A 57671-nucleotide genomic window follows, 5' to 3' on the forward strand; every position below is an offset into this window, starting at 1 on the left:
TCTTAAGCATGTCTAAATTTCAAAAAATAATAAATATTGTTGTTTTTATAAATAAGTTGCATAATTCGCGCAGTTGCCTGGAAACGCATCCGTCTTTGGCGGCACTTAGCAAGTAGATCACGTTGATCCTTGCACGAAATATCTTCGCGAGATTTGTCGCACCGTTGGCTGCAGAGCAGCAGCCATCGAGTTATCTCAAGCTCAAGCAGGCAGACCAAGCCTGCGTTCAGATTGATTCAGATTCCACATCTCCCTATTGCAATGGGCAAGTACTTTGTTACGCCCGCATCACGACAGACTAATTGCGGTCGCTTTCAAGCGACTTTCGCAGTGCAGCGAACACAGAAAAACAGCAGCTACTGCCGAGTTTTCCGGTTTGACAAAACCTTTGCATCGACCGAAGCAGCCAAGATTTACGCCGTGACTCAGGGCTGGGTGCACGCGTTGCAATGTCTTGATTAGGCCTCCGGCAGAGACCTTTTCTTCATCCTCCGGTTGCGACGGACTCCCAATCCCCACAGCCATACAACAAACGATGTGCCAATCCTGGCCATCCATTCATAAAAAGGCTTTTCCATGAGCAACAAAATCTACGTTGGTAATCTTCCTTATTCCGTCACGAACGACAGCTTGGAAAGTAACTTTGCCGAATTCGGCACCGTGACTTCCGCCAAGATCATGATGGACCGCGACAGTGGTCGCTCCAAGGGCTTTGGCTTTGTCGAAATGGCATCTGCCGATGCTTCTCAAGCAGCCATTCAAGCGCTCAACGGCATGTCCGTCGACGGTCGCTCCATTGTGGTTAACTTGGCCAAGCCTCGTGAAGAGGGCAGCCGCTCCGGTGGCGGCAGAGAGTTCCGCGCAAGCAACCGCTCTGATGTTGGCTACGGCAACGGTGGCTTCGGCGGCGGTCGCTACTGATCGGCATCTAGCCCCTACAAAAAAAGCGCCTTGTTAGGCGCTTTTTTTGTGCGTGCGATCCATGCGCAATGAGCAGGGCGGCTGCAGCCGCCTTGCAATCCCGCCCCAGGGAAAATCCGGCGCGCCAACACGCAGGTAAACCGCGTGAAGCAGTGTGTGCCAGCGTTTAGGGGATGGATTCCGAAATGTATTCGTGTAAAAAAATGAGCATGTAGCGCTTGTTGAACGATGTTTTCAGATGGGAAAGTATCTGAACTCATCGATTAGTAAGCGCTACATGCTCATTTTTTATTTGTCTGTGGGTGTGCATTACGCTTGCTGGTCTGTGGCTGCCGTGGCAGTCTTGGCAACTTCACGCAAGCAACGACATTCTGAGGGAGAGCCTTCTTGGCAAGCTCAATCGCACCGGGTCTGGTGGCCCTGCATGGCAACTGCACCGAAACCCTGGCTGACACACTGATGGCATGGATGCGCGCGCATCCGCTGGCGCCGCTGGAGCAAGAAATCGTGCTGGTGCAAAGCAATGGCACGGCCGAGTGGCTCAAGATGCGCATGGCCGAGCAACTGGGCGTGTGCGCTGCCGCCAAGGTGGAGTTGCCGGCGCGCTTTATCTGGCGCACCTACCGGCAGATTCTGGGCAAGCAGGCGGTACCCCCAGCGTCGCCCCTGGAAAAAGTGCCGCTGACGTGGCGCCTTATGCGCTTGCTGCCTGCCTGCCTGCACGAGCCCGCCTTTGCCCCGATTGCGAATTACTTGCGTGCCGATGAGCCAGAGCGTTTGTTGCAACTGGCAGAGCGGCTGGCCGACCTGTTCGACCAGTACCAAATCTACCGTGCAGACTGGCTGCAGGCGTGGGAGGCGGGGCATGATGTGCTGCCCCAACTGGGCAAGCCGGAGCAAGCCCTGCCCGCTGGTCAGCAGTGGCAACCCCTGCTGTGGCGCGCGATTGTGCAAGACCTGACGGCGTTGGAAAAAGCCGCAACGCGCACCGCCTTGCAAGCCTTGGTACTGCGCACCTTGCGCGAGGCACCGCCCGCCAGTGTGCAGGTGGCTTCGCGCGTGGTGCTGTTTGGCCTCAGCCATGTGCCGCTGGCCATGCTGGGTTTTTTGGATGCACTGGCACGCCACACCCAAGTGGTGTTGGCCGTGCCCAACCCATGCCGCTACCACTGGGCCGATGCGATTGACGGGCGCGAGTTGCTGCGCATGCAGCGCCGCCGCCAGCCGCTGAAGCACGGACGTGATTTGGCTCTGGTGCCGCTGGAGGCCATGCACGCCCATGCCCACCCGCTGCTGGCTGCCTGGGGCCGCCAAAGCCGCGACTATGTGCGGTTGCTGGATGAGTTCGATCAGACCTTGGATACCGTGCACCCGACGGTCTGGCCCCGTGTGGATGTGTTTGACGATGCGCCTGCCAACCAGGGCACGCTGCTGCAGCAGGTGCAGCGCAGCATGCGCGATTTGCTGCCGCTCCAGGAGCACCCGCGGGCTGCGCAGCCTGAACACCGCATTCCCGCCAGCGATGGCTCCATCGTCTTTCACAGTGCCCACAGCCTGGTGCGTGAGCTGGAGGTGCTGCACGATCAACTGCTCAGTTTGCTTGCGCAGCCCCCCGCGCCAGGGCAAGCACCGCTGCAGCCGCGCGATGTCATCGTCATGCTGCCGGACATTCAAAAAGCCGCGCCCTCGATTCGGGCGGTGTTTGGTCAGTATGGCCGCACCGATGCACGTTTTATCCCGTTTGATATTGCGGACCTGAGCGCCCGCGCCGCCAGCCCCATGCTGGTGGCGCTGCAATGGCTGCTGCGCCTGCCGCAGCAGCGCTGCCGCCTCAGTGAGCTGTGCGATTTGCTGGATGTGCCTGCTGTGGCGGCCCGCTTTGGGCTGGCCGCGCAAGATGTGCCCCAACTCACGCAGTGGATGGCGGGTGCCGGTATTCGCTGGGGCCTGAGTGACGCACAGCGCAGCAGTTTGGGGCTGGCGGCGTGCGGTGACCACAACAGCGCATGGTTTGGCCTGCGCCGCATGCTGCTGGGCTATGCCACAGGTGGCCGCAGCATTACCGCCGACAACGGCATGCAGCAAACCCCAGCGTGGAGGGAGATTGAGCCCTATGACGAAGTCGGCGGACTGGATGCCGAGTTGGCCGGTGTGCTGGCCGCCGTGCTGGAGCGCCTGATGCGCTGGTGGAACGATGCGCTGCAAGATGCGCAGCCCGATGTGTGGGCCCAGCGCCTGCGCCAGCTGGCGCAAGACATGTTTGCGCCGCAAGACGATGTGGAGCAGGCCTTGCTCGACGGGCTGGAACAATCGCTGGCCCGCTGGCAGGAAGCCTGCGACCAAGCTGGCTACGCACAGCCTATTCCACTGGCTGTGGCGCAGGAAGCCTGGTTGCAGGCGCTGGAGCAGCCGTCGCTGGAGCAGCGTTTTCGCGCAGGCGGTGTGACCTTTGCCACCCCCATGCCGATGCGGGCGATTCCGTTTGAAGTGGTGTGCTTGCTGGGCATGAACGATGGCGACTACCCGCGCCGCGCCACACGCAATGACTTTGACCTGATGCAGCAAAGCGGACAGTACCGCCCCGGTGACCGGGCACGGCGTGACCACGACCGCCAATTGATGCTGGAGGCCGTGCTGTCAGCGCGGCGCACGCTCTATATCAGCTGGGCTGGTCACCATGTGCGCGACAACAGTGAACAACCGCCGTCGGTGCTGGTGTCGCAGTTGCGCGAATATCTTGCCGCCGGTTGGCAAGGAGAAAGCGATTTGCTGCAAGAGCGCACCTGGAGCCATCCGCTGCAGCCCTTCAGCCGCCGCTACTTTGAGGCAGATTCCAAGGTGCACACCTATGCCCGCGAGTGGCGTGCCGCGCATGCGCAGATGCAGATGCAGGTGCAGCCCGGTGGTGCGGTGGCCGCTGTACCCGAGGTGCCACCGTTTGTGCCCGATGCCCAAGTCCCGCTGACGGTGGCGCAGCTCACGCAGTTTGTGCGCAACCCTGCCAAGGCTTTTTTCCGCCAGCGATTGAGCGTCTACTTTGAAGAAGACGACAGCGCGGTGCCCGATGACGAGGTCTTTCAGCTCGAAGGCCTGCAAGCCTACGGGCTGGTGCAGACCTTGCAGCAGCAGTTTGTGGCCGATTGGGAGGCCCGTGCAGGCCAGAGCGCCGATGGCGATGTGGCCGTGCAACTGCTGCAACAACGCATTCACAGCCTGCAGCGCGCAGGCCAGCTGCCTTTGGCCGGTCTGGGCCAGCGTGAGGCGCAGCAGTTGCAGGACAGCGTGCTACCCGGCCTGCAGGCGTGGCAACGTGTGCGCGCCGCGTACCCCCAAGCCGCGCCGCGCCAGCGCCTGCAGTTTGTGCACGGCGGCGCAGTGCTGGAAGACTGGCTGGATCCACTGTGGCTGCCCGCCAGCCCTGTGCCGGGGGTGCTGCCGCTGTGGCTGCTGCTGGATCCGCGTGATGTGCGGGACAGCAAAGGGCAGGTACGCCGCGATCGACTGCTGCCGGTGTATATCCGCAGCGTGGTTGCTGCAGCCTGTGGTGTAGAGGTGCAGGGCACCGTGATTGGGCGCGATGCCAGCTTGCACGTGCAGGCCATGCCGCAAGCACTGGCGCAGCAGGCGCTGCAAGACTTGCTGGCCTTGTGGCAGCAAGGCATGAACCAGCCGCTGCCGCTGCCCTACAAAACGGGCTTGGCCTTGGCAGCCCCCATGGGCGATATGCAAGCCGCTGCCAGTGCCTATGAAGGAGGTTTTAAACACCATGGTGAGTGTGAAGATATGAGCTGGCAGCGCTTGTTTGCGGACTTCGCTGCGCTGACCGAGGACGGTCAGCTGCCCGGTTTGGCACAGACGGTGTATGTGCCCCTGCATGCATGGTGCGACAGCTGCGTGCAAGTGGTGTGCGAAGGGCAAGTCGTATGAGCACGCGCCACCGCTTGGATGCTGCCACGTTCCCCCTGCATGGCAGCCGTTTGATTGAAGCCAGCGCAGGCACCGGCAAGACCTGGACGATTGCGGCCCTGTACCTGCGTCTGGTGCTGGGGCACGGGGGGGAGCAAGGCTTTAGCCGACCGCTGATGCCCGCTGAGATTTTGGTGATGACCTTCACGCGTGCTGCCACGCGGGAGTTGTCAGACCGTATTCGTGCAAGGCTGGTAGACGCCGTGGCTTGCTTTCGGGGGCAGCAGCCCGTGGCCGCCCATGATGCACTGTTACAGACGCTGCTGGCAGCCTACCCCGAAGGGGCGCAACGCGAGCAAGCCGCATGGCGCCTGGCCATGGCGGCGGAGAGCATGGACGATGCCGCCATCTTCACCATTGATGCCTGGTGCCAGCGCATGCTGCGTGAGCATGCATTTGACAGTGGCAATCTGTTTGAAGAAACGCTGGAAAGCGATGAAAGTCAGCGCCTGCTGGATGCTGTACACGACTACTGGCGCCAGCAGTGCTACCCCTTGAACGGTGCGCAACTGGAGGTGGTGCTGGGCGTGTGGAAAAACGTCGATGCCTTGTTGGCGGACATGCAGCGACTGGGGCAAGACAGGGTGCTCTCAGCGCATGGCGCCGGCAGTTTGGCCGAATGTGTAGAACGCGCGCAGCATGACTATGACGCGGCTGTGCAAGCCCTGGCCCAAGGCTGGGAGGCCAAGGCCCAGCGGTTGCAGCATTGGCTGGACGCGCAGCTGGATGGCGCAGCGTATTTGTGGGACAAGCGCAAGCTGCAACCAGCGCGCTACACAGGCTGGCTGCGCGACGTTGCAGCGTGGGCGCAAGACCCGCAGCACACGCCTCTGAAGTTGAGTGATGCCGCCGTGCACCGCCTCAGCCCTAAAGGCATGGCCGAGGCTTGCAAGGGCTCGACCATGGATGTGCTGTTGCCTGAGGAGTTTGCGCAACTGCAGCAGTTGCTGGTGCAACTGCAGAATGTGCAGCAGCCTGCGATTGCGCTGCGCCTGCACGCGGCTGCGCAGGTGCAAGCCCGCCTGCAATGGCTCAAACGCCAAGCGGGCACCTTTGGCTTTGCCGACATGCTGCAGCGCCTGGATACGGCGCTGGGCAGTGACAACGGTGCCAATTTGCGCAGCGGCATCCTGGCGCAATACCCGGTGGCGCTGATTGATGAATTCCAAGACACCTCGCCGCTGCAATACCGGCTGTTTGACCGCGTTTACCGCACGGCCGACAACGACCCGGCCAGTGCCCTGCTGCTGATTGGTGACCCCAAGCAATCCATCTACGGTTTTCGGGGCGCAGACATTTACAGCTACCTGCGCGCCCGCGAAGCTACCGAAGGCCGTCACTATGTGCTGGATGTGAACTACCGCTCCACGCAGGGCGTGGTGCAGGCAGTGAACGAATGGTTTGTGCAGGCTGAGCAGCGCGCGGGCGAGGGTGCCTTCATGTTCCGCGCGTGGGAAGACGGCAAGGTGCGCAACCCCTTGCCGTTTGACCCGGTGCGTGCGCATGGGCGCAAGGAAGTGCTGCAAAGCCATGGTGAGGCATTGCCCGCCTTGCAGATGTGGTGGTACGACGCACAGGGGGACAACGACAGCCGTGCGCCGGTCAGCAGCGATGCGCTGCGCCAGCACATGGCCGCAGCCTGTGCCGAGCAGATCGTGCAGTGGCTCAGCGATGCCCACGTAGGTTTTGCGCAGACAGGGCAGCCTTTGCAGTGGCTGCGCCCGCGCGATATGGCGGTGCTGGTGCGCACGGGCAAGGAAGCGACGGCGGTGCGCCAGCAATTGCAGCGCCGGGGCGTGGCCTCCGTGTACTTGTCGGACCAAGATTCGGTGTTTGCCAGCGCTGAGGCGCAAGACCTGCAGCTGTGGCTGCGCGCCGTGGCAGCGCCCTTGGAGGTGCGTGGTGTGCGCGCCGGACTGGCCACGCGCATGATGGGTCTGAGCTTGGACGAGCTGACATGGCTGGCCAGCAATGATGAAGCCTTTGACGGTTACAGCGAGCAACTGCGCAAGCTGCACGGTGTGTGGCAGCGCCAGGGCGTGCTGGCCATGCTGCGCCAGACGCTGCATGCCATGCAATTGCCTGCGCGCTGGCTGGCAGAGGTCGGTGGTGAGCGCCGCTTGACCAACTTTTTGCACCTGGCGGAATTGCTGCAAAACGCGGCCGCAACGCTGGAGGGCGAGCAGGCGCTGATCCGCTGGCTGGCCACGCAGATCGAAACACCGGGCAAAGGCGTGGACGAGCAGGTGGTGCGGCTGGAAAGCGATGCGGACCTGGTGAAAATTGTGACCGTGCACAAAAGCAAGGGACTGGAATATCCGGTCGTGTTTTTGCCATTCGCGTCGGACTTTCGGGCCTACGGCGATGACTTGGTGCGCGTGCCGCAAAGCGATGGCAGCCGCCGCCTGGAGTTGAGCCCCAGCGATGCAGAACTGGCCCAGGCGGATACCGAGCGTTTGCGTGAAGACTTGCGCCTGCTGTATGTGGCGCTGACCCGCCCGCGCCATCTGCTGTGGATGGGCTTGGGGGCGCTGCGCAAAGGCAATAGCAAGCAGTGCGTCAACCATGAAAGCGCCAGCGGCTATTTGCTCAATGGGGGCGAGGCAGCAACCGCACAACAGTGGTGGCAAGCGCTGGAAGTGCTGGCCCAATCGTGCCCCGACATGCAACTGCAGCGGCTGCCGCAGGAGATCTCGCGCAGCCTGTGGCGCTCGCAAGAATCAGAGCAGCCACTGCAGGCCGTATCTGCGTATACGGCAGATTTTGATCGCAACTGGGGCATAGCCAGCTTCTCTGCGCTGGTGCGTGGAGCCACAGGCAAAGCACAGATCGTGCTGCCCGTGGCTGCCATGCGGCCTGCCGATGATGAACGCATGGCGGGTGAGGTGCTGGCCAGCAAGCCCAGTTTGCACAAGGCCGCCGCCGATGCACCCGTGTGGCACCGCTTCAAGCGCGGGGAACTGGTCGGTAATTTCATCCATGACCAGCTTGAGTGGCTGGAGGGCGAAGACTTTGCCCTGCCTGCCGATGGGCAAGGCCCGCTGGCCCAGCGCTTGCTGCGCCGCTGTGAGCGTGCAGGCCGCAGTGATGAGGCGCAAGACGTGGTCAGCTGGCTGGCCGCCGTGGTGCATCACCGCGTGCCCCTCTTGGAGTGCAGCTTGGCGCAGCTGGCGTTGCGCCTGCCGGAAATGGAGTTTTGGCTGCCCTTGGCACAGTTGCCTGCCGACCGCGTTGATGCCTTGTGCCGCGAACATATCTTGCCAGGGCAAGACCGCCCGGCCTTGCCCGCGCAGCGCAGCCTGCACGGTATGTTGATGGGCTTTGCGGACTTGGTGTTTGCGCACCAGGGGCGCTATTGGGTGCTGGATTACAAAACCAACCACTTGGGGGTGGAGGCCGCAGCGTATACCGATGCCGCGCTGGCGCAGGCCATGCTGCAGCACCGCTATGACGTGCAGGCTGCGCTGTACATGCTGGCCCTGCACCGGCTGCTGCAAAGCCGCCTGGGGCAAGGCTATGAACCTGCGCAGCATTTGGGTGGTGCGGTGTACTACTTTTTGCGCGGGCTGGATGGCCCTGCGCAGGCCGTGCACCATGTGCCCCCTGTGCTGGCGCTGTTGCAGGCCCTGGAAGCTTTGTTGGAAGAGGTGAGCGCATGAGTCGCAAACGCACACGCGATACCACCACGTTGGATATGTTTGCCGAAGCTGTGGCGCATCAACCGTTGACACCAGCGCTGACCTTGGACGTGCTGCGCGACTGGGCCGATGCGGGCATGCTGCGCCGCTTGGATGTGGCACTGGCTGCCTGGGTGCTGGAGCAAGATGCACAGGCAACGCCTTGTACCCTGGTGGCAGTCACTGTGCTGGCGCAGATGGAGGGGCGGGGCCACAGTTGCTTGCCACTGGCGCAACTGGTGAACGCCCCCAACGCCGTGCTGGGCTGGGAGGCGCAAGAGCAGCCTGCGCTGCAGGCACTGTGGGCGCAACTGCCCCTGCACTGCCACGACTGGCTGGTGGCGCTGCAAGCCAGCCCCTTGGTGCGGGTGATGAGCAGGCATGCCGACCACGGTCAGCCCCTGGTACTGGCCGCCAGCGACAGTGCGCAGCCCCTGCTGTATTTGCGCCGCTACTGGGACCATGAACGTACCGTAGCCAGCCACATCCTGCAGCGCAGCCAGGCACGCCCTGTGGCGCTGGATGCAACGGCTGCGCGCAAGTGGCTGGATGCGTTCTTTCCCCCTTCGGGCGCCGAAGACTGCAATTGGCAGAAAGTGGCTTGCGCGCTGGCGCTGCGGGGGCATTTCTCGGTCATCACCGGCGGCCCTGGTACCGGCAAAACCTATACCGCCGCGCGCTTGCTGGCGCTGCTGTTTGCCACGGCGCCGAATGCCGCCCAGCTGCGGGTGGCGCTGGCTGCGCCTACGGGCAAAGCGGCTGCGCGCCTGAAGCAATCGATTGAATCGGCCTTGCACGGCTTGCAAGCCAGTGTGGGCGATGCGCTGGACTTGCCCGGGCTGGTGCAGCGCGTGGGCGCCGCGCGCACCCTGCATGCCTTGCTGGGCGCGCGGCCCGATACGCGCCACTGGGGCTACCACGCAGGCCGCCCGCTGGATGTGGATGTGCTGATCGTGGACGAAGCGTCCATGGTGCACCTGGAAATGATGTCAGCCCTGCTCGAAGCCTTGCCGCCCACCGCGCGGCTGATTTTGCTGGGAGACAAAGACCAGCTGGCCTCGGTGGAAGCCGGTGCGGTGCTGGGCGATCTGTGCCGTGATGCAGCAGCTGGCCGCTATGGTGCTGACACCGTGGATTTTGTCGAGCGTGTGGCGGGTGAACGCATTCCCGCGGATTTCCATGCGCCAGCGGCGGCACCTGCCTTGGCGCAGCACACCGCCATGCTGCGTGCCAGCCGCCGTTTTGCGGGGCCGATTGCGGCCTTGGCCACGGCCGTCAATGCCGGTGATGCCGCTGCCAGCGTGCAGGTGCTGCAGGCAGAAATGGCTGCGCAGGGGGATGCCGCGCGCATTGCCATGCGGGAAGACGGCCGGCTGCCTTTTGTGCATGCACTGGCCTGGCTTGGCCGGGGTGATGCGCCCGGTTACAGCGCCTACGCACAGGCTTTGCAGCGCTGGGCACAGGTGCAGCCAAGGAGCGACCTTGCCGCTGCCCACCCCCTGTGGGTGCGCGAGGTGTTGCAGGCCTTTGACCGCTTTCGCCTGCTGTGCGCCGTGCGCGAAGGTGCGTGGGGCGTGGCAGGCCTGAACCAGGCGGTGGTGGCTACACTGCGCGCACAAGGCGTGATTGCCGCTGAGGGTGAGTGGTATGCCGGGCGGCCGGTGATGGTGCAGCGCAATGACGCAGCGCTGGGCTTGTTCAACGGTGACATTGGCATGGCTCTGCCCAGTGCAGCGCCGGGGCATGGGCTGCGTGTGTACTTCTTGCAGGGTGAGGAGCTGCGCTCCGTCAGCGTGGCGCGGCTGGCCCATGTGGAAACGGCGTTTGCCATGACGGTGCACAAAAGCCAGGGCTCAGAGTTTGAGCACACGGCGCTGGTGCTGTCTGCGCAAGCGGGTGGTGTGCTGGGGCGTGAGCTGGTGTACACCGGCATCACACGCGCACGCCAGCACTTCACGCTGATGGCAGAGCGCCCCGGCCTGCTGGCGGCGGCCATTGCCAGCCCCACCCGCCGCTCCAGCGGATTGTTGCGCTTTCTGGAAGGGGAATTCAATTCCTGAAATGAGAGCTTGTAGCGCTTGCTGCATAAGCGTTAGAGCCTTGTTTTGCATAAATTCATGGGGCGCTACTTGCTGCGGCCAGGGGTGGCGTGCCTAGAATGCGCACCATGTTGTCTCAGCCTGCATCGCCCCCAGCACGCCGCGCCATCACTGCGGTGTTGGTGCTGTGGCTGTGCGTGCTGGCTGCGGGCGTCTGGGCCCCTGTGGCGCGGGCGCAGTTGGCCGCCCAAGGGGTGGAGCGTCTGTGCTCTGGAGAGATGGCGCCGCAGTGGGCGCCCAGCCCGGCAACCCATGCGGGCCACGGTGAAGCCTTGGGCACGGCGCTGCACCACCAGATTGACTGCCCTTTGTGCATGCCCGTGCTGGCGCCACCTACCAGCGCACAGACCAGTTGCGTGCACAGCCTGCCCGCGCAAGCCCCGGTTGCGCGGGCGCAGATGCGGCTTTCGCGTCTTGCCTTTCACTGGCCGCCGCCGCGTGGCCCGCCGCTGTAAACATCCTGCTTTTCTTGCCCCTTCTCACCGCCAAGCGCGGTGGAGCTTGTGTATTTTGTGAAAGAAATTTGAGATGTTGAAAGCTAGCAACTGGATCTTGGGCGCGCTGATGGGCGCCACTGTCATCACTTCTGCCTGGGCGCACCCCGAGGCCGCGCACGTCGAGGCGCACAACGTCTGGGCGCGCGCGAGCGTACCAGGCCAGCAGGCCAGCGGCGCCTTTATGCAACTGACCGCGCGCGAGCCGTTGCGTTTGGTGGGGGTGGAGACGCCTGCTGCTGCGTCGGGTGAGATCCATGAAATGAAAATGGAAGGCGATGTGATGCGCATGCGCCAGATTGAGGGACTGGACTTGCCCCAAGGCCAGATGGTGGAACTCAAGCCCGGTGGTTATCACCTGATGTTCCAGCAGCTCAAAGCGCCTTTGCAAGACGGCAGTGAAGTGCCTGTCACGCTGGTGTTTACCGATGCCAAGGGCGAGACTTCGCGCTTGCACCTGCAAGTGCCGGTCAAGCGCCTGGCACCCAAACCCGCACATGGCGCTGCAGCGGCACCCGGCCACGGCGCAGCGCACAACCACTAAGGGTGTGAAACCCTGAAAAAAAAAACAAGCCCTGCACTGCAGGGCTTGTTTTTTGCGGGGCACAGCGTGCGGCCTCAGGTGGTGGCTTGGGGCCAGATTTCCACACCCAGGTTGAGCATCAGCCGGTTGGCCCAGCCAAACAGCGCTGCGGAATGCAGCATGTCCAGCACTTCCAAATCGCTCAATCCTGCGTCGCGCAGCGCTTGGATATGGCCTGCACCCAGCTGGGCCGGGGTGCGCGTGAGCACCAAGCTGGCTTGGATGATGGCGCGCTCGCGGGCGTTGGTGCCTGCGGTGTCGGGGTCATCGAACAGCTGGGCCATCACGTCATTGCGCTTGGCCAGTTGTTCAAAACGCTGGGCGTGTACCGAGGCGCAGTACACGCAGCGGTTGCTGCGCGAAACAGCGGTGGCAGCCACCTCACGTTCCGCCCGCGACAACCCGCCGGGCGCATACATGATGGCGTTGAAGGCTTGCGAGCGCTCCAGCAAGACCTCGGGTTGGCGGCCCAGCAGCAGGTAAAAGTCCATGGTCTTAGCCTTGGGGTGGCTGACTTCCAGTACTTTTTGTTGCGCGGGTGTGGCTGTGGCGGGGTCGAGCACGGGCAGCCATGCTTTCCAGTCCAGCGTTTCGCTGGTAAAGCCATTGCGGCGCAAAGGCTCGCCAGGGGCGGGCAAGTTGGCGGGGTGCACAAACGGGGCTGCTTCTGTGGTTGCCTCCATGTGCTGTGCCACACCGCCCAAGGCCACCATGGCCTGCACACCTGCCAGCAAACGTGCCTGGTAGGCCACAAAGCCAATCAGTTGTGCCAGCAGCACGGTGCCATCCACCGACAGGCCTGCCGCAGGAATTGCCAGCAAGGTGGCTTGATCGCTGTGGGCGGGGTTGAGCGCCAGGGTGCGCACAAAGTGCAGCATGGCATCCAGACGGGCGTTGCCCGTGGTGCTGCCGGCGGTCTCCAGAATGCGGCGCAAGGCAGGCGATACCGCATCACCCAGCGCGATGGCGCGGGCACGGTACTCTGCTTCCAGTGCGGGAATGCCGCTGACACGGGCTTGCTCGGCCGCGAAGACCAGACGCTCGGCTTGGGACAGGTCTCCTGCCAGGGAGTCGCCCAGCAACAGGTCTTCACAAGCCTGGGTGGCGAGGGCCACCTTGCTGCGTTCGTGGCGGGTGGCAAACAGGGGGGTGTCGGCGCGCAGCCCCGCCAGGCGGTCAATGGTGTCGGTCATGGAGAACTCTTTTCAAGATTGCAGTTGGCGGATACGGGCGCTGCTGTCGGCAGGCTGCCATTCATGGCCTTCCAGTTCGGGCTCTGCATAGCGTTGCAGTTGGGCAAAGTGCTGCGCAATATCGGCTTGGTAGAACAGCGCGGCCAGCCCTTGGGCCAGCTTGCGTGCACCATCGCTGATGGCGGGGATATCGCCCGATACCGTGCCGTGCGAGAGGGCCGCAGGGTAGCAAAAGCAGTGGATGTGCTGCAGGCCGGGCAGGTCGCCCTGAAATTCGAACAACGGGCCCAGATCGGGAGATGCGGACAGCTCGGCATCTTCTTGCCCGGCTGCGGGCGTGAAGCGTTGGCCCCACAGGCGCACATGGGGTGCAATGTCGGCAAATTCGGGGCGCAGGCGCCAGTCAATCGCAAAGCCGGTGGAGACAATCAAAAAGTCCAGCACGAACACCCCAAGCGTGGTGTGGACATGCAGCTTGTCTTGCACCGCCTCCACACGTTGTACAGCGCAGCCCAAGTTAAAGTGGGCATTGGCGTGGCGCGACACCCGCAGGGTGCTGCCTTGCGGCGGTGGCACTTGCTGGGCATTGATGTAGTGGCGGATGCGCCATTTCCATTCGTCGGGCAGCAGGTACTGTCCGTGCGTCAGCCCGGGGGTGCCTGAGCCTTTGGATTTGTTGATGCGCGGCAAATCGGTGCGGCGCACCAGCAGGTCGACGCTGGCGGCACCGTTTTCCAGCGCAGTAGCAGCGCTGTCCATGGCGGAAGCGCCTGCGCCCACCACGCCGACATGCAGGCCCGCGAGCTGGGCGTAATCCATGGCATCTGAAGAGTGCGCCCAGAACTGAGGAGGCACGCCGTGCAAAAATGCGGGAAGCTGCGCGCCACCCAGTCCGTCGCGGCCCGTGGCCACCACCAGGCGGCGGGTATACCAGGTGGTGGTGCTGCCGTGGGCCTGCACATCCACTTCAACGATACCGCTGGCTTGCGGGCGCACGGCCAGCACGGCATGGTTGTTGCGCACATCGGCGCCGGTGACGCGGCGGTACCAGCGCAGATAGTCCATCCATTGCAGGCGCGGTATTTTGTCCAATGCCGCCCATGCGGCGTTGCCAAACTGGGCGATAAACCATGCGCGAAAGCTCAGCGACGGAATGCCCATGGCTGGGCCCGTCAGCTCTTTGGGGGAGCGCAAGGTTTCCATGCGCGCGGTGGTGGCCCAAGGCCCTTCAAAGTCCTGGGGGGCACGGTCCAGCAGTACAGGGCGGATGCCCACCTGCCCCAAGGCCACATGCAGTGCCAGGCCGGCTTGCCCTGCCCCGATGATGAGCACATCGTGCACTGCCTGACCCAGGTGCGAGGTGGCGGGAATCCACGCCTTGGCAGGCCAGCCGAGGGTGAGGAAATCATCTTGCAAGCGTTCTTCCAAGGCCTGCAAGCCTGGTGCTTGTGGGGTTTGAGGGGCAGTCGTGGACATAAACAAAACTTCAAAAAACCAAAAGCGCCTACCAGCAAAGGACTAGCAGGCGCCGCAACCGGGGGAGCCAGAGTGCCAGATCAATCGATCTTGATCTGCGCATCCTTCACCACTTGTGCCCACTTTTTGCGATCGGTGTGCACGGTTTGCTTGAACTGCTCGGGCGATTCGATGCGCAGCGTATTGCCCTGTGACACAAACCGCTCTCGCACTTCAGGCAGTTGCTGGGCTTCGTGGATGGCTTGGCTCAGCTTCTGGATGATGGGTGCGGGTGTGCCCTTGGGGGCAAAAATGCCAAACCAGATGGAGCTGTTAAAGCCTGCAGTGCCGGGAATGCCACTGGATGCAATGGTGGGCACTTCTTTGACAGCATCCACCGGGGTGGAAGTGGTGACGCCCAGCAAGCGTACCTTGTCAGCCTTGTAGTGCGGCAGCACGCTTTGCACCTGGTTCATGATGCAGCAAGTCTCGCCGCGCACGACCGAACCAATCGCCTCGGGGCCACCTTTATAGGGCACATGCACCATCTCCAAACCCAATCGGGCATTGAGTTCTGCAAATGCCATGTGTGTGCCCGCACCATTGCCGGTGGAGGCGTAGTTGTACTTGCCCGGATGGGCTTTGACCTCGGCCACAAACTCTTGCAGGTTCTTCACGTCAATCACCTTGGGATTGATGGTCAGCACGTTGGCCACGTCGATGATCGGCGCCACGGGGACAAAGTCGGCCTCCACATCAAAAGGCAGGTTTTTGTACAGGGCCGCATTGCTGCCGTGGGTGGCGGCCGTGCCGAAGTAGAAGGTGTAGCCGTCAGGTTTGGCACGGGCAACGTATTCGCTGCCGATGTTGCCAGCTGCACCGGGCTTGTAATCAATGATGACAGGCTGACCCAGGCGCTTGGACAGGGGCTCCTGCACCTGGCGCCCCACCATGTCCACCCCAGAGCCTGCGTTAAAGCCCATGATCAGGCTGATGGGCTGTTGAGGCCATGCCTTGGCATCGGCGGCTGTGGCGCTGCTCAAAGGCAGTGCGCAGAAACTGGCCACGGCCGCCATTGCGACCGCAGTGGACAACGAAACGCCAGGCAAAGAACGGGGCAGCAAACGCATGGTGTGGGTACTCAAAAAGCCTTGAATTTCTTTATTGTGGTTTAAAAATAATTACGGACTTTTATATGCTTATGTCGAATAAAGAAGTGGCGTTGTGGGCAGTCAGTCCGGGAGTGCCGCGCAGAGGCACGCCAGTGTGCGTTGCAAATGACAAGCGCTTTGTCATGCGGTGCATTAAGCTGCGTCTTACGTCGCCCGAGCTTTGCGTGGCTTGGGTTTTTTAGGGGTTTTGACTGCACAGGGGTGGGTATGACTGATTCATCAGCTTTTGGCTTTGGTAAATTCATTCCGGGGTTCGACTTTCTGCAAAACCTGGGTAAGTCCGGGGCGACGCCTTCGGGCTTGCCGCCGTTTTCGCACTGGGTGGCTCCCACGGTCAGCGTGGAAGAAATTGACAAGCGCATTGAGGAGCTGAAAGCGGTGCACTTTTGGCTGGAGCAAAACAGCAAGGCTTTGGCGGCTACCGTGCAGGCGCTGGAAGTGCAAAAGATGACGCTGTCCACGCTCAAGGGCATGAACGTGAACCTCTCCGAAATGGCCAAGGCATTTCCGTTTGCGGCGGCAGCCACGGCGCCCGCCAAGAATCCGCTGACTGACTGGCCGATGTCTGCCGCAGCGCAGCCTGCAGAACCAGTGGCGCAGCCCTCCCAACCTCAGCCTCAGCAAGCGCCAGAAACACCCAAGGCACAGGCTGCATCGTCCAGCGCGGAAACGGCAGAAAGCCCCAGCGATGCTGCACAAACCGCCAATATGGCAACGGCGATGCAGTGGTGGGGCGCTTTGACCCAGCAGTTTCAGCATATTGCGCAACAGGCCATGCAAGACCCTGCCCAGCAGCAAGCTATGCTCAAGGCCACGCAGATGTCCACAGACTTTGCGAAAACGGCGGTAAAAACCGCCAGCGACTTGGTGCGCCAAGCCGTAGCGCAGGCCAAGCCGCAAAAATCTGCGGCAGCCCCGGCCAGCAAAGCGGCTGCCACTGCCCGTCAAAGCGCGCCAGCGCAGAAAAAACCTGCGGCATCCCCACCAGCGGCGGCCAAAAAAGTGGCATCTGCTGCCAAGAAAGCGCCCGCAGCCGCCGCCAAGACGCAGCGCGTAGCCGCGAAGAAACCCACGGTGCGCAAACCCCGCACCGCTTGAGTTCCCGAACGCAGGTGCTGCGCCAACGCATGTGCAAGCTGGGACAAGGAGCTGCTGCTTGATGCCATTTTTCCCCTGTGCCCACGCTGGCCATGCGGTGTGGCAACAAGCCGTCCAGCAGGTCGTGGTGCAACTGCATGCGCAGATCAGCATGCAAAAGCTGCAGGCGCAATGCCCGCTCGGGGTGATTTATGTGTCTGCGTGCTATGCCAGCCACGCGCGTGAAATTGTGGCCATGCTGTCGCAGGCTTTGCCGCAGGTGCAGGACTGGGTGGGCTGCGTGGCTCATACGGTGCTGGCCGGTGACATGGATTACGGGCAGACTGGCGCAGTGGCGGTCATGTTGCCTCGGTTGCAAACGCATGAGTACCAAGTGTTTTCCGGGGTGACGCCCTGGCATGCCAGGCAGTTGGTGCCGCATACGGTCTTGGTGCATGGCGACGCCACCGCCGCCCTGCACACTGCGAATATGCAACTGCTGCGAGAACAGCTGGGCGATGCCTGTCTGACCGGTGGGGTGTGTGATCTGCAGGGCCACCACGCGCAGTGGGCATGGAGCGCTGGTGAAGCACAGCATATGCCGCGGAGCATTGGCGGCGGCGGTGTCCAAGTGGGCGGTTTTTCCGGGGTGGCTTTTGCTGCCGGCGTGGAGTGTATCGCCGTGGGCATGCAGGGCTGCAAGCCCATAGGGGCCAGCCACACCATCACCAGCGTGGATGGTGATGTGGTGCTGGAACTGGATGGTCAACCAGCGTTGGAAGTGTTTTTCAGCAATGTGGATTGGGGCGATGTGTTTGCGCAGCGCAACCCGGATGCAGATGCGATTTGGCGCAAGGTGCAGCAGACGATGATTGCCATGGCTGCGCCCGGAGACTATGTACAGGGCGCATGCATTGCTGCCCAGGCCCGTGTGATGCGCGTGGCAGGCATTGATCTGCTGCGCCAAGGGGTGGTGGTGCAGGGCACGCCCCAGCTTGGCGAGACCATGACGCCTTGCCAGGCCGATGAGCAGGCTATGCGCACGGATATGCGCCGCGCATGTGCGCAGCTGTGGGAGCTGCTCACGGCTGCGGCGTTGCAGCCAGCAGCGTCAGACGCGACGGCTCCGATGGGGCGCAGCATCTGCGGTGCCGTTTACATTCGTAACCAACGCCGCCATGCCCCAGCGCGACTGCCTCAGGTGGATGCCGAGTTGCAGCTGATTCGCCATGCACTGGGCCCCATTCCTTTGCTGGGTTTTACGTCCAGCTATGAAATTGATGCAGGCCAGTTGCAAGATATGAGTGCGCAATTGCTCGTTTTTACCCAGCCGCTACAGGCTTTGATATGAGTGACTCCAGCCCGCAGTTTGCCTTGCTGCGTCAACAACGATTTGGCCCATTTTTTTGGACCCAGTTTCTGGGGGCCGCAAACGACAACCTGTTCAAGTTCGCCCTGACGGTATTGGTGACCTACCAGTTGCAGGTGGCATGGTTGCCAGCGCCGGTGGCGGGCTTGGTGATTGGCGCGCTGTTCATTACGCCCTTTGTGCTGCTGTCTGCAACGGCTGGGCAACTGGCAGATCGCATGGACAAAACGGTGCTGATGCGCCGGGTCAAAGATTGCGAAATCGCCATCATGGCTGTGGCTTTGCTGGGTTTGGTCATGCAGTGGCCTGCGTTGCTGCTGCTGTGTCTGGTGGGCATGGGGGTGCATTCCACCTTTTTTGGGCCGGCGAAGTTTGCATACCTGCCGCAAGTGCTCAAACCTTCGGAGCTGACGGGTGGCAACGGCATGGTGGAGATGGGTACGTTTGTCGCGATCTTGCTGGGTAATGTGGCGGGAGGCTTGCTGATTGCCACACCCCAAGTCGGGCGCATCCATATGGGTGTGGTGTGCCTGTTGCTGGCCTTGCTGGGGCGCTGGACGGCCCATGCGATTCCGGCCCAGGGCCACCCCCCGATGCGCCATCAGATGAACTGGAATCCCTGGAGTGAAACCATGGCCAATTTGCGGCTGGCACGTACCGATGGCATGGTGTTTCGGGGGCTGCTGGGTATTAGCTGGATGTGGTTTTTTGGCGCGGTGTTTTTGGCGGAATTTCCAGTGTTGGCCAAGGATGTGTTGCATGGCAATGAGCAAGTGGCCGCCTTGCTGCTGGTGGTGTTTTCTTTGGGGGTGGGGGCCGGTGCGCTGTTGTGCGAATCGCTCTCGCGTGGACGTGTAGAGCCGGGATTGGTGCCCTTGGGGGCCGTGGGCATGACGGTGTTTGCCGTGGATTTGTGGTGGACGCTGGAGAGCCTGCCGCCCGCTGCACAGCTCTTGGGCCTGGGTGATTTCCTGCATGCACCGGGGCGCTGGCATGTGTTGCTGGACTTGTGGGGCCTGTCGCTGTCTGCGGGGGTGTACAGCGTGCCCTTGTATGCCCTGATTCAGCAGCGCAGCCCGGTCACGCACCGGGCGCGCATTATTGCGGCCAACAATATTTTGAATGCCTTGTTCATGGTGTTTTCGGCGCTGCTGGCGGGCGCCTTGCTGGCGGCGGGGCTGAATGTGCCGCAGCTGTTTTTGAGCATGGGCGTTGCCAATGCCTTGTGGCTGGCGTTGATGTGCTGGCGTGATCCGCAGTATCTGCGTCGCAGTAAAAACTGGTTACTACGGATGGTGGGCCGTATCCGCACGCCCTCCGCATAATGCGCGCACAGCAGCAAAGGGAGGTTTTTCATGGCTAAGTCAGCGCGTTGGTCGGAAACATGGTTTCGCCGCGGTCTGTGGCTGGTGGCGGTAGTGTTTGCCAGCTTTTTGATCGGATTGGGCTCATCGGTGGTGGACGATCTGCCGCGCGTGGAGCAGCGGCTGGAAACCGATGATTTTTTGGATCTGGCCCAGGTGCAGCCTTTGCGTGCCCAGCAACAGCGCTTGCAAACCGCACAGCGCCAGGCCATTGAGGCGCGCGATCAGGCGCAGCTGCAATGGCAGCAAGCGCGCAGCGACACGCAGGTGGCGCGGGACAGCTTCAACAGCTGGATTGCCACCCGTTCTGCCACGCAGCGCAGCGAGCAAGACCCCGAGGTGATGCAGCGCAACCAGGCGCTGGAGCAGTTGCGCCAGGCTGAGCGCACAGCCCAGCAGGCGCTGCAGGACCAGGAGCAGGCGCTGCTCAATGCGCGCCAGCAGGCGGCGCGGGTCAGCCAGCAACTGGCCGAAATGGAAGATGCGGCACGGCAAAAGCTGCACCAGGCGGAACGTGCGCAAGAGCTGCGGGTGTTTTTGTATCGCCTGGCAATCACGCTGCCCTTGCTGGTGCTGGCAGGCTGGCTGTTTGTGAAGAAGCGCAAGAGCACCTGGTGGCCTTTTGTCTGGGGCTTTATCTTCTTTGCGCTGTTCGCATTTTTTGTCGAGCTGGTGCCCTACCTGCCCAGCTATGGCGGCTATGTGCGCTCGCTGGTCGGGATTGTGCTGACGGTACTGGTGGGGCGCTGGGCCATTGGGGCGCTGCAACGCTATCTGGAGCGCCAGCGCCAGGCAGAATCCTTGCCCGCCAATCAGCGGCGCACCCAGCTGACCTACGACAAGGCCTGGACGTACCTGAGCAAAGGCGTGTGCCCCGGGTGCGAGCGTGCGGTGGATTTGAAAGACGGCGTGACGGACTATTGCCCGCACTGCGGCATTGGCCTGTTTGAAAAATGCCCTGCCTGCCAGGCACGCACCAGCAGTTTTGCCAAGTTCTGCTACCGCTGTGGCGCTGCGGCCCCCGCACCTGTTGCGCTGGAACCGGAAGCACCTCCGGCATCTGCAGACCGATAAAACAGGAGCTGTGGGCGCTCGTATTTCCTGGGTTTCCAATGCTTTTCTGTCGAAAACCATTGTTTAACAAGCGCCGCTAGCTATGGTTTTAAATGGATGACGGGGCTAGCTCCGGCCCGTACTGGCGCACCTGGTTGCGGCCGCTGCGCTTGGCCAGGTACAGCGCAGCGTCGGCCTTGGACAGCAACTGCTCAATGCTGTCCTGCTTGCCGATGGACATCACAGCGTGCAGGCCGATGCTCAGCGTGACTTGGAAGGGGGCGCCGTCCTCCAGCGGGAAGCGGTAATCGCGCAGGCGCTCACAGATGCGCTGGCCCACGGCCAGGGCCTGTTCGCGCTGCGTGCGCGGCAGCAGGATGGCGAATTCCTCGCCGCCCAAGCGGCCCAGCAGGTCGTCGGGGCGCAGTGCCTCGCTGGCCAGCTGGGCAAAGGTCTGCAGCACCACATCGCCCTGGGCATGGCCGTAGTGGTCGTTGACCTGCTTGAAATGGTCAAGGTCCAGCATCAGCACGGCGACGGACTGGCCTTCTTCCTCCAGGCGCGAGAGCAGCTTCTGGCCACGCTCCAGCAGTGCACTGCGGGCCAGCACTCCGGTCAGCGAGTCATGGTGCACCGCGTGGTGCAGCTTCTGCAGGGCCTGCATGCGCAGCGTGTAGGCACAGGCCACCGCCAGGGGCGCCAGCGACAGCATGGCCAGCCCGGTGCGGTAGGACAGCACATCGTCCAGGTGCTCCGGGACAAAGTCGAAGGAGCTGACGGCCAGCAGCCCGGTTTTCCACAGGCAGACCAGCAAGCTCAGCACGGTGATCGGGAAGACGCCGTAGCTCATGGCACACCAGACCATGGCGGGCATGCTGAAGGCCATGGCGCCGTGGCCCCCGATCAGCTGGCTGAAGGCCTCGCTGAGAATCAGGGCCAGCAGGGGCAGCGCGTCGTTCCAGGAGTGCTGCTGCTTGGGCAACTGCCAGGTCCAGGGCCAGCCGCTGGGGGCGGCCAGGAACACCGGCAGGATCAGCACGTAGTTGTAGAACTCTGCCGACAGCCACAGCAGCGCTGACTGCCACAACGGCAGGTGGAAAGCGATGGCGCTGGGCCAGGCCCCCGCCAGCGTGCAGACCACGGATGCCAGCAGGCAAGCCAGAAAGACGGTCATCACCGAGCGCTGGTGCTTAAACCCCAGCACCTGGTTGCGCACGCGCGCCAGGAACAGCCAGCCGGCCAGCACCCCAATCAGGTTCGCCAGGTTCAGCGTGAGAGCCGTGAACAGGGTGGAGCCGGTCAGCAGGTCGGCGGTGACGTAGGCCAGCAGGGCATACAGCCAACTGCCCGGGCGGCGTGCCAGCTCGGGGTGGCGCAGCAGCAGGCCCAGCAAGATGGCATTGGCCGGCCAGAAGGCCGCCATGAACCCCAGTGGGCGGCTGTAGATGCCCAGCAGGCAGGCCACCAGGATGCTGGCGGACAGCGCAGCCTGCCCGTGCCAGACGGACGGGGGCTGGACAGAAGGGGGTGAGACATCCAGGGGCACGGTGGGCGCAGGGACTGCAGGAGTAGGGACGCTCTCATTCTCAGCGTTTCATACGGCGCCCAAGTAGGACACCGGATCGGCCTGCTGCCGTTCGTCGACCTGTGCAGGGTGCGCACCCCGCCAGAGGAATGTAAAAAGCCTCCCGCAGGAGGCTGGGGAGGGCAGCGCGCTGTGCGCTCAGACGCCGCGTGCGCGGTCAGCCTTGAACTGGGCGCGGAACTGGGCGAACGTGCCGGCGTCCAGCGCGTTGCGCACCTCCTGCATCAGGTTCAGGTAGTAGTGCAGGTTGTGGATGGTGGTCAGCATGGGGCCCAGCATCTCGCCGCAGCGGTCCAGGTGGTGCAGGTAGGCACGGCTGAAGCCGTCACGGCCGCCGTTGTCCCAGCTCACGCCGCTGGCACCGGCGCAGGCGTGGCAGGTGCAGGTGGTGTCCAGCGGCTGGTGATCGCTCTTGTGGCGGGCGTTGCGCAGCTTCAGGTCGCCATACCGGGTGAACACCGTGCCGTTGCGCGCATTGCGCGTGGGCATGACGCAATCGAACATGTCCACGCCGTCGGCCACGCCCTGCACCAGGTCCTCGGGCGTGCCCACGCCCATCAGGTAGCGGGGCTTGTTGGCGGGCAGCAGGTGGGGCGTGTGCGCCATGATTTCCAGCATCTCGTCCTTGGGCTCGCCCACGGAGACACCGCCCACGGCGTAGCCGGGAAAGTCCATCTCCACCAGCGCCTGCAGGGACTCTTCACGCAGCTTGGTGAACATGCCGCCTTGCACAATGCCAAACAGCGCGTTGGGGTTGCCCAGGCGCTCGAACTCATCCTTGGAGCGCTGGGCCCAGCGGCGGCTCATCTCCATGGACTTGCGCGCTTCGGCTTCCGTGGTCTTGTGGCCGTTGGTCTCGTAGGGGGTGCACTCGTCCAGTTGCATCACGATGTCGGAGTTCAGCACCGTCTGGATCTGCATGCTCACTTCAGGTGACATGAACAGCTTGTCGCCGTTCACGGGGCTTTGGAAGTGCACGCCTTCTTCGGTGATCTTGCGCATCGCGCCCAGGCTCCACACTTGGAAACCGCCGGAGTCCGTCAGGATGGGCTTGTTCCACTTCTCAAAGCCATGCAGCCCGCCGAACGTCTTCATGATGTCCAGGCCGGGGCGCATCCACAGGTGGAAGGTGTTGCCCAGAATGATCTGTGCGCCCATCTCTTCCAGGCTGCGGGGCATCACGCCCTTGACGGTGCCATAGGTGCCCACGGGCATGAAGATGGGGGTCTGGACCTTGCCGTGGTTCAGGGTCAAGGTGCCACGGCGCGCGTGGCTGGTGGGGTCGGTGGTGAGAAGTTCGAACTGCAGCATGATGGCGCGCATTGTCCCAGAAGGCGGGTTGTGCTGCCGCAGATGTCAGCGTGCCGGGGTGGTCTATAGTGGAATCCAACCCACTGGGTTCACAAACACACAAGGAGAACATCATGTACACCAACATCATGATTGCCGTCGATGGCTCAAACGAATCGCTGGAAGCTGTACGCCAGGCCTTGTCGCTGGTGGCGCGCGGGCTGCGGGCAGAAATTGCTTTGGTCAATGTGCAAGAGCCGGCCTCATTGCTGGAGCTGGCTACCCAGGATTCGGATGCCATTGCGGCCGCTGCGGTGGAGGCGGGCGAACACCTGATGGCTGCTGGCGCTGCCTTGCTGGATGCCGCAGGTGTGGGCTACTCCATGGAGGTGGTGCTGGGCGAGCCCAGCACCGTGCTGGTGGACATGGCCGAGCAGCTCAACGCGGATCTGGTGATGCTGGGCGCGCGCGGGATGGGAGCGATTGAGAGCGTGTTGGTCGGGTCGGTGTCCAAGGCCGTGATTCACCGCTGCACGCGTCCGGTGCTGATTGTGCGAGAGCCAGAACAGCCCGATGCCGATGTGTCAGAGGAAGACGACGAGGCCGCGTAAGACGCAGCCAGGGCTTAGGCAGCTTGGCGCTGCCAGCCCTTTTGGCTGTTGTAGCTGCCGTAGCCCGTATGTGATGCGGGGCGCGCTTGAAGTTTGCCGTGGGGCAGCTTGGACAAACGCTGCAGCAGGCGGCGGCAGTAGCCTTTGATCCACAGGCATTTGTTGATTTCTTCCACCGGGAAGGGGCCGCTGATGACGATGATGTCTTCCGCCTCTTGCCACAGGCCCTTGGCGCGCAGGCGGCGGCGGGTGGTGGTGGCCCATGACTGGATGCGCGATGGTGTGCCGTGCTGGTGCACTTCGCCTGTGTAATTGTCAAAGGCAATGGCCAGCAAATCTGTTTTGAGCTTGAAGCGGCGCTCGCCTGTGACTGCGCTGGGTGTGTCGCGCATGTCGTACAGGTAATAGCTGCCTGCTTTGAGCTGGTATTGCAAATTCATGGTCATTCTTGGAGCCGCATTGTCCGCGACCTCGGTGGCATCCAAACACATGAAATGGTGGGCCTGAGCCTGCCAGTTCTTGAGAGCGCTTGGAGCGTTTGTCAGCGCCCCAACGTGGGAGTGATTCTGAGCGAAGAACACTGCTGCCACAAGCGCTGATTGTGGACGAGTGTTAGCAATTGCAGTTTATGCATAAAAATAGCTTCTAGCGCTTACCGGATAAGCGCTAGAAGCTATGAATTTTGATGATTTCGTGCCTTAAAAATCGAGCAGGCTCAAGCCTACCGAAAGTGAAGTTCGCTTGCGGTTGTAATCAATCAGGCTTTCTCCATAACCGCTAAAAAGCTGAACGTGCAGTCGTAAATTGCTTTTGGCGCCATTCCAGCCTTGGCCGATGGTGCGCATCCACTCCAGGCGGCCTGAGCCATAGCCTCGGCCCAGGCTGCCGCGTGCGGTCAGACCCAGCATGTTCTTCTCATTGGGCTGCCAAGCCAGTTTGATCTCAGCGCGGCCCCAGTAGTTTTGAATGCCGGGGTTGTCGTCAGCCGTGGTGCTTTCCGCCATGCGTTTCCACCACTTGGCGTGCAACTGCCAGCGGTGGTCAAGCTCTGCGCCTGCCATCACATACCAGCGGTTCCAGCTGCGCGAGAGCGGATCGCTTTGACCGTTGGAGTGGTGCACCATGCCTGCACCGCTGTAGCGCAATTGCCAACCCCAGGGCAGCGCGGCCTGCGTGGGGTAGACGTAGAAAACCTCGGGCTCGTGGTCGGTGGTGCGGAAAGGCCGTGACAGATCGGGGCTGAACACCTGCCAGTAAGACTGCTGGGTATAGCCCACCCACAGCGAGTCTTGCAGCCCCGAAGTGGGGCTGGTCAGCAGGCCCGACGCCAGCTTGGTGCGGGCGGAGAGCTGTATGCGCAACTCTTGCTTGCGGTAGTCCTTGAAATCGGCAGGCGCTTTGCCGGGGCTGCTGGGCTGCTGGTTCACGCTGTCGGCGGCGACGACCGAGACCGACAAGGGCTTGTAGCCACGGAAGGTGAAGGTGCCGCAATCGGTGCCGTTTTCCAGCTCAAAAAAGCGGGAGATTTCGCTGTAGCGCGGATCGCGGCAGCCCCCATTGGTGGGCACCAGGCCTTGGCCTGCGACCACATCGGCCTGCACCATTGGTGCCTGGGCAGCTTGTTGTACCACGGCCTCAGGGTTGGCGCTGGTTGCCGAAGCAGCCGGGGCTTGCCATGCAGCAGCGGGTGGTGGTGTCAAGGGCTGCTGGTGCTGTGCCCAGGCGTCAAAGCAGGCCAGTCGGGCTGTGTTGTCGGTGGTGGCAGCACACTGGCGCCACGCGTCTTCAACGACAGCTGCCTGGGGGGTAATGCCCTGCGCCAGTGCCGTCGTCGCCATGGTGGCGGTGGTGGCGCTCAGCAGCCAGGCCAAACGAATTCGGGTTGTGTGCATGCTTGGTTCCTTCCCTCATCTGCACCGGCGCAGCGGTGCTTGGAGGCTTGCGCTACTGAAGTGGTGCGTGGCAGCGACCGCATCAGTCCATAGTGCAAGCTGTTGCATGGTGATGATTTTTAGCGGCAAACGCTTGTCTGGCAAGCGCTGACAGCTACTGAATTCATCATTTTTGGTTTTCCACCAGTTTGGGGGCTGCTTCCACTTTGCGTGCCAGTTGCTCGCGCAGCAGGCGCAGCTTTTCGCGCGGGTCTTCACGGGCGGTGCTGGCATCCAGATTCATCTCCTTGATGAAGCGGCTGGGCTGGCACTGCACCATCTCGCGGCCTTTCTTGCGCCGCTTGGTCCAGCTCACCACCAGCGTGCGCTGGGCGCGGGTAATCCCCACGTACATCAGGCGGCGCTCTTCCTGCAGGCGGGCGGCGATGTCATCGCTCACCTTTTCCTGCTTGCCATCGTTGTCGTCCAGCTTGAAGGGCAGCATGCCCTCGGTCACGCCCACCAGCATCACGTGCGGCCACTCCAGGCCCTTGGAGGCGTGCAGGGTGGACAGGATCACCATGTCCTGCTCTTTCTCGCGCTCGCTGATGGTGGACAGCAGCGCAATGTTCTGCGCCACTTCCAGCAGGCTTTTGACTTCGGTCTGCGTGGTGGTGCCTGCGGCATCTTCCACCTGGCCACCGGCGCGCTGGCTCATCCAGTCGCAGAACTCCAGCACATTGGTCCAGCGCGCGGCGGCCACGGTTTCGCTGTCTTCGCTGTCGTACAGGTACTGCTCGTAGCCAATTTCCTTGAGCCAGTCGAGCATGAAGGTGCGTGAAGCTTCGGCCCCCAGCGTGTGGCGGGCGCGGTACTCCAGATCGTTGATGTAGCGGCCAAACTCCAGCAGCCCTTCGTGCGCCTTCTTGGGCAGCACGGCGGCGAGCATGTGGGAAAACAGCGCGCCAAACATGGACAGCTTGTGCTGGCCCGAAAACTCGCCCAGTTTGCCCAGCGTGGTGTGGCCAATGCCGCGCTTGGGAGTGCCAATGGCACGCAGGAAGGCCGGATCGTCGTCGTTGTTGATCCACAGCCGGAACCACGCACACAGGTCTTTGATTTCGGCGCGGTCAAAGAACGAGGTGCCGCCCGAGACCTTGTAGGGAATGTTGAGCTTGCGCAGCGCTTTTTCAAACGGCTTGGCCTGGTGGTTGGCGCGGTAGAGGATGGCAAAGTCCTTCCACGCGGGCTGCGGGTTCATGTTGGCCCGCAGGCTCTGGATGCGCATGGCCGCGCGCTCTGCCTCGTGCTCTTCGGTATCGCAGTCCTGAATGCGCACAGGCTCGCCCTCGCCCAGTTCCGAAAACAGCGTCTTCGGAAACAGCTTGGGGTTGGGGCCAATCACGTTATTGGCCGCGCGCAGGATGGCGCTGGTGGAGCGGTAGTTTTGCTCCAGCTTGATGAGCTTGAGGTTGGGGTATTCGATCGGCAACTTCTTCAAGTTGTCCAGCGTGGCGCCGCGCCAGCCGTAGATGGACTGGTCGTCGTCACCCACAGCGGTGAAATGGGCGCGCTCACCCACCAACAGTTTCAGTAGTTCGTACTGCGTGGCGTTGGTGTCCTGGTATTCGTCGACCAGCACGTGGCCCAGCAGGCGCTGCCATTTCTCGCGCACCTCGGCGTGGTTTTTGAGCAGGCGCATGGGCATGCCGATCAAATCGTCAAAGTCCACGCTCTGGTAGGCGGTCAGGCGCTCTTCGTAGCGCTGCATGATCAGGGCAATGCTGCGCTCGTGATCGTCCTGGGCCATGGCCAGGGCCTTGCGGCTGTCCCAGCCCGCGTTTTTCCAGTTGCTGATGGTCCACTGCCACTGGCGCGCCGTGGCCACATCGGTGGTGCCGCCGGCACAGTCTTTGAGGATGCCGGTGACATCGTCCGAATCCAGAATGCTGAAGCTGGGTTTGAGGCCCAGCACATGCCCGTCCTCGCGCACCATGCGCACGCCCAGCGAGTGGAAGGTGCAGATCATCACGTCTTTGGCGGGCTTGCCGATCAGACCCTTGGCACGCTCGCGCATTTCGGCGGCGGCCTTGTTGGTAAAGGTGATGGCCGCAATGCGTTTGGGGGCCAGACCGTTGTCGATCAGCTTGCCAATCTTGTGCGTGATGACGCGGGTTTTGCCCGAGCCCGCGCCCGCCAGCACCAGACAGGGACCTTCGGTGTAATGGACAGCTTGGAGTTGGGCAAGGTTCAGACCAGCAGACATGGGTAGGCAACAAAGAGCAAAAAGAAGAGCAAAAACAACAAACGCCTGACCAACGAAGTGGAACTGGTAGGCAGGCGTGAGCCAATCATACGCAAGCTGCGTGGCTGCCACTGCCCGCTGCACGCTTGCCCGTGTGGGCAGCGAGTTTGCCCACCGCAACAGTTGTCGCCTGCGCGTAAGCGGTGTAGTGGAAAGTAGCGGTGCCACTGCCACAATCGCGCACCGTGCTGTCCATACTTGCTGTCACCTTCCCGTTTTTTGCTCTGGTGCTCTGCGGCTTTGTTGCCACGCGCAGGGGGTGGCTGCCGCTGGCTGCCATTCCGGGGCTCAACACCTTTGTGCTGTACTTTGCGCTGCCGTGCATGCTGTACCGCTTTGGTGCGCAAACGCCGATTGCGCAGTTGCTCAATCCGGCGGTGGGCCTTGTGTATCTGGCATGTGGCCTGCTGGTGGTGGCCGGCACGGTGGCGGCTACCCGCCAGCGTTGGGGCTGGAACGATGCTGCATTTGGCGCGTTGGTGGCAGCCTTTCCCAACTCGGGATTTATGGGGGTGCCACTGCTGGTTGCCCTGCTGGGCGAGGCCAGTGCCGGGCCAGTCATTTTGACCATGGCGATTGATATGGTCATCACCACTTCGCTGTGTATTGCGCTCTCGCGCCTCGGGCAGGGCGAAGGGGGTGCGGTGCAGGCGCTGCGCAAGGCTCTGGGCGGCATGCTGACCAACCCCATGCCGTGGTCGATCGTGCTGGGGGCGCTGGCATCGGCGTGGGCGTTGGTGCTGCCTGGGCCGGTGGAGAAAACCGTAGCCATGTTGGCCGGTGCTGCTTCGCCGGTGGCCTTGTTCACCATTGGTGCGGTACTGGCACGCTCGCAAATCAACCTGCACGAGCAGGTACAGCCGCGCCACTACGTGCCGATTGCCCTGGTCAAGTTGCTGCTGCACCCGCTGCTGGTGTGGCTGGCCTGTCAGGCAGCGATGGCCGCTGGTGTCGTGATGGCGCCGCTGACGGTGACGGCCTTGGTGTTGGTGGCCGCATTGCCGAGCGCCAGCAATGTCTCACTGCTGACGGAGCGCTTTGGCGCCCACGGCGGTCGTGTGGCACGCATTATTTTGGTCAGCACGGCGCTGGCATTTGTGACGTTCTCGGGCGCTGTGGCGCTGCTGGTGTAAGCTTTCGCACTATTTTTATAAGCAAATAAGTGCAACCGCTGTGTCTAGTTTCATGACAGCGTCTTTTTTGGCCATTTCTGCGTGAAATAGGTGCTGGACTAGGCCAAGGTGATGGAGTCAAGCTGGGCGCAGAGTTGCAACTGGTCCATGCACGAATCCATATCACGCCCCGGTTCGGCACTTCCCTTGCCGCGCCTTCTTGCCTTTGCACTGGTCTATTTTCTAGCGTGGAGCACTTTGCCTGCACTGCTTGGGCATAGCTTCCCTTTGGATGTGGTCGAGAGTCTTTCGTGGGGCAAGGAATGGCAATGGGGGTATTACAAACACCCGCCATTGGCACCAATCGTTTTAAATATTTTTTATGAAGGCTTGGGCAAGTTTGGCCCTTATGTGCTCAGTCAACTGTGCATTGCCTTAACGCTGACGCTGGTGTGGCTGACTGGAAGACGCCTGATGGATGCGCAGCGCGCTGTGTTGGGAGTCGTGCTTACTATGGGAGTGGCTTATTACAACTTCCCGGCGATTGAGTTCAACCACAACATTGCCCAAATGCCGATCTGGGCCGCTTTGGGGTATCTGTTCGTTGCAGCGCTGCAAGAGAATAAGTTGCGCTATTGGATCGGCTTAGGGGTAGTGGCCGGCCTTGGGATGCTGACCAAGTACTCGATTGCGGTTCTTTTACTGACTTTAGGTCTCTATCTACTCGGCAGTGCGCAATATCGCAAAATTTTGCTGCGGCCAGGGCCTTGGCTGGCTGTGTGCTTGATGGCGCTGATATTTGCGCCACATATGCTTTGGCTGAAAGCTTCGCAATGGCTACCCTTTGCATATGCCAGTGGGCGGGCACTGTCTGAAACTGGCGACCCTCGCCTTGAAGCATTGGGTTTTCCGTTGACACAATTGGCGGCTCATTTGCCTTTGCTGGGCGTGCTGGCATGGGCATGGTGGCGCAGCCGCCGCGAATTGCTAGGAGGTGCCGGGGCCGCAGAGCGTCGTTGGCATGCTTCCAGTCCTTCTTTGCTGCTCGTGTTAACCCTGTTGCCTGGGCTGATCGTAATGTTGCTCGGCGTGCTGCTGGGTTTGCGCTTGCGAGATATGTGGGGATCTCCGATGTGGGCTTTTAGTGGTTTGCTGGTGATGGCGCTGCTGCCTGATGTACGCCTCCCCTCCCTGCAGCCTAAATTGTTGCGTGGCATTGCTGTCTGGCTGGTTCTGGTGAGTATTTTTATGGTGCTTTATATGAGCCATGGCGCTCAACTGCGCAACCGTCCGGGGCGTGTGGATTGGCCTGCTGCCGCTATCGCAAAACAGGCTGAGCAAGCATGGGGTATGCACAGCACCTGTCGCTTGGATACGGTGGCTGGTGACTACTGGTTGGCGGGCTTGCTTTCTGCTTATAGCGCAGCACGCCCTTCGGTACTGATTGATGGTGATCCCCGGTTTTCGCCTTGGGTCGATGTGCGCCGTTTGAAGCAGCATGGCGCTTTATGGGTCTGGCAGGAGAAGACGCAGAACGAGCACCCACAAGCTCCAGAACCCTTGAAAAGCTTGAGCCGTGATGAAACTTTGCACACGGTAGAAGGGGCTTGGAAGATCACATGGCCCCATGCACCATCTTCCGCTCCCCTTGAACTGAAATGGCGCGCTTATGTGCCGGAGCACTGTTTACTTGTGAAGTAATGCAGCAAGGGCCGATAGGCTTGGTAGCCACTCACCGGACTTGATTTGCTGGATGGTTAAGGCTTGCTACTACAACTTCCTAAGCATAAGCAGTGAAAATTCTTCCCGGTTTTAGCTCCTGTATAGATAAGGCAGACTTTCTGTGAAAAGCGACTTCTACGCTGAATATGCACCTGCAGCCCCCTTGGCTGCTACGCCACGGGCGCCTTTGCAACTGTCATGTGTGGTTCCAGCCTACAACGAACAAGAGAACCTAGAGAAATTCGTTCGTGCGTTGATTCCTGTCGTACAAGGTTTGACGCAAAACTTTGAGATTCTCATCGTGAACGACGGCAGTCGTGATGACACGCACGATGTAGCCATGCGTTTGGTAGCACAGGGGCTGCCGGTGCGCTATTTGGCGCTATCACGCAACTTTGGCAAGGAGGCGGCCATGTCCGCGGGGATTGACCATGCGCGCGGTAACGTGGTGTTGCTGATTGATGCTGACTTTCAGCATCCGCTGGAATTGCTGCCTGATATGCATCAGCTGTGGCAAAACGGCTATGAAATGGTCTATGGCGTGATTGCGGATCGCGGTGCAGAAAGTGGTGCCAAACGGCTGGGTACCGATTTGTTCTACCGCCTGATGAATACTGGCAGCAGTGTGCAAGTCCCACCCAACGCGGGGGATTACCGCTGGATGGATCGCAAGGTGGTCGATGCCCTCAAGGCCTTGCCTGAGCGCCATCGATTCATGAAGGGTTTGTACGCGTGGGTTGGCTTTAAAACGGCTGCACTGCCGTTTGTGCCCCAAGACCGCGCTGCGGGTGAATCCAGTTTCAACTTGCGTCGATTGGGGGCTTTGGCCCTGCTGGGTTTGACTTCGTTTACCACGCTGCCACTGCGCATATGGAGTGTCATTGGAGGCGGGGTAGCGTTGTTGGCGCTGCTGTATGGCGCCTGGATCATCGCAGACACCTTGATTTTTGGCACAGACTTGGCTGGGTGGCCCACGTTGTCCGCTGGCATCATGTTGTTCTCTGGCGTGCAACTGATGTCGATTGGTATTTTGGGCGAGTACATTGGTCGCATCTATGACGAGGTCAAACAGCGCCCCACTTACCTGATCGCCCGTGACGAGGATCGCAGCCCCCTGCGTGAGCCGCAATGAGTGTAGGGCGTGCGGTGCTGCAGCGCCTGCAGGCTTTGCCCCAGGGGCTGCAGTTTGTGTTGGTGGGCGGTAGTGCAGCGGCAACCCATTTGGCGGTGGTTGGGCTGTTGGTCGCTTTGTGGGGGCTGCCCCCCCTGGGGGCGAACGTGCTGGGCTTTTTGGTGGCGTTTATCGTCAGCTACAACGGTCATGCATGGTTGACGTTTGCGGTAGCCCAGGCCCGTGGGTGGGGAACTGTGGCACGTTTTTTCGCCGTGGCCTGCCTGTCGTTTGTGGCCAACGAGCTGCTGTATGCCGCTGCCTTGCATTGGCTGGATTGGCATTATTTTTGGAGCCTGGCCGCCGTGCTGGTGCTCGTGGCGATAGGCACTTTTGTGCTGAGCAAGTTTTGGGCGTTTAAGGCGCGTGCTGCATGACCTCTCCCACTGCGCCGCGTGCGCTGATTTTGTGTGCCGATGATTACGCCTTGCACCCGGCGGTGGATGCGGCAGTGGAGCAACTGACCCTGGCAGGGCGCTTGTCGGCCACCAGTTGCATGACCACGTCGCCCCGCTGGGCCCAGGCAGCCCCACGTTTGCAAGTGCTGCGCCCACGGCTGTCGGTGGGCCTGCACTTCAATCTGACCGAAAGCCACGGGGGTGCGGCTGCGGCTCAGCCCCTGGCCACGGTGATTCGCCACGCCTACACGGGTATGTGGAGTGCCGATGCCATGCGCCGCATGTGGGCCCAGCAGCTTGACGCATTTGAAGCGGCCCTGGGCTCGCCGCCGGACTTTATTGATGGGCACCAGCATGTGCACCAGTTGCCAGGGTTTGCCGATGCCATGCTGCACGTGCTGCGTCAGCGCTATACAGAGCAACAGATGCCGTGGGTGCGCTCCACAGCACCGATGGGCACGTTGTGGCGCAGTCCCAAGGCGGCCATCATTGCCTTGCTGGGCGGTTGGCAAACCACGCGCCGCTTGCGCCAAGCGGGTGTGGCTATCAACCAAGGTTTTGGCGGGGTATATGGTTTTGATGCGCCCACCCCTGAGAGGTATGGCACGCAAATGGCGCAGTGGCTGGCGCAGGTGCAAAACGGCAGTTTGCTAATGTGCCACCCCGCCACCACCGAAGTGGTGGGCGATGCGATTGGTGCGCAGCGACCAGTGGAGTTTGCGTATTTGATGTCCGACGCCTTTGGCGCTTTGCTGCAGGCCCAGCAGTGCCAGATTCAGCAAGGGCCTTTAATGCCTTTGTTGAAGCTTTGATTCGCGATGCACTGCAACATTACCGCAAACCATTCAAGACGCCGTATACGCGCAAATTGCTGGGGAGAGATCGCTGTGACAGCGGAGATGGTGATTTGCAAATTGGGCGGTGTTCACAGCTTCATCGGCCACTTTTTTACATCCAGTACGCTGCGCGGCCCACAAAGGCTTTGATATGCATTCTGATAACAACAAACATCTGCTTTGGCGCGGCCTCCTCGGCTGGGCATTTCTTTTTTTACCCGCCTTGCTGGAAGGTATTTCTGCTCCAGCCATAGGCTTATGGCTGGCTTCTGTATTTTTGTTCTGGGCATTCATGCTGTGGCGTCCAGCATTAGTGCTTGCACTGTTTTTTTTGCTGACCATCGGAACGGTCAATGTGGTCCACATTGGTTTTTTTGGTAATTTGGCGGACCAAATTTTTTTAGCTACCGCACAGAGAACCAATTGGGAAGAAACACGCGAATTTATCGGTGTTTTACCTTGGAAGTGGGTGACTGTAGCGGCACTGTGGCTGGTTGCCGGAATTTTTGCCGCGGTTCAAGTTTGGAAGCTTGCACCGCTGCTGAAGCGGCCATCGTGGCCGTGGAAAGTAGCACTGCTTGGATTGACGATTTGGGTGGTTTTTATTGCATTTGCGCTGGCAAAACGTTACAGCTTTGAAGAGGTCACACGCAAACTCAAAACCATCTATCCCATGCATATCGTACGTGCCTGGACTGCGCAGCAGCAATTGACGGAGCAGCTGTTTTACACCCCCAAGTTGCCATCCACCACGGCACAGGCCCCGCAGGTGGATACCTTGGTGGTGGTGATTGGTGAAAGTGCTTCTGCGGAGCGTTGGTCGCTTCTGGGCTACCAGCAGGCTGATACCAACGGTGCCCTGGCACAAATGCAAAACTTGCAAGTTGTGAGAGCGATGGCGCACGGCCTGAATACTGCCGCAGCGTTGCCCTATCTCTTGACCGGCATGTCTGCACAACAAAGTGTGGAGGATCTCGCGCCGTCGTTTCTGGATATTGCACAACATGCGGGCTACAAAACATTTGTGTTGAGCAATTCGCGCTATCACAGTTCTGTGGAAGATTTTTACGGTGTGACCTTCCGCCGAGCAGCTGATAGTTTTGTGAAAGTGGGGAATGGCGATTGGGATGGGGTTTTGACCGCACCTCTTGAAGCAGCATTGCATGACCCGGCGCCCAAGAAGCTGATTGTTTTGCATACGTATGGCAGCCACTTTCAAGTGCAAGAGCGCTACCCCCGCAGCGCTGCACGCTTTGCGGATGTCTATGACAACTCTTTGCGCTACACCAGTGATTTGTTGGTGCAGTGGATTCAACGTATCGAGCAAAGCACAACGCAGCAGCAGACAGCGATGCTCATTTACTCCAGCGACCATGGAGTGGCGATGCCTCCTTGCGCCGATCATTACCGCACAGGCAGCGGCTTGAGCAGTTTGCAGGTACCTTTGCTGGTCTGGAGCAACCTCGCCTTGTCGGCGCAGAGGGCTGCGCTGCCACAGTTTGCAGACCATGAACGTGAGCATCTTGTGCGCAGCAACGCCGAAGTGGCGGATATTGCAGTGGCGGCACTGGGATTCCCGGATGCTTTAAAACCTTCGCACCGCCGTGAGCTTTCTTTCAATGGCCTTGATTGGACTGAGCTTCAACAACGCGATGCATGCAGCTTGCAGTAGAGGTGTGCTCAATGGCTCCAGAGTCGCAGCAGCGAAAAAAGGCCAGAGCAGCGAGAGTCACGCCAACAACCGCTGGCAGCGCATTGGTTCGGTATTTGTGGCGCTGTTGACTCGGAACCTCTTCGCGACTTCTTAAGCTGCAAGCACTGAAAAATACGTTTCACAAAGCCAGCGGATCTACATCGACCAGCCAGCGCACGATGCTTTTGTGCGGGGGCTGGCCGCGCACCCAGTGCAGCCAGGGTTGCCAGGCATGCAAAAACCTTTGCAGGGCGCGGCGGTCGGTGGCCTCAAGCAGCATTTGGGCACGCTCGACATTGGCCACGCGCTGCACGGTCATGGGAATGGGTGGGTAGAGAAACACATCGTCCAGGTGCGGCAACTGGCCTTGGTGGGCGGCATCGGTGGCAGCACGCAAAAAGGCCTGGGCGGCGTCTTGGGTTTTGGCATCGGCACGCACCAGTGCCTGGAAGGCAAAGGGTGGCATTGCGGCGTCTTGGCGTTCACGCAGTTGCTGTTGGGCAAAACTGGGGTAGTCGTGCTGCCGCAGGGCCTGGTAGACCATGTGCTGCGGCTCAAGGCTTTGTATCCACATCTCGGGGTGGCTGCCTTGTGCGCTGATGTAGCTGGCGTCGCGCCCGGCGCGGCCTGCGGCTTGCATCAGCAGGCAAAACAGGCGCTCTGGCGCGCGAAAGTCGCTGCTGAACAGCGCGCCGTCGGGCTGTACGGCAGCCACCAGGGTGATGCGGCGAAAGTCATGCCCCTTGGCCACCATTTGCGTACCCACCAGCACATCGACCTCGCCGCTGTGCACCAGCGCCAGCTGTTCTTCAAGCGCGCCTTTGTGCTTGGTGGTGTCGGCATCAATACGGCCAATGCGTGCGGGCCTGCCGTCGGGGCGCTGCACATTGCGCAGCAAGCGTTCCAGCTCTTCTTCGAGCTGTTCTGTGCCCTTGCCCAGCGGCAGGATGTCGGGGTTGCCGCATGCGGGGCAGGCGTGGGGCACGCGGCGCGTGTCGCCGCAGTGGTGGCAGCGCAGGGTGCGGTCGCCTTTGTGAAAGACCTGGTGGGCGCTGCAGTGCGGGCAGTCACTTTTCCAGTTGCAGTCGGCGCAAAACAGCACGGGCGCAAAGCCACGGCGGTTAAGCAAAATCAGGCTTTGCTCGCCTTTTTGAACGCGTTCGGTAATAGCGGCCAGCAGCGGCGGAGAAAACACCGTCTTCTTGGGCTGTTGCGTCATGTCTACCATGCGCAGGCGGGGCAATGCACCAGCCCCAATGCGGCTGGGCATGTGCAGCCGCAGGTAACGGCCCACGGCCGGGTCGCTGGCGTGCCAGCTCTCCAGTGAGGGGGTGGCGCTGCCCAAGATGACTTTGGCGCCGCAGTCATGGCCGCGCCACAGTGCCAGATCACGGGCGGAGTAGCGGGCACCTTCTTGCTGTTTGTAGCTGGGGTCATGCTCTTCATCGACCACGATCACCTGCAGCCCCGGCATGCTGGCAAACACCGACATGCGCGTGCCCAGCACGATGCGGGCCTGCCCCGTGTGGGCAGCCAGCCAGCTTTTGAGGCGCTGCACATCGGTCATGCCGCTGTGCATGCTGACCACGGCCTGTGCCCCGAACAGCGGCGCAAAGCGGGCTTCAAAGCGCTCTTGCAGCTGGGGGGTGAGGTTGATCTCCGGCACCATCACCAAGGCCTGCGCCTGGGGACTGGCATCCAGCGCCTGTTGCACCACCCGCATATAGACCTCGGTCTTGCCGCTGCCCGTGCTGCCGTACAGCAAAAACGGACCGGAATTTTGCTCAATTTGGCTGCAAACGCTTTGCTGCTCTGCGCTGAGTGCTATCAATGCTTGCGGAGCTTGGGGGGGCGCTGCTGCTACTGCTACTGCTTCGGCGGCGGCTGCCAGTGCCGCTGCCGCTTTTTTGCTGCGTTGTTTGGGCTTGGGCGGCTGCAGGCGCTTGGCCAGTTGCTCGGCCGTCATATCACGCAGGGCGGGCGGCAAACCGGCCATGGCGATTTCGCCCACGCTGCGCTGGTAATAGCGTGCGGCAAAGCCTACCAAACGTTGCCAGTGACCGTTCATCGGCTCCAGCCCCTGCATGACGGCGTCTAAGGGGCGCAGCTTGCTGGGGTCTATGGGGGTTTCATCTGGGGGGGCTGGCCACACCACGCCCAGCAGATGGCGGGTGCCCAGCGGCACGCGAACCAGACAGCCGGCAGGCAAAGGGCTGCTGTGGGTATAGCTCAAGGGGGTGCCCACGCCGCTGTGTACCGGCGTGTGGACGGCCACATGAACGACGTGGAATGTAGGAGCCTGCTCGGGCATGGGCGTCAGATATAGCGCAAGCGCTACGTATTCAAGTTTCTGTGGATAACTTTGTGGGGATTGTTTACCACAGCCTCTGTGGCTCAAAGCGCACATCTGCACTTTTATTTTGATGTGACAGGCTTGTCATGAAAAATTGTTTTTAAAAACAATGACTTGCTACATTGCCTCGTCATTTTTTGCTATAGCCTTCATGGTGCTGCTGCACCCCTGTCCGCTGGCACCGAATTGTGCATAAGTTCAAAACCACGCACCTGTCAAGTGCGTGAAAGTAAGCAGTAGATGCGCGCTGCTTGCGCGGATTTGTTGTTTTTTGCGTGAATCTCGTCGCTTTTTTGCCACGTCAGCAACGACTCAGCCCGTAGGCCCTTGCCTACGGGCTGAGGTGAGTGGGCGCTAATTAATGCGCGAGGCGTTAAGCCGCTTGGCGCAGCTGGCGCGAGTAGCTGTGCACGGTTTCCACCAAGGCGGCCACATGCTCAGGCGGGGTGAACTGGCTGATGCCGTGTCCCAGGTTGAAGATATGGGTGGGGCCGTTTGTCGTGGTGTCGGTGTGCGGACGGCCAAAGCTGTCCAGCACGGCGCGCGCCTGTGCGGCCACTTGCTCGGGCGGGGCAAACAGCACGTTGGGGTCAATGTTGCCCTGCAGCGCCTTGCCGGGGCCACCGACTTCGCCGCCGACAATGGCGCGGGCCTTGCCCAGGTTGGCGGTCCAGTCCAGGCCCAGCACCTCGCAGTCCATGTCCTTCATCTCGGGCAGCCAGATACCACCGCCCTTGGTGAAGACGATGCGTGGCACGTCGGTGCCGTCCACGCCGGTGCGCTTGAGTTGTGCCAGCACGCGCTTGGTATAGGCCAGGCTGAATTCCTGGAACATGCCATCGGCCAGCACACCGCCCCAGCTGTCAAAAATCATTACGGCCTGGGCGCCAGCGTCGATCTGGGCGTTCAGGTAGGCGGCCACGCTGTCGGCGTTGACCTGCAAGATCTTGTGCATCAGATCAGGGCGCGCGTACATCAGGCTCTTGACCTGGCGGTAGTCGTCGCTGCCCTTGCCTTCGACCATGTAGCAGGCCAGGGTCCAGGGGCTGCCCGAGAAGCCGATCAGCGGCACGCGGCCATTGAGCGCCTTGCGGATGCTGGTGACAGCGTCGAACACGTAGCGCAGCTTGTCCATGTCGGGCACGGCCAGCTCGGCCACGGCGGCTTCGTCCCGCACAATCTTGGCAAAGCGCGGGCCTTCGCCTTCGGCAAACGACAGGCCCAGGCCCATGGCGTCGGGCACCGTCAGGATGTCGCTGAACAGGATGGCTGCGTCCAGCGGAAAGCGCTCCAGCGGCTGCAGCGTCACTTCGGTGGCGTACTGGATATTGGTGGCCAGACCCATGAAGCTGCCCGCTTGCGCGCGCGTGGCTTTGTACTCAGGCAGATAGCGGCCAGCCTGGCGCATCAGCCACAAAGGCGTGTAGTCGGTGGCCTGACGACGGCAGGCGCGCAGGAAGGTGTCGTTCAGAAGGGGGGCAAAAGACATGGGCGCTCACACTGAGAAAGGGCCTGCCCCCAGCGAAAGGCTGGGGGCTGCAGCTCGGTTCTTGGGAACTGGCCAGTTTAACGGATGGGCTGCGACTTGCCTTGGGTCAAGGGCTCGTTGCGGCCAGTAGCTGCGATTGTCCTGATGCAGCGCAAGCCCCTTCCTGCCCCGCAGGCCTGCGGGAACAGGGGTGTGCCACTCGGTTATAGGACGCAGGCGCAGGGGTTGCAGGGCACAATCGCCCGCTTTGTTGGAACCTCTTGCCCCCGCCGTGACCCTGCCCGAGACCCTGCACATCCCCGCCTTCCAGAGCTTCACCCTGGCCATCCTGCTGTTCTTTGCCGGACAGAAGATCGCCACACACTGGGGCGTGGTGCGCCGCTACAGCGTGCCGGAGCCGGTGGTTGGCGGTTTTCTGTGCGCCTGCGTGGTGTGCCTGGCGTATGCGCTGCTGGGCACGCGCATCGAGTTCGACCTGAACGTGCGCGACACCCTGCTGCTGTACTTCTTCGCAGCCATCGGCCTGCGCTCGGACCTGCGCACCCTGAAGGAGGGCGGCAAGCCGCTGCTGATCCTGCTGGCGCTGGCCACGCTGTTCATCGTGCTGCAGAACCTGCTGGGCATGGGGGTGGCGCAGCTGTTCGGGCTGGATGCGCGCGCCGGGCTGATGACCGGCTCCATCTCCCTGACCGGTGGCGTGGGCACTACGCTGGCCTGGGGGCCGATCTTCGTCGAGCGCCTGGGGATCGCGAATGCGGTCGAGCTGGGCATGGCCAGCAACATGGTGGGCATGATTGCGGCCTGCACCATCGGCGGCCCGATTGCCAGCTACCTGATGCGCCGCCACGCCGTGCACGGCAGCGGCGCCCGGCCGCTGGATGTGGGCGTGCCCAACCAGCAGCTCACCGTCACGCTGGACTACTACGGCGTGCTGCGCGCCTGGCTGTGGCTGAACATGGCGCTGATGCTGGGCGGCGTGATCACCCCGCTGTTCCACCAAGCGGGGCTGCAGCTGCCCATGTTTGTGGGGTGTTTGCTGGGCGGCATTATTTTGCGCAACACCTTGGGGCAATGGATGCTGTCGCGCAAGCGCCGCAAGCTGGGGCAGTTTCACTGGACCAGCATGCGCCAGGGGTTGTCCATGATTTCCGATATCTGCCTGGGCATGTTCCTGACCATGGCGCTGATGGGGCTGCAGCTGTGGGCGCTGCAGGGCGTGATGGGCTTTGTGCTGACGGTGCTGGCGCTGCAAATTGGCATGACGGTGCTGTTTGCACGATTTGTGGTGTTTCGCAGCATGGGCAAAGACTATGAGGCGGCCGTCATCACCGCAGGCTTTGGCGGAATTGCGCTGGGCTCTACCGCCACCGCTGTTGCCAATATGACCGCCGTGGCGCGCAGCCACGGGGCAGCGCACCGGGCGTTCATTGTGGTGCCGCTGGTGTGCGGATTTTTTGTGGACATCGTGAATGCGCTCATCATTCAGCTGCTGATTTAGCCGCTGGGCGGTTGCGCCGCAGCGGGTGGCGCCAGCGTCACATGGCTGTCATTTGGGCCTTGCACAATACCGTTTGTGGGCTGATGAAGAATCTCGGGTAAGGCTGGTTGATCCTCTTTACAAGCAAACGAGCCTTGGTCCACGCCAATTCCCGGCCGCTGTTGGTGCCTGTGCCAGCAGCGGCTTTGCTTTTTGCGGTGGATAAAAAAGTAGCTGCCAGCGCACAAAAAATAAGGACTTCAGATATTTTTCTATCTGAAGTCCTTTTTTCATCAGCGCTGCAAGCTATCTTTTCTTCTATGCAGCCCTCAACGCTTTACCTACTTACAGCGTTTGCAGGGCGTTCAGCACCTCTTGCGTGCTGAGCAATTCACTGAGCACCACGGGCGCTTGGCCTGGCGCCAGCAGCACATACACGGGCACGCCACTGCGGCCCAGCTTGGTCAGCTCGGCGGTGATGGCGGGGTCGCGCCGTGTCCAGTCGGCGCGCAGCAAGGCCACGTTGCGCTGGGCAAAGGCGGCCAGCACGTCGCCCGCCGCCAAGGTGGTGCGTTTGTTGTACTGACAGGTGACGCACCAGGCAGCGGTGTAGTCCACAAACACGGGGCGGCCTTGGGCCAGCAACTCGGCCTGCGCGCTGGCAGACCACGCTTGCCAGCCTGTGCCGGTAGTTGCGCTGTTGCTGGCACTGGCCACAGGCAGCGGCTCCACCACATTGCGGCCAAAGCTGCTGGCCAGCCAGGCCGCCAGCGCCAGCACCAGCACGCTGAGCACCAAGCGGGTTTTGCCGCGCAGCGTCAGCACCCACGCGAGTGCGGCCAGGCACAGCAGCAACGCCAGCAAGGTGGCGGCGCCGTCAATACCGCTTTGCTGGCCCAGCACCCACACCAGCCAGATGACGGTGGCAAACATCGGAAACGCCATGGCGCGGCGGAAGGTGTCCATCCACGCGCCGGGGCGCGGCAGCCAGCGCAGCAGCGCAGGCACCCAGCTCAGCAGCACGTAAGGGATGGCCATGCCGACGCCCAGCGCCGCAAAAACTGCCAGGGCTTGCGCCGCAGGCATGCCCACAGCAAAGCCCAGCGATGCCCCCATGAAGGGCGCAGTACAAGGCGAGGCGATGGCCACCGCCACCACGCCGGAGATAAAAGCATCGGCCATCGGGTGGCGGGCATGCAAATTGGCGATGCTGCTGGGCACCACCTGGGTCAGCTCAAAAACGCCGGCCAAGTTCAGCCCAATCAAGGTGAACAGCGCCGCCAAACTGGCCACTACCAGCGGTGACTGCAGCTGAAAGCCCCAGCCCAGCTGCTCGCCCGCAGCGCGCAGCGCCAGCAGCACGCCGCCAAGGGCCATGAAGCTCAGCACCACACCTGCGGCGTAGGCCAGTCCGTTGGCGCGCTGGGCGCGGGCATTGGCGCCATGGCGCGCAAAGCCCATCAGCTTGATGGCCAGTACGGGAAAGACGCAGGGCATGAGGTTAAGCAGCAGCCCGCCCAACAGGCCGCCGACCAAGGCGGCCACCCAACTGCGGGTGCTGATGGGGCTGGCCGCAACCGGTGGGGCAGTTGTGGCCGCTGCTTGCTGGTTGGCCTCCAAAGCCGCCGCCAAGGCGGGAGAGACCTGGGCCAAGTCCGCAGCCGTCCAGGTGCCTTCGACGGGGGCTGTGATGCGCCACGACTGGGCGGGGGGGGCGTGCGCCACGTCGGTGCCAGCAGCAGGCAGACCCAGCACAAAGCTCAGTTGCGCAGGCGTTGCACCGCGCATGGCTGATAGGGGCAGCTCGGCCGTCCACACATTGCCTTCCCAGGCTTGTTGCCAGTCTTTGCCCAGCACGGCAGCATGGTGGAAGGTGTCGGCAGATTCGGGGTAGAAGGCCAGGGTCTGGCCGTGGGCCGTTGCGGGCAGGCCGTGGACGCGCAGACTGACACGGTCGCCACTGGGCAGCGCGCTGAAGCGGGATTGGGCTGCTTCCAGGCTTTGCGGCGCTTGGGCATGGGCTTGGGCAAAATCGGCCGCCCACATGGTGTCGGCCACATCGGTGGGCAGGCTGAGCGCAAACTGCCCCTCTTCGGGGATACATTCCACACGGCACACCAGCCATGAGGCCTTCAGGCGAATGTCCACCGTGCCATCGGCACGGGGCTGAAAGTCGGGGGTGACTTGCACGGCCACGGGCAGCAGCACCGTGCCTTCATAACCGTAGTTGAGCATGTCGCCCACACGGATTTGCTGCGGCGTGGGCCAGTCAATCTCTGCAGCCTGCATGCCGGAGGGCAGTTGCCAGTCCAGCTGCGTGGGCAGGCCGGAGTCGCCCGCGTTCTTCCAGTAGGTGTGCCAGTCAGGCTGGTGCTTGATGCGCAGCCCCAGCTTCAGCGGCTGGCCGGGGGCAATACCCTGCGGGGCCAGCGCCACCAACTGTGCCTGCACCCGGGGGGTGGTGACGGTGTCTGACACCACGGCTGCGCTGGCAGCGCCGCCCATTTTGAGCTGGATTTGCGCACGGGCGGAGGCGGGCAGCAAAGCGGTACACAGCGCGAGCAGGCTGAGCACCAGAAGCAGTGCAACAGCCCGCGCACGGCGGAAAGGGGAGGGGGCAGAAATCAGCATGACAGGGCTTGGAGGCAGAAACCGCATTGTGGTTCCTGTACGCGTTGCTGTGCACCGATTTCAGGGGGTGTCCGCAGTGGTGGGTGGTGTTTGTGGGGGCAAACGTTGACGCAGCGCACAGACCGGGGCAGGGGGCTGGCCTGCCACTTCGGCTGGGGTGGCCACGGTTTCTTCGTCCTCGGAGGGTGGGCTCAGCATGTGCGCTTGGCGCCAGCGGCCCCAGCGGTAGTAAGCCAGGCTCATGAGCATGGCGCACACAGAGCTGACAGGAAAGCTCCACCAGATGGCGTCCACGCCCAGCCACGGTTGCAGCAGCTTGGCCACGGGCACGCGCACCCCCCACAGGGCTATGCCCAAAATAATCAGCGGCGGCATGACGGCGCCCGTCGAGCGCACCACGCCGGACAACACAAAGGTCACGCCAAAGAACAAGAAGGAGCCGACGGCAATGTGGTTGAGGTGGCGGGCACTGGCCAAGGCCTCACTGCCCGCAGGCAAAAACAGCCCCAGCACATGGCGGTCCAACCCAACGATCAGCGCCGCGAGTGCACCGGTCATCAGCACGTTGCCCACTACGCCAGCCCTTGCTGTGCCATCCACACGGCGCCAGTGACCGGCGCCCACATTTTGGGCGGCCATGGTGGAGCAGGCTGCGCCAATCGCCATGGCGGGCATTTGCACATAAGTCCACAGTTGCAAGGCGGCGCCGTAAGCGGACGAGGTTTCCACGCCGTAGCTGTTCACCATGGTCATGACCATCAGCATGGCCAAGGAAATCATGACCATTTGCGCCCCCATTGGCAGGCCTTTGATGACCAGGGCCTGCACGATGCGCCCTTGGGGGATGAAGAGGTGCAGCTCATGGCGCCCAATCCACAGCGGGTGTTTGCGCCAGTACAGCCACAGCAGCATGGCCACAAAGCTGATGGCGTTGGCTACGAGCGTTGCCGTCGCTGCACCCGTGATGCCCATGCGCGGGAAAGGGCCCAGGCCAAAAATCAGCACGGGGTTGAGGATGACATCCAGCACTACCACCACCAGCAAAAAGATGAAGGGCGTGCGGGTGTCGCCGGCGCCGCGCAAGATGGCCGAGATAAAGGCGAACAGATACAGCAGCGGCATGGCCAGGAAGATCACGCGCAAATAACTTTCAGCCAGTGGCAAGGCCAGCGCAGGTGTGCCCATCCACTGCAAGATATAGCGCGACAGCGGATAGCCGATGATGGCAATGACCAGCGACACAACCCCGAAAAACGTAGCGCTAGATCCAATCACAGTGCGCGCTTGCGCAAGATTTTTTGCCCCCATGCTTTGTGCCACCAAAATGGTGGCCGCCATGCCCACGCCAAAAATCAGGCCAATCAGCAAAAACATGATGTTGTTGGCATTGGCCGTGGCAGTGAGTGCAGCCTCCCCCAAATACTTTCCCACCCACATGGCGTTCACGGAGCCATTGAGTGACTGCAGTACGTTGCCCGCCAAGATAGGCAGCGAGAACACCAGCAATGTGCTGACGATGGGGCCTTGGGTGAGATCGCGTGTAGGGGCGTGCGCTGGGGCAGTAGACATACAGAGATTGTGGGTGGGCAACTGCGCCAGTCTGCCGGACAGCGCCTAAGATTGCAGCATGTGCCAAACCTCTGTCGCCCCCTCTTCCTCGGATTTCGCTGGTCAGCCAGCACTGCTGCAATGGCCTTCGCGCCGCTGGGCCGAGATGTCTGCCCGTGATTTTGCGCTGGCGCAGCGCAGTGGGTTGGTGGCGCAGACGGTGGCTGTGTTGCCCGTGGGCGCTGTAGAGCAGCATGGCCCCCACTTGCCCTTGAGCGTAGACACGGCGCTGGCAGAAGGTATTCTGGATGCAGCCTTGGCACAGGTGCCCCCCGAGGTCCCTGTGCTGGCGCTGCCTACCCAGTCGGTGGGCCTGAGCCTGGAGCACCAAGATTACGCCGGCACCTTGGGCTTATCGCCTGCGACGCTGCTGGCCGTGTGGACGGAATTGGGAGCCTGCGTGGCGCGCGCTGGGGTCAAAAAGCTGCTGATCTTCAATGCCCACGGCGGCAACGTAAGCAGCATGGACATCGTGGCGCGCCAGCTGCGCATGCAGTGTGGATTGTTGGTCTATCACAGCAGCTGGTTCAACCTGCCCCAGCCTGCGGGGGTGAATGAGGCGTTCAGCGCCCATGAGCACCGTTTTGGGGTGCATGGCGGGGAGACCGAAACTTCCATGATGCTGCATGTGGCGCCCGATCTGGTGCGTATGCAGCATGCGCAAAACTTTGCCAGCACTTCAGCGCTGCGGGCCCAGAATTTTCCTATTTTGGGCAATGGCAAAAGCGCCAAGTTGGGCTGGGCCATGCAGGACTACAACCCCCAAGGCGCAGCGGGCAATGCGGCGGCTGCAGATGCGCAGCGCGGGCAGGCCTTGGTGGAGGGTGCTGCGGCCAGCCTGGCGCAATTGCTGGCAGAAATCCATGCCTTGCCCGCCGATACGGTGGGTGTCAAGCCTCAGCCTTTGGGCGCTTGATGCGTCCCACCAGGCAATAAACGTACGGCACCCAATTGCCAGTGGTGCAGGATTTCTCGCAAAAACAAGAGTGCAGCCGCCCAGCGTGGCGACTGCGGCAGATCCCCTAGCGGCAGATGGGGGTGCGCGGCTTGGCGCGCGAGCATATCGAACTGCCCTTCCACGGCTTCGCGGCTGAGCATGGGCAAGCGACCGCTGGCCTTCCACGCAGTGGCCACGTCGCGCACCCCCAAAGCCTGTTGCCCCACTCCCAGCAAATACGGATCGCGTGTGACAAAGACGTTGCTTGGAGGAATCAACCGTGCCATGGGCATGGCCGCATCTTCCACCAGCATGATGCCGTGCTCCAACTGGGCCTCGGTAGGCATGTGCTGCTTGAAGGTGCGCGTGGCGAGCTGGTCTATACCCACGTCCATGTGGTGAAACACAGGCTGTGGGTGGCCGCCTTCGCCCTCGCTGATGAGCAGGCGGCTACGGTGCTCGCCCAGATCCAGCATGGCAATGGCCTGGTGTGGCTGAATGGCATCGCCCAGCAATTCGCGCAGGGCAGCCATGTCAGCCACGGTCAGCTGGGGTTCCAGGGCGTCATCGGCAAAAGGTGCAAACATACAAGCTCCCAGGCACAGGGTGTGCCCTACAGCGTTGTACACCCCGAGAAAAAAACGTGCCAAACCGCACGTTTTTTCTGAGCGGCTCGAGGACTCGCTCGCGGGCAGTCAGGCGAAGGTGATCCAGTCGCGGGTCTGCGCGGAATCGAGGTGGTTGAGTGTGTTGAACGTTTGCAGCATCAGGCGCTTGGCGCTCATGCTCAGTTCAGTGACTGCAGTGTTGCGAATGCGCATATTGAGGGCAATCGACACCTCGGGTGCGGCGCCCAACACCAAGCTGGATGCACACGAGATGGGGCCGCCGCTGCTGACGATCAGCACATTGCCCGCATGGTGTTGGTGGCGAATGTGCTCCAGCGTTTGCCGGATTGCGCCGGAAAAATCTTCCCACGCAGGCATGCCCTCTGGGCTGATGACGCCTGCCATCCACTGTGCAATCGCGTCACACAGCAGTCGAAAGTGCGCGCGGTAAGCCTCAGGCGTGTCCACGGGGCCTAGCGGCTCCGGATGCACACAGCGAATCAGTGCATGGCTGTCATATTCATTGAGTGCCGGCAAGGCCTGCGCGTCGGGCATGCTCGGAAGTGTGTCGCTGATGCCCGCCAGCGTTTGCACATGGCGCTTGAGCGTGCCGGTGTACACGGCGTCAAAGCACATGTCGCGTTCTTGCCAATAGCGGCCGAGCTGCTGCGCCTGCTGCGTGCCCAAGGGGCTGAGCTGGTCATAGTCGTCGGCCCCAAACGATGCCTGGCCGTGGCGTACGAGGTAGATGGTTCCCATGGCCGGCATTTTTGAGTGCCTACCAGCGCTTGGGTTGTCTTGTGGGTGACCTTCCAGGATTGGAATGTCACTTCTGGGACTGATGGTCAATCTACGCTGCGGTCATCCGCCTCTTGGATGGGGATTGCGGCAAGGTGCATAACGTGCACCTTTGCTGGGTCGATGGCGTACCGGGATTGCCACAACGCGCGATGAGCGAGGCATGAACTGCCGCTGCAGCCCGTAATTTCGCGTGTTGGATGCGGTGGAGTACCTGCTTTGGGCAGCACTCTCCCGCTACAGCAGTACCGTGCCCTGCACACAGGTTACGCAGTGTCCGCCCACCCACACTTGGGCCTGTGCGTCTTGGGTGATGGCAATCCAGCCATCGCGGCCCACACAAGCGCCTTGGTTGGCCATGTAGGGCGCCTGCACATGACCCTGGGTGACCAGCCACTGGGCCAAGCTGCCGTTCAGGCTGCCGGTAACAGGGTCTTCCACGCCGGTGGTGCTGAAGGCGCGCACTTCCAGCTGGGCGGACTGGGGCATCCCCGTGCGCAGCCCGGTGGCAAATGCCTCAGCCTCGCGGCACGCACGGCCAATGAGGGGCGTGGCATCTTCGGCCTGGTACAGCGCTGCAACGCCCACTTTGTGGCCCAATGCTTTGAGGCGGGTCAGATCGGGCTCCAGACTCAGCACCGTATCCGGGCTGTCGAGCAGCAGGCACAGCCAGTGGGGGCCGTTGTCTATGTACGCCGCGTCCATGACCTGCTGGGTGGTGATGCCCAGGGCGGCATAGATTTCATGCAGATTGGCGGGCAACGGCAGGGCCTGCGTGCTGGGGTTGGCAAATGCCAGACCGTGGTCGCCGCGCGCAATGGTGATCAAACCCTTGGCGCACTCTTGCACCACCAGCTCACGCGTCTGGGGCTGGCCGCCATGCTGCAGCCATGCGTGGCAGGTGCCCAGCGTGGGGTGGCCTGCAAACAGCATCTCTGCTGCGGGGGTGAAAATGCGCACGCGGTAGTCCGCACCCTGGGCACGCCCCGCTGCGGTGGGCGGCAGCACAAAAGTGGTTTCTGACAGATTGGTCCAGCGGGCAAAAGCCTGCATCTGTGCGGTATCCAGCCCTTCGGCATCCAGCACCACTGCCACGGGGTTGCCTTTGTAAGGCGTTGCGGTGAAGACATCGACCGTCATCAGGGGGCGCTGCTGGGGGGCAAAGGGGATCATGGGTACAAGCAAGGTGAAGGCCAAAAGAAAAAGCGCACCGTTTGCCAGAAACGGTGCGCTTGGAACGATACGCCACTTCATGTGGCATGCCGTGGGCAGCTGGAATTATTTCGCCAGTTGCGCGCGGATGGCTGCTGCCAGCGCCGCAATCCCCTTGCGGATTTGCTCGGGAGACACGGTGACGTAAGACAGGCGCAGGGTGTTGGTCTCGGGCTCACCTGCGAAAAACGGTGCGCCGGGCACAAAAGCCATGCCGCGTTCAACCGCTTCGGGCAGCAGGTCTTGGGCATTCATGCCTTGGGGCAGGCGCACCCACAGGAACATGCCCCCCACTGGGCGGGTCCAGCGTACGTCCAGACCTTCCATCTCCGACTCCAGCGCCATCAGCATCACGTCGCGCTGGGCCTTGTACATGGCACGGATGGTGGGGATGTGGTTCTTGAGGAAGTCGTGCTTCATTACCTCCGCCACTACGCGCTGGTTGAAGCTGGGGCTGTGCAGGTCAGCGGCTTGCTTGGCTTGGGTCAGCTTGCCGTACACCGACTTGGGGGCCACGATGAAGCCCACGCGCAGGCCGGGTGCCAGCACCTTGGAGAACGAACCCATGTAGATCACGCCCTCAGGGTTGCGCGCAGCCAGTGGCAGTGGCGGCTCTTGCTCGTACCACAGGTCACCGTAGGGGTTGTCTTCAATCAGGGGGATGTCCAGTTCCTTGGCCTTTTCCACCAGGGCCTGGCGGCGTGCCTCGCTCATGGTGCGACCGGTGGGGTTCTGGAAGTTGGGCAGCACATAAGCCATGCGGGCCTTGTCGGCGCCGGTGCCTACCTTGGCGGCAAAGTCTTCCACCAGCATGCCTTCGTCATCGCTGTCCACGCCGACGGCGATGGGCTCCATGGGGGTGAAGGCTTGCAGCGCGCCCAGGTAGGTGGGCTTTTCCACCAGCATGCGGCTGTCCTTGTCCAAGAACACCTTGCCGATCAAGTCCAGCGCTTGCTGGCTGCCGGTGGTGATCAGGATCTGTTCGGGGTTGACGTCCCAAGGCAGGAAGTCTGCAATCGCTTGGCGCAACTCGGGGAAGCCTTCGGTGGTGGAGTACTGCAGCGCCGCGGCGCCGTCACGCTCCATCACGGTGTTGCAGGCTGCCGTGAACGCGGGGATGGGGAAGGCCGCAGGCGAAGGAAGACCACCTGCCATGCTGATGATGCCGGGGCGATCGGTCAGCTTCAGGATCTCGCGGATTGCGGAGGAATTCATCTTGGCAGCACGCGCAGCCAGGGTCCAGTTCGTCATAACTACTCAATCTTCAATACGCCGCACGCGCACTGTGCGCGTGCTGGCAAAGCTTGTTGCAAAGAGCATACCGTTGTGCAGCATGGCCAGCAGCCCCGGAAACTACGGATAGCTGGGGGGCGTGGCTATTGGCGTCGCAGCGCCGGTAGGCGGCGACGTCGGTATACCTATTGTGGAGCTTTGCGCACCGGCTTGCAGGCGCTGTTTAGAAAAAAATACACGACTTAGGCCCTCAGCATCCACAGCGCCGTCAGCACCAGCAGTGCAGCCATGCCGCGGTTAAACCACAGCAGGCGGCGCCCGGTGGCCAGCCATTGGCGCAAAGCGGCGCCAATACAGGCGTACAGCAGATTGCTGCTCAGCGCGTAGAAGGCCATCACCGGCAGCACCACCAGCATGCGCGCCGTGAAATCGGCTTGGCCTGCCACCCAACCTGCGACGATGGTCAACGCCAAAAGCCATGCCTTGATGTTGACGAACTGCAGCAAAACCCCTTGCACAAAACCCACGCGCAGCTGCGCGGGCTGGGCTTGGGCCAGTTGCCCGCTGCCCGATAGCTTGAAGGCCAGCCACAGCAGGTAGGCAATGCCCAGCGCCTTGATGCCCCAGCGCAGCGCAGGCATGCCAGTGATGAGCGCGCCAATGCCCAAAGCGCACAGTACCAACAGCAGCGACCAGCCCACGGGCACGGCGGCCACAAAGCGCAGGCTGTGGCGCAGGCCGTGGTTGGCTGCCATGGCGGTGGACAGCGTGGTGTTGGGGCCAGGGGAAAAGCTCATGGCGGTGGCCAAAATGAGCAAGGCGGTGAATTCGTGGAGTGGCATGACAGGCGTGGAGAATGCAGCGGCCAATGTTGGCGGCTTGCGTGGCACTTGTCAGCAGGTTTTGTACCAACGGCGGCATGGGTGCAGTGTGGTGAGCAGCGCAATGCAGGAGCAGAAGCGGGGTGCAGCAATAAAAAAAGAAGCTGCCAGCGCTGGTGTAGCTTTGTTTTCAGATGGTTTTGGCTGATAAACGCTTGTTGGATAAGCGCAAACAGCTATTTTTTTGATAACGCCGATGCTGCCGCTGTTGGCTGCTGTTACCAGTGGGGGCGCTGGTTGTGCCATTCGCAGGCCAGGCGCAGCAAGGTGCGGTTGACGTGTTCCAGCGAAATATCGTGTTCTTCGCACACTGCGCGGATGGTGGCGGCGCCGTTTTCGCGCTCCAGGGCAAAGGCCAGCTGCAAGCTGGGGGCATAGGGCCCCTCGCCGCGAATGGCTGCATCGGGAATGCGCTCGGACAGCGGCAGGCGGGTGAGCGTGGTTTCCAGGGGCTCGTCCAGCACATCGTTCAGTCGCGCAAACAGGCCGCACAGGTAGACCTCGCTGCGCAGCTCCTGGCTCACGCCGGCATCCAGCAAGTGCGAGGTCATTTGTGCGCGCATCACGGTGCTCAGGCGGATGGGTTGTAAATCCTTGTCGTGGCTGGCGTGGGTCAGCTGGGTAGCCAGCCATTCCTTGAGCGTGCCGTAGCCCAGCATGATCAGCGCACGGCGCAGCGAGTTGATGGGGTTGCGTGCGCCCAGCGCTGCCGAGTTGGCGTACAGCATGAAGCGGTAGGCCAGCAGGGGGTCTTCGCTGAGGATTTCTTCAAAGGTTTCCAGCGACTGGTCGGCATCCACCGCTTTCATCAGGCGCAGCACATGCTCATGCGTGGGGTGCAGCACCCGTGCACCACGCACGCGGTGCAGCACGTCGTCCGTAGGCCAGCCGGCAATCGCGCTGGCGTGGTAATGCTCCAGGCAGCGGCGCGCCAACGTCTGGCTGTGGATTTCCTCGTACATCTGGCCTTCCAGCAAGGCCAGGCGCTGGGGCACCGGCTGGTCGACCGCAGCGCGCATCAAAATCAGCGCGTCCTGAGGCTCCAGGTGCAGCAAGCTGCACGCGTAGTGGTTGGCTTCTTCGGTGGATGGCAGCTGGTTCATGCTGCCGCGCCACACCAGGCGCACACCGCGCTGGGCCGCCAGCGCAACGCTGGTGTGCAGCTCAGGGTGGTCTGCCAGCCACTCGGCACGCACTTCCAACGCCCACGCAGGATTGGGGGTGATATGCGAGAGCAATGCCTGTAGCAGGCGCACCGACTGGGGCGAGAGCAAGAGCAGTGGCGACGACGGCGCCCACATCTCCCGCAAGATGCGCAGCAAGTGGGCGGTGTCTACCTGCGTGTCGGGATCGTCGTGCAAAAACAGTTGCACGCCGCCCAGATTGCGCTCGGCATTCCACAGCGGGCGATAGCCCATCACCAATGCATTGAGAACAAATTCCACGGTGCTTGCCTTAGGAGTCAGGTGATGTAGTCAGCTTAGCGGATGTAGTCAAACAGCGAGAGCTTCTGGATCGATGCGTACGACTGCAGCGCAGCAGACACTGCGGTTTGCTGTGTCTTGAGTTGTGACAGCGCAGCAACCATATCAATATCTTCTGCACTGGAGCGCTGTGTTTCCATTAAGTCTGACCGCGTTTGCAATGCGTCTGCTTTGCGGTCGGCTTGATTTAGTAGATCGCCCGCAGTGGCGCGCACGGTGGAGACGCGGCTCATTGCAGTATCGATTTGTGCCAAAGCGACCGCCACACCATGTTCCAGGGCGCCAGGTTGATCCTTCGTTTGGGTGGTGATGGCGGTGATGGCTTGATCCAGAACCTGAAAAACGGATAGCTTGGAGGTGCTTGAGGTGGCTACACGATCAACCAAAATGACATCATTTTCGTTGGGCGTGCCCTTGAGGGTGACGGTCATGCCATTGGCTTCGATCGACTTTCCGGCTTGGTACGTGCCGGAAGCGAGCGCAGCAGGCAATGTGGCCGTCCCATTGGCGGCAAGATCTACGCGGTATTGTTCGTACAGCCCACGGTCATAGGCTTTGTATTCCATGACACCATCCGCATTTTTCTCAAACGCGAAAACCCATTGATCGGGTGCACTGTCGGCTGCATTGGTGTCGGTGATGCTGCCAATATCAGCCCAGACCTTGCTTTGGTTGGCAGGGAAGCTGTTGCTGTCATTCGGTGCCGCAAAACTCGAGGGCGGTAGCTGTAGCGTAAAAACGCCATTGCCTGGCGTGACATCAAAGAAAGCGAATGCCCCATTGAGCGAATTTGTAATGCTGTATTCGCCATTGTTAGTCTGGCCCGCCTGGATGGCAGATGACGCATTAGGAAAAGGTGTTTCCGAGCTGGTATCAAGACCGCGAAAGAGTGGCAGTCCATTGCTGTCGCTGCGGTTTGCGTAGCTCATGATTTGATCACGCAGGCTGACCAGTTGCTGGGCGATGGCCGCACGTTGCGTATCGTCATAGGCGGCATTGCCCGCTTGCACCGTCAGCTCGCGAAATTCCTGCAAAGCAGTGCTAATCTCACCCAAAGTGGATTCTGCGTAGCTGATGGTGGAGACCTGTGCGTCCAGTGCACGCTGGTCTGTCTCGTAGCGAGTCATGCGCGTGCGGGCGCGCTCGGCCTGCGCAGCGGCCACCGGGTCATCGCTGGCGCGCAGCACGCGCTTGCCAGCAGAGGCGTGTTCCATCTGGCTGGCCAGCTCGGCTTGCTGCTTGCTGATGTTGCTGATGGTACGGTCATACATGTTGGCAGTGCCCAGTCGGCTAATGCTCATGGTGAACTCCTGATTCGGTGATTAACGGCCGCCCACGGCGCTGAGCACGCTGTCAAACAAAGACTGCGCGGTGGAAATGATCTTGGCAGAGGCTTGGTAGGCTTGCTGGTACTGCAGCAGGCGTGCAGCCTCTTCGTCCAGGTTCACACCCGATACCGCTGTGCGATCTGCGTTGAGGTTGTTGGCCACGGTTTCGGACAACTCGGCCGCGTATTTCGCACTTTGGGTGCGTGTGCCAATCACTGCCATGGCAGAGGAGAAACCGTCACTCAACGAAGTGCCATTGTCGAAAATGGCCGCGTCGCGCAGCGCCAAGAATGCGGAGGCATTGCCGGCGTTGAGTTTGTAGCCATCGCCCAGATCCTTGGCGTTGCCCACGTTGACGCTGTCTCCGTTGCCGGGGGTGCCGGTCAGCGTGATGTTCCAGCCGTTGATCTGGATGGCCTGGCCCGAGGTGTAGGGCGCGGCGGCCGAGGCGGCACTCCAGCTGCTGGTGGCCGGGTCGTAGGTTTGGTAGCTGTAGTTGCCGGCGCCATCGAAGGTGATGCGCACCGGTGCGTTCTGGGCCGGAATGCCGGTCAGGTCCGTGGCACGCAAGCTGCTCAGCTGCAAGGTGCCAGCGTTGGAGCTGGTGATGTTTGCCGTCACCGCGTTGGATACGGCCAAGTCTGCCGCGTTGTGCACCAGAGGTTGAATTTCGTCGGCGGCCTTGCTGAAAGGCTGGAACAAAATGCTTTGGCCTTTTTGTGCAGCATTGGTCACTGCACCTGGCACGGTGAACTGCAGGCCGTCGACGGTTTGATCGATGCCCGTGGCGGGGTCTACGTTCAGGTCCGTGAGCTTGCCGTCAGACAGGCGTACCAGTTGTGCCCCACCTGCGCCATTGAATTGGATGCGGTAATCAGACGCGACCAGTGCATGGGTGTCGGTCACAGCGGCTTGTGCGCTTTGTGCGGCATTGCCAGCGTCGTAGCCAGCGATATTGCTCCAGCCGGTGGTGGACGTGGTCAGCTTGAACAAGTCGGTGCCAAAGTTGCCTGACAGGGTCAAGCCCAGCTTGTTTTGCTGGTTGAGTTCGGTGCCAATCGACAGCGCCATGCGGCCCAGCAGATTGCGGCCCGTCACCAGATCGTCGTTGTTGAACTTCAGCAGGCCTGCAATTTCACCACCGCCCACCATGTTGGCGGTCAGCTCGACGCGCTCGCCATTGGGTTGGCTGAAGTACAGCGACAGTTTGCCGCTGCCGGGGTACTCGGCGGTCTCTGCCACACTGAGCTGGCCGGTGCTGCTGCCCAGCACCAGTGCCTGACTGCCGCCCACAAACAGGTTGATGGCGCCGCTGTCGGCATCCACTTGCGTGGTTTGCACGTATTGGTTGATTTCGCGAATGATTTGGTCACGCGCGTCCAGCAGGTCATTGGGCTGGTGGCCAGAGGCCAGCGCACGGGCAATTTGCGTATTCAGCGAAGCGACTTGCCCGGCCAGGTTGTTGACCAGTGTCACGTTGTTGGTGACTTGCTGATTGGTGGCGTAATCCATCTCCTGCAGCGTGGCCGAGGCCGCGCGAAAGCGCGCGGTCAACTCGCTCATGCGGGTCAGCACCACGTTGCGGGCGGTGCCGTCTGCAGGCGCGGCTTCCACGTCGGCAAACGCGTTCATCATGCTGTTGATGGCGGCGCCCAGGCTGCTGTCACCGCCGGAGTACACGTCTTGCATCTGCACCAGCGACTGGTAGCGGATGGCGTCGGCGGCGCTGGCGGCATTGGCTGCGTTCGACTGCTTGCCCAGCAGCTCGTTGTAGTTGCGCATGATGGTGGCAACTTGCACCCCCTTGCCCACATAACCTGTGCCCATGTTCTGGCCCACCAAGGCCTTGGTGGCAATGGTCTGGCGCGAGTAGGCGGCCGAGTTGACGTTGGCAATGTTGTGACCGGTGGTGGTCAGGGCTTGCTGGTTGGCGATCAGTGCGGAAACGCCGACGTTCATTAAGCTCATGTGCGTATCTTTCTAAAGCTTTAACCTTGGGTGCCTTGCTGGGCCGCACGTGCGCTTTCAATGGCGCGTGACAGCTTGCTGGCGTAGAGGGGGTCGGTGGCATACCCTGCGTTTTGCAGCGCTGTGGCATAGGAGCGGGCGTTGTCCGTGTTTTCCATGGCTTTGGCGTAGCGCGGGTTTTCGGTGATCAGGCGTGCGTAATCGCGGAACGACTCTTCATACGAGTCGTAGGCGCGGAACTTGGCCTTGACCTTGCGGGGAATGCCGTCGACGTATTCGGTGGTGGTGATTTCGGCCACCTTGCCACTCCAGTTGCCCGTGGCCTTGATGCCAAACAGGTTGAACGAGTTGCTGCCGTTGTCACCACGGATTTCACTTTTGCCCCAGCCGGTTTCGTGACCGGCCTGGCCCAGCATGTAGCTGGCGGGAATGCCGCTTTCACGCGCCACGCGCTGTGCGGCGGCGTTGTGGGATTGCACAAAGTTGTCACGCCCTTTGGGCGAGGGCGCGTAGGCATCCAAAAATGCGGTGCTGCCCACGGCGGTGTTGCCTGACAGGCCGGGGTAGCGGGCGCTGCGGCCGGCAAAACTCACGGTGGAAGGAATGCTGAAATTGCGCTCGCCACTGCTCAGTGCCGCTGCAGGGTTGACGCCTGCGTCGGCAGGGTCGAGGCCCATGGAGCGGGCAATTTGCGCGGTGATGGCATCAGCCAGACCACCAGGCATGCCTGCCATGGAGACGGACAGCTGCTGGTCCATCATGGAGTCGGCCAGCTTGGAGCTTTCGTTGTCCAGCAAGCCACTTTTCATGGTGGCCTGGCGCATGCTTTTGATCATCTCGTGCATGAACAGCGATTCCAACTGCTTGGCGGCTTCGCGGGCCGCTTGCGGGTTGTTCGCGCTGGCCTGGCTTTTCAGGCTGTTGAGCGAGTTGATGTCGGTCGCTAGCGCATTGCTGGTGTTCATCATGCTCATATCACCTCCAGCTCGGCATTCAAAGCACCTGCGGCCTTGATGGCTTGCAAGATGGCCAGCAAATCCTGGGGCGTAGCACCCAAGGCGTTGAGCGAGCGCACCACATCGGACAGCTGGGGTGATGCGGGCACGCGAATGATCTTGCCGGGCTCTTGCGTGACGTTGATGTTGGTCTTTTCGGCCACCACGGTCTGGCCTTGTGAGAAGGCGCCGGGCTGGCTGATGACCGGGGTGGAATCGATGGTGATGGCCAGGTTGCCGTGGGCAATGGCGCAGGGGCCCAGTGTGACGGCCTGGTTCATCACAATCGAGCCGGTGCGGGCGTTGATCACCACCTTGGCGGCCGGCTTGTTGATGGGCAGGTTCAGCTCCTGGATGTCGGCAATGAAGCCGACGCGGGCGCCGGGGTTCACGGGGGCGCGTACTTCCACGGTACGGCCGTCCAGGGCCATGGCTGTGCCCAGGCCATGGCGGCCGTTGATGGCCTTGACCACCTGGCTGGCGGTCTGGAAGTCGGTGGTGTTCAGCCCCAGCTTGATGGTGTCGCCGTCATTGATGGGTGTGGGTACAGCACGCTCGACCTGTGCACCCAGCGGAATACGCCCGGCACTCAGGTGATTGATCTGTACCTTGGAGCCGCCCTGCGATGCGCCCGCACCGCCGATCACCAAATTACCCTGGGCCAGCGCATAGATCTCGCCATCGGCGCCGCGCAGCGGGGTGGTAATCAGCGTGCCACCCTTGAGCGACTTGGCATTGCCCATCGACGAGACGTTGATGTCGATCTGCTGGCCCGGCTGGGCAAAAGCTGGCAGCTCTGCCGTGACGATCACGGCGGCCACGTTTTTGAGCTGCAGGTTGTTGGTGTTGGCTGTGGCTGGCAGAGTGATGCCCATTTGCTGCAGGTAGTTGGACAGCGTTTGGGTGGTGTAGGGCATCTGGGTGGTCTGGTCGCCCGTGCCATCGAGGCCGACGACCAAACCGTAGCCAGTCAACTGGTTAGACCGCACGCCCTGAACCGAAGCCACTTCCTTGATGCGCAAGGCGTTGGCTGGAGTGGCCAGCAGACCGCCGCTGAGGGCGAGCAGCGCTAGGGCGAGGCGTGCTGGGCGGAATGTGGAGAGCGTGGACAGTACTTTCATACTGCCCAATTCTGGAGAGGATTAGAAAGGGATAAAGCTCAAAAAGAAACGGGACAACCAGCCAATTGCCTGTGCTGAATTTTGCTGGCCGCGGCCACGCGATTCCACGCGCACATTCGCCACTTGGGTGGAGCTGATGATGCTGTTGGGCGCCAGCAAATAGGGGTCCACCGTGCCGGTAAAACGCAGCACGTCCACGTTCTGGTTCACGCCGATTTGCTTTTCACCGGTGACCAGCAAATGGCCGTTGGGCAGCACTTCCACCACCGTGGCCGTGATAGAGCCGGTGAACGTGTTGGCGCTGGTGGTGCCGCCGCCGCCTTCGAAGTCGGTGTTGGAGCCTACGCCCAGCTTGCCGAGCTTTTTGGCCGTGCCCAGTGCACCGCCGGTTAGCCCGGGCAGGTCTGTAATGCCCGCAGACATTTTGCTGTCGCGGTTGACGGTGGACGACGATTGCTGGCTGGCGGTGACTTTCTCGGCAATCTGGATGGTCACCAAATCGCCCACCAGGCGTGCGCGGCGGCTTTCAAA

Annotated in this window: 43 protein-coding genes and 1 pseudogene (1 of these 44 running past the window's edge); 20 read left to right on the forward strand and 24 right to left on the reverse strand. The window is 61.7% G+C overall.

What is annotated here, in order from left to right:
- The first annotated feature begins 261 nt into the window (after positions 1 to 261).
- The 7 genes from QEP12_RS11590 to QEP12_RS11620 all read left to right on the forward strand — a co-directional run bounded on the left by QEP12_RS11590 (position 262) and on the right by QEP12_RS11620 (position 11701).
- The gene (locus QEP12_RS11590) at positions 262 to 462 is read left to right on the forward strand and encodes a hypothetical protein (protein ID WP_284214355.1); all 201 of its coding nucleotides are present in this window, start codon (positions 262 to 264) and stop codon (positions 460 to 462) included.
- Positions 463 to 576: 114 nt separating this feature from the next.
- On the forward strand, positions 577 to 921 hold the full coding sequence (gene rbp / locus QEP12_RS11595) for an RNA-binding regulator (RefSeq protein ID WP_284214356.1): 345 nt from the start codon (positions 577 to 579) through the stop codon (positions 919 to 921).
- A gap of 387 nt (positions 922 to 1308) precedes the next feature.
- Positions 1309 to 4848 (forward strand): exodeoxyribonuclease V subunit gamma, encoded by a 3540-nt coding sequence (gene recC, locus QEP12_RS11600; protein WP_284214357.1) that lies wholly within the window; start codon positions 1309 to 1311, stop codon positions 4846 to 4848.
- On the forward strand, positions 4845 to 8546 hold the full coding sequence (recB, locus tag QEP12_RS11605; RefSeq protein WP_284214358.1) for an exodeoxyribonuclease V subunit beta: 3702 nt from the start codon (positions 4845 to 4847) through the stop codon (positions 8544 to 8546). Before recC ends, recB begins: the two co-directional genes overlap by 4 nt.
- Entirely contained in the window at positions 8543 to 10624 is a 2082-nt protein-coding gene (gene recD, locus QEP12_RS11610; protein WP_284214359.1) for an exodeoxyribonuclease V subunit alpha, read from the forward strand. The genes recB and recD overlap by 4 nt, the downstream gene beginning before the upstream one ends.
- A 107-nt stretch (positions 10625 to 10731) precedes the next feature.
- Entirely contained in the window at positions 10732 to 11118 is a 387-nt protein-coding gene (locus QEP12_RS11615) for a hypothetical protein (protein WP_284214360.1), read from the forward strand.
- A 73-nt stretch (positions 11119 to 11191) separates the two neighbouring features.
- A complete protein-coding gene (locus QEP12_RS11620; protein WP_284214361.1) occupies positions 11192 to 11701 on the forward strand; it encodes a copper chaperone PCu(A)C in 510 nt (169 codons plus the stop codon).
- A gap of 74 nt (positions 11702 to 11775) precedes the next feature.
- Here the strand turns inward: QEP12_RS11620 and QEP12_RS11625 are convergent, their stop codons facing one another.
- The 3 genes from QEP12_RS11625 to QEP12_RS11635 form a co-directional block, all read right to left on the reverse strand.
- Positions 11776 to 12933 carry a CMD domain-containing protein gene (locus tag QEP12_RS11625; RefSeq protein WP_284214362.1) on the reverse strand — a complete coding sequence of 386 codons (1158 nt, stop codon included), beginning with the start codon at positions 12931 to 12933 and terminating at the stop codon, positions 11776 to 11778.
- A gap of 12 nt (positions 12934 to 12945) precedes the next feature.
- Entirely contained in the window at positions 12946 to 14409 is a 1464-nt protein-coding gene (locus tag QEP12_RS11630; RefSeq protein ID WP_284214363.1) for a SidA/IucD/PvdA family monooxygenase, read from the reverse strand.
- A gap of 80 nt (positions 14410 to 14489) precedes the next feature.
- The gene (locus tag QEP12_RS11635; RefSeq protein WP_284214364.1) at positions 14490 to 15518 is read right to left on the reverse strand and encodes a Bug family tripartite tricarboxylate transporter substrate binding protein; all 1029 of its coding nucleotides are present in this window, start codon (positions 15516 to 15518) and stop codon (positions 14490 to 14492) included.
- Positions 15519 to 15767: 249 nt separating this feature from the next.
- Between QEP12_RS11635 and QEP12_RS11640 the strand changes: the two genes are divergently transcribed.
- The 4 genes and pseudogenes from QEP12_RS11640 (at position 15768) to QEP12_RS11655 (ending at position 20444) form a co-directional block, all read left to right on the forward strand.
- Complete coding sequence (locus tag QEP12_RS11640) at positions 15768 to 16658, forward strand: PhaM family polyhydroxyalkanoate granule multifunctional regulatory protein (protein WP_284214365.1); 891 nt, start codon at positions 15768 to 15770, stop codon at positions 16656 to 16658.
- Positions 16659 to 16719: 61 nt separating this feature from the next.
- A complete protein-coding gene (locus QEP12_RS11645) occupies positions 16720 to 17988 on the forward strand; it encodes an FIST N-terminal domain-containing protein (protein ID WP_284214366.1) in 1269 nt (422 codons plus the stop codon).
- Positions 17985 to 19316 (forward strand): annotated as a pseudogene (locus QEP12_RS11650) (MFS transporter); the annotation flags it as partial. The gene QEP12_RS11645 and the pseudogene QEP12_RS11650, both read left to right, overlap by 4 nt.
- Positions 19317 to 19361: 45 nt before the next feature.
- Positions 19362 to 20444, forward strand: coding sequence for a serine endopeptidase (locus QEP12_RS11655; protein WP_284214367.1), 1083 nt, complete (start codon positions 19362 to 19364; stop codon positions 20442 to 20444).
- Positions 20445 to 20532: 88 nt separating this feature from the next.
- Here the strand turns inward: QEP12_RS11655 and QEP12_RS11660 are convergent, their stop codons facing one another.
- Both QEP12_RS11660 and tgt read right to left on the reverse strand, forming a co-directional pair.
- Positions 20533 to 21969 (reverse strand): GGDEF domain-containing protein, encoded by a 1437-nt coding sequence (locus QEP12_RS11660; RefSeq protein ID WP_284214368.1) that lies wholly within the window; start codon positions 21967 to 21969, stop codon positions 20533 to 20535.
- 177 nt (positions 21970 to 22146) lie between these two features.
- Entirely contained in the window at positions 22147 to 23319 is a 1173-nt protein-coding gene (tgt, locus tag QEP12_RS11665) for a tRNA guanosine(34) transglycosylase Tgt (protein WP_284214370.1), read from the reverse strand.
- Positions 23320 to 23432: 113 nt separating this feature from the next.
- Between tgt and QEP12_RS11670 the strand changes: the two genes are divergently transcribed.
- Positions 23433 to 23909, forward strand: a complete 477-nt coding sequence (locus QEP12_RS11670; RefSeq protein WP_284214371.1) for a universal stress protein — start codon at positions 23433 to 23435, stop codon at positions 23907 to 23909.
- A 14-nt stretch (positions 23910 to 23923) separates the two neighbouring features.
- Here the strand turns inward: QEP12_RS11670 and QEP12_RS11675 are convergent, their stop codons facing one another.
- From QEP12_RS11675 to QEP12_RS11685, 3 genes are all read right to left on the reverse strand, one after another.
- Positions 23924 to 24349: a hypothetical protein gene (locus tag QEP12_RS11675; protein ID WP_219163570.1), complete on the reverse strand. Its 426-nt coding sequence runs from the start codon at positions 24347 to 24349 to the stop codon at positions 23924 to 23926.
- Positions 24350 to 24607: 258 nt separating this feature from the next.
- Positions 24608 to 25747 carry a phospholipase A gene (locus QEP12_RS11680; RefSeq protein WP_246253909.1) on the reverse strand — a complete coding sequence of 380 codons (1140 nt, stop codon included), beginning with the start codon at positions 25745 to 25747 and terminating at the stop codon, positions 24608 to 24610.
- Positions 25748 to 25967: 220 nt separating this feature from the next.
- Positions 25968 to 28046 carry an ATP-dependent helicase gene (locus QEP12_RS11685; RefSeq protein ID WP_219163572.1) on the reverse strand — a complete coding sequence of 693 codons (2079 nt, stop codon included), beginning with the start codon at positions 28044 to 28046 and terminating at the stop codon, positions 25968 to 25970.
- Between the two features lie 224 nt (positions 28047 to 28270).
- Between QEP12_RS11685 and QEP12_RS11690 the strand changes: the two genes are divergently transcribed.
- The 6 genes from QEP12_RS11690 to QEP12_RS11715 all read left to right on the forward strand — a co-directional run bounded on the left by QEP12_RS11690 (position 28271) and on the right by QEP12_RS11715 (position 34996).
- Positions 28271 to 29218: an AEC family transporter gene (locus tag QEP12_RS11690; RefSeq protein ID WP_174862237.1), complete on the forward strand. Its 948-nt coding sequence runs from the start codon at positions 28271 to 28273 to the stop codon at positions 29216 to 29218.
- Between the two features lie 147 nt (positions 29219 to 29365).
- Entirely contained in the window at positions 29366 to 30898 is a 1533-nt protein-coding gene (locus QEP12_RS11695; protein ID WP_219163573.1) for a glycosyltransferase family 39 protein, read from the forward strand.
- Positions 30899 to 31040: 142 nt separating this feature from the next.
- Positions 31041 to 32051, forward strand: coding sequence for a glycosyltransferase family 2 protein (locus QEP12_RS11700; RefSeq protein ID WP_219163574.1), 1011 nt, complete (start codon positions 31041 to 31043; stop codon positions 32049 to 32051).
- Entirely contained in the window at positions 32048 to 32467 is a 420-nt protein-coding gene (locus QEP12_RS11705) for a GtrA family protein (protein ID WP_219163575.1), read from the forward strand. Before QEP12_RS11700 ends, QEP12_RS11705 begins: the two co-directional genes overlap by 4 nt.
- Entirely contained in the window at positions 32464 to 33300 is an 837-nt protein-coding gene (locus tag QEP12_RS11710) for a ChbG/HpnK family deacetylase (RefSeq protein WP_174862233.1), read from the forward strand. Before QEP12_RS11705 ends, QEP12_RS11710 begins: the two co-directional genes overlap by 4 nt.
- A gap of 175 nt (positions 33301 to 33475) precedes the next feature.
- Positions 33476 to 34996: a sulfatase-like hydrolase/transferase gene (locus QEP12_RS11715; protein ID WP_284214372.1), complete on the forward strand. Its 1521-nt coding sequence runs from the start codon at positions 33476 to 33478 to the stop codon at positions 34994 to 34996.
- Between the two features lie 160 nt (positions 34997 to 35156).
- On the opposite strand, the gene priA is transcribed toward QEP12_RS11715, so the two are convergent.
- A complete protein-coding gene (gene priA, locus QEP12_RS11720; RefSeq protein WP_284214373.1) occupies positions 35157 to 37328 on the reverse strand; it encodes a replication restart helicase PriA in 2172 nt (723 codons plus the stop codon).
- A gap of 415 nt (positions 37329 to 37743) precedes the next feature.
- The gene (gene hemE, locus QEP12_RS11725; protein ID WP_284214374.1) at positions 37744 to 38859 is read right to left on the reverse strand and encodes a uroporphyrinogen decarboxylase; all 1116 of its coding nucleotides are present in this window, start codon (positions 38857 to 38859) and stop codon (positions 37744 to 37746) included.
- 247 nt (positions 38860 to 39106) lie between these two features.
- Between hemE and gltS the strand changes: the two genes are divergently transcribed.
- Positions 39107 to 40357 carry a sodium/glutamate symporter gene (gene gltS / locus QEP12_RS11730; RefSeq protein WP_284214375.1) on the forward strand — a complete coding sequence of 417 codons (1251 nt, stop codon included), beginning with the start codon at positions 39107 to 39109 and terminating at the stop codon, positions 40355 to 40357.
- A gap of 117 nt (positions 40358 to 40474) precedes the next feature.
- Here gltS and QEP12_RS11735 read toward each other — a convergent pair whose 3' ends face one another.
- Genes QEP12_RS11735 through QEP12_RS11745 form a run of 3 tightly spaced genes read right to left on the reverse strand, consistent with a single transcriptional unit; the run spans position 40475 to position 44536 of the window.
- A complete protein-coding gene (locus tag QEP12_RS11735; RefSeq protein WP_284214376.1) occupies positions 40475 to 40630 on the reverse strand; it encodes a hypothetical protein in 156 nt (51 codons plus the stop codon).
- A gap of 51 nt (positions 40631 to 40681) precedes the next feature.
- Entirely contained in the window at positions 40682 to 42967 is a 2286-nt protein-coding gene (locus QEP12_RS11740) for a protein-disulfide reductase DsbD family protein (RefSeq protein ID WP_284214377.1), read from the reverse strand.
- Between the two features lie 60 nt (positions 42968 to 43027).
- Positions 43028 to 44536 carry an MATE family efflux transporter gene (locus QEP12_RS11745; protein WP_284214378.1) on the reverse strand — a complete coding sequence of 503 codons (1509 nt, stop codon included), beginning with the start codon at positions 44534 to 44536 and terminating at the stop codon, positions 43028 to 43030.
- 58 nt (positions 44537 to 44594) lie between these two features.
- On the opposite strand from QEP12_RS11745, the gene QEP12_RS11750 reads away from it, so the two are divergent.
- Positions 44595 to 45491, forward strand: a complete 897-nt coding sequence (locus QEP12_RS11750; RefSeq protein WP_284214379.1) for a creatininase family protein — start codon at positions 44595 to 44597, stop codon at positions 45489 to 45491.
- Here QEP12_RS11750 and QEP12_RS11755 read toward each other — a convergent pair.
- From QEP12_RS11755 to QEP12_RS11805, 11 genes are all read right to left on the reverse strand, one after another.
- On the reverse strand, positions 45473 to 46099 hold the full coding sequence (locus QEP12_RS11755; RefSeq protein ID WP_174862240.1) for a hypothetical protein: 627 nt from the start codon (positions 46097 to 46099) through the stop codon (positions 45473 to 45475). The two genes, QEP12_RS11750 and QEP12_RS11755, sit on opposite strands and share 19 nt — an antisense overlap.
- A gap of 108 nt (positions 46100 to 46207) precedes the next feature.
- Positions 46208 to 46879, reverse strand: coding sequence for a histidine phosphatase family protein (locus QEP12_RS11760; protein WP_174862241.1), 672 nt, complete (start codon positions 46877 to 46879; stop codon positions 46208 to 46210).
- Between the two features lie 276 nt (positions 46880 to 47155).
- Entirely contained in the window at positions 47156 to 48091 is a 936-nt protein-coding gene (locus QEP12_RS11765) for a PhzF family phenazine biosynthesis protein (protein ID WP_246253911.1), read from the reverse strand.
- 105 nt (positions 48092 to 48196) lie between these two features.
- Positions 48197 to 49381 carry an aminotransferase-like domain-containing protein gene (locus QEP12_RS11770; protein ID WP_219163584.1) on the reverse strand — a complete coding sequence of 395 codons (1185 nt, stop codon included), beginning with the start codon at positions 49379 to 49381 and terminating at the stop codon, positions 48197 to 48199.
- A gap of 224 nt (positions 49382 to 49605) precedes the next feature.
- A complete protein-coding gene (locus tag QEP12_RS11775; protein WP_174862242.1) occupies positions 49606 to 50205 on the reverse strand; it encodes a LysE family translocator in 600 nt (199 codons plus the stop codon).
- A gap of 257 nt (positions 50206 to 50462) precedes the next feature.
- Complete coding sequence (locus tag QEP12_RS11780; protein WP_246253913.1) at positions 50463 to 51689, reverse strand: HDOD domain-containing protein; 1227 nt, start codon at positions 51687 to 51689, stop codon at positions 50463 to 50465.
- 35 nt (positions 51690 to 51724) lie between these two features.
- Entirely contained in the window at positions 51725 to 53029 is a 1305-nt protein-coding gene (gene flgL, locus QEP12_RS11785; protein ID WP_284214381.1) for a flagellar hook-associated protein FlgL, read from the reverse strand.
- A 21-nt stretch (positions 53030 to 53050) separates the two neighbouring features.
- Positions 53051 to 55024 (reverse strand): flagellar hook-associated protein FlgK, encoded by a 1974-nt coding sequence (gene flgK / locus QEP12_RS11790; RefSeq protein ID WP_284214382.1) that lies wholly within the window; start codon positions 55022 to 55024, stop codon positions 53051 to 53053.
- A gap of 20 nt (positions 55025 to 55044) precedes the next feature.
- Positions 55045 to 55998 (reverse strand): flagellar assembly peptidoglycan hydrolase FlgJ, encoded by a 954-nt coding sequence (gene flgJ, locus QEP12_RS11795; protein ID WP_174862246.1) that lies wholly within the window; start codon positions 55996 to 55998, stop codon positions 55045 to 55047.
- Entirely contained in the window at positions 55995 to 57140 is a 1146-nt protein-coding gene (locus QEP12_RS11800; RefSeq protein ID WP_219163588.1) for a flagellar basal body P-ring protein FlgI, read from the reverse strand. The genes flgJ and QEP12_RS11800 overlap by 4 nt, the downstream gene beginning before the upstream one ends.
- Positions 57141 to 57161: 21 nt before the next feature.
- A protein-coding gene (locus QEP12_RS11805) for a flagellar basal body L-ring protein FlgH (RefSeq protein WP_284214383.1) crosses the window boundary here: on the reverse strand, positions 57162 to 57671 show its 3' portion. 234 nt of this gene lie beyond the right edge of the window; 510 of the gene's 744 nt are visible here — the last part of the coding sequence; the start codon falls outside the window, past its right edge — the gene reads right to left on this strand; its stop codon occupies positions 57162 to 57164.

This window comes from Comamonas jiangduensis (genome assembly GCF_030162955.1).
GTDB lineage: Bacteria > Pseudomonadota > Gammaproteobacteria > Burkholderiales > Burkholderiaceae_C > Comamonas > Comamonas jiangduensis.

Coding starts and splice junctions, on each gene's coding strand:
- QEP12_RS11590 (WP_284214355.1), top strand. CDS start 262: ATGGGCAAGTACTTTGTTACGCCCGCATCACGACAGACTAATTGCGGT.
- rbp (WP_284214356.1), top strand. CDS start 577: ATGAGCAACAAAATCTACGTTGGTAATCTTCCTTATTCCGTCACGAAC.
- recB (WP_284214358.1), top strand. CDS start 4,845: ATGAGCACGCGCCACCGCTTGGATGCTGCCACGTTCCCCCTGCATGGC.
- recD (WP_284214359.1), top strand. CDS start 8,543: ATGAGTCGCAAACGCACACGCGATACCACCACGTTGGATATGTTTGCC.
- QEP12_RS11615 (WP_284214360.1), top strand. CDS start 10,732: ATGTTGTCTCAGCCTGCATCGCCCCCAGCACGCCGCGCCATCACTGCG.
- QEP12_RS11620 (WP_284214361.1), top strand. CDS start 11,192: ATGTTGAAAGCTAGCAACTGGATCTTGGGCGCGCTGATGGGCGCCACT.
- QEP12_RS11625 (WP_284214362.1), bottom strand. CDS start 12,933: ATGACCGACACCATTGACCGCCTGGCGGGGCTGCGCGCCGACACCCCC.
- QEP12_RS11630 (WP_284214363.1), bottom strand. CDS start 14,409: ATGTCCACGACTGCCCCTCAAACCCCACAAGCACCAGGCTTGCAGGCC.
- QEP12_RS11635 (WP_284214364.1), bottom strand. CDS start 15,518: ATGCGTTTGCTGCCCCGTTCTTTGCCTGGCGTTTCGTTGTCCACTGCG.
- QEP12_RS11640 (WP_284214365.1), top strand. CDS start 15,768: ATGACTGATTCATCAGCTTTTGGCTTTGGTAAATTCATTCCGGGGTTC.
- QEP12_RS11645 (WP_284214366.1), top strand. CDS start 16,720: ATGCCATTTTTCCCCTGTGCCCACGCTGGCCATGCGGTGTGGCAACAA.
- QEP12_RS11655 (WP_284214367.1), top strand. CDS start 19,362: ATGGCTAAGTCAGCGCGTTGGTCGGAAACATGGTTTCGCCGCGGTCTG.
- tgt (WP_284214370.1), bottom strand. CDS start 23,319: ATGCTGCAGTTCGAACTTCTCACCACCGACCCCACCAGCCACGCGCGC.
- QEP12_RS11670 (WP_284214371.1), top strand. CDS start 23,433: ATGTACACCAACATCATGATTGCCGTCGATGGCTCAAACGAATCGCTG.
- QEP12_RS11675 (WP_219163570.1), bottom strand. CDS start 24,349: ATGAATTTGCAATACCAGCTCAAAGCAGGCAGCTATTACCTGTACGAC.
- QEP12_RS11680 (WP_246253909.1), bottom strand. CDS start 25,747: ATGGCGACGACGGCACTGGCGCAGGGCATTACCCCCCAGGCAGCTGTC.
- QEP12_RS11685 (WP_219163572.1), bottom strand. CDS start 28,046: ATGTCTGCTGGTCTGAACCTTGCCCAACTCCAAGCTGTCCATTACACC.
- QEP12_RS11695 (WP_219163573.1), top strand. CDS start 29,366: ATGCACGAATCCATATCACGCCCCGGTTCGGCACTTCCCTTGCCGCGC.
- QEP12_RS11705 (WP_219163575.1), top strand. CDS start 32,048: ATGAGTGTAGGGCGTGCGGTGCTGCAGCGCCTGCAGGCTTTGCCCCAG.
- QEP12_RS11710 (WP_174862233.1), top strand. CDS start 32,464: ATGACCTCTCCCACTGCGCCGCGTGCGCTGATTTTGTGTGCCGATGAT.
- QEP12_RS11715 (WP_284214372.1), top strand. CDS start 33,476: ATGCATTCTGATAACAACAAACATCTGCTTTGGCGCGGCCTCCTCGGC.
- priA (WP_284214373.1), bottom strand. CDS start 37,328: ATGCCCGAGCAGGCTCCTACATTCCACGTCGTTCATGTGGCCGTCCAC.
- hemE (WP_284214374.1), bottom strand. CDS start 38,859: ATGTCTTTTGCCCCCCTTCTGAACGACACCTTCCTGCGCGCCTGCCGT.
- QEP12_RS11735 (WP_284214376.1), bottom strand. CDS start 40,630: ATGAAAAAAGGACTTCAGATAGAAAAATATCTGAAGTCCTTATTTTTT.
- QEP12_RS11740 (WP_284214377.1), bottom strand. CDS start 42,967: ATGCTGATTTCTGCCCCCTCCCCTTTCCGCCGTGCGCGGGCTGTTGCA.
- QEP12_RS11745 (WP_284214378.1), bottom strand. CDS start 44,536: ATGTCTACTGCCCCAGCGCACGCCCCTACACGCGATCTCACCCAAGGC.
- QEP12_RS11750 (WP_284214379.1), top strand. CDS start 44,595: ATGTGCCAAACCTCTGTCGCCCCCTCTTCCTCGGATTTCGCTGGTCAG.
- QEP12_RS11755 (WP_174862240.1), bottom strand. CDS start 46,099: ATGTTTGCACCTTTTGCCGATGACGCCCTGGAACCCCAGCTGACCGTG.
- QEP12_RS11760 (WP_174862241.1), bottom strand. CDS start 46,879: ATGGGAACCATCTACCTCGTACGCCACGGCCAGGCATCGTTTGGGGCC.
- QEP12_RS11765 (WP_246253911.1), bottom strand. CDS start 48,091: ATGATCCCCTTTGCCCCCCAGCAGCGCCCCCTGATGACGGTCGATGTC.
- QEP12_RS11770 (WP_219163584.1), bottom strand. CDS start 49,381: ATGACGAACTGGACCCTGGCTGCGCGTGCTGCCAAGATGAATTCCTCC.
- QEP12_RS11775 (WP_174862242.1), bottom strand. CDS start 50,205: ATGCCACTCCACGAATTCACCGCCTTGCTCATTTTGGCCACCGCCATG.
- flgL (WP_284214381.1), bottom strand. CDS start 53,029: ATGAGCATTAGCCGACTGGGCACTGCCAACATGTATGACCGTACCATC.
- flgK (WP_284214382.1), bottom strand. CDS start 55,024: ATGAGCTTAATGAACGTCGGCGTTTCCGCACTGATCGCCAACCAGCAA.
- flgJ (WP_174862246.1), bottom strand. CDS start 55,998: ATGAGCATGATGAACACCAGCAATGCGCTAGCGACCGACATCAACTCG.
- QEP12_RS11800 (WP_219163588.1), bottom strand. CDS start 57,140: ATGAAAGTACTGTCCACGCTCTCCACATTCCGCCCAGCACGCCTCGCC.